This window comes from Flavobacterium sp. YJ01, assembly GCF_029320955.1.
In the GTDB taxonomy this organism is placed as follows: domain Bacteria; phylum Bacteroidota; class Bacteroidia; order Flavobacteriales; family Flavobacteriaceae; genus Flavobacterium.
This window is the reverse complement of record NZ_CP119757.1, coordinates 749,729-807,399: the sequence shown is the minus strand read 5'-3', so window position 1 is coordinate 807,399 and position 57,671 is coordinate 749,729. Positions and strand designations below refer to the sequence as shown.

The window sequence follows — 57,671 nt, the reverse complement described above, 5'->3', positions numbered from 1 at the left end:
AATCAGGGAAAAGCAGTTAAGGGGAAAAAAGAAATTTCGGTTTCGTATCAGGGCGTGACTTATAATTTTTCTTCTGCTGAAAATAAAAATGCGTTCTTAAAAAATCCATTAAAATACGAACCTCAATATGGCGGCTGGTGTGCTTATGCCATGGGGAGCACCGGAGAAAAAGTCGAAATAAATCCTGAAACTTTTAAAATTGTCGATGGCAGACTGTATTTGTTCTACAATGCCTATTTTAATAATACATTGAAAAGCTGGAACAAAGATCAGGATAATTTAAAAGGGAAAGCAGATACGAATTGGAAAAAAATATATAAAAACTAAGGTCATGAAAACACAAGTAATACTCTGGGTTTTGAGGCTGACCGCATCTGTAATTTTACTGCAGACTTTGTATTTTAAATTTACAGGAGCACCGGAAAGTATTTATATTTTTTCGACTTTAGGGATTGAACCCTACGGACGATTAGGATCTGGAATTGCCGAACTGATTTTTGCGATTTTAATTTTGATTCCGAAAACAACGTGGCTTGGCGCTTTAGGCGGAATCGGCGTTATGACGGGCGCTGTCTTTTCGCATTTATTTGTTTTAGGAATTGAAGTTAAAAATGATGGCGGGCTTTTGTTTACTCTCGCTCTGATTACGTTTCTATGCTGTTTAGGATTGCTTTATTTGAACAAGAACAAAATAATTAACTTTCTAAAAACTAAATAATCATGCTTCTAAAATCAATAAACCAAAGTTTGGATGAGTTAACAGATTTATTAAACCAGTTATCTGATCCATTATATTCAAAGCCTTGTACGGCTTTGAGCAGCTCAAGTATTGGCGAACACATGCGCCATATTATTGAAATGTTCCAATGTCTTGAAAATAGTTATGAATCTGAAGTATTAAATTATGACAGCAGAGAACGCAGCAAACGCATTGAAACCGAAACCCAGTTTGCAAATGAATGTATTCTGAAAATAAAAAAGGGTTTGAAACCAGATAATAAAATTCTTTTTTTAGAGCAGATGATTGATGGACTTACTTTCAGGATTCAGAGTAATTATTACAGAGAACTGCTGTATAATTTAGAACACTGCGTTCATCATCAGGCTTTAATAAAAGTTGCCGTTTTGCAATTTGAAAATGTTTTGCTGAAGGAAAATTTTGGAGTAGCGCGTTCCACAATCGAATATAGAAAACAATGTGCACAGTAAGTTTTGTAAACAATAAAGGGGCTGCCATTATTACCTCAAACCGGGATGAAAAAGTAGTTCGGCCCGGGGCAGTTGAGCCACGAAATTACAGTCACAAAGGAAAAAATATTATGTATCCGAAAGATTCAAAAGCCGGAGGAACCTGGTTTGCCATTGATGAAAACGGAACGGTCGCAGTTTTGTTAAATGGCGGAATTACAAAACACACACCAATTCTTCCGTTTCGAAAAAGCCGCGGATTAATTGTGCTGGAAATTATCGAAAATGATTCGCCCAAAGACTTTTGGAATCAGATTAATCTCGAAAATATAGAACCTTTTACGCTGGTTTTGTATCAGCAGAAAAGTTTATACGAACTGATCTGGGATGGTGCCGCTAAAAGAACATCAAAGCTGGATGAAACGCAGAGTTACATTTGGTCGTCGGTTACTTTATATCCTGAAGAAGTTAGAAAAAAACGATCTGATTGGTTTTTTGAATTCATCAAAGACAAAAATGAAATCTCGGCTCCGGATATGCTCGATTTTCATAAAAACACTCATAGTGATGATGCGCAAAACGGTTTAATCATCAACAGAGAAAATATAATGAAAACCTTAAGTGTAACTCAAGCGGTAACAGAGCAGAATAAAGGAATTATGAAATATTATGATTTAGTTAAAACCAAAGATTTTTCGGCCTCTTTCATTCAAATTTAAAATCGAAAACAATGAAGTTATTTTTTCATAAAGTCACCAATTGGGAATACTGGCCGTTTCAGGTTTTATATTTTCCTATTTATTTTCTTTGGGCCTATTATGCTGTAAAAGCCAGATCTCTTTTTTTCTTTAATGCTTCTAATCCCAAGATTAAAAATGGCGGGTTTATGATGGAAAGCAAAAAACAGATTTACGATCTGCTGCCTATAAAACACTATCCGAAAACCATTATAATTCGCGAGAATTCTGATTTCAAAGAGATCCTAAATCTAGTGCAGGAAAATGAAATTAATTTTCCGTTAATCGCAAAACCCGACATTGGACTGCGGGGCTCTGGTGTAAAAAAAATCAAATCAATTTCTGAGCTGGCTGCTTATGCGGGTAAAGCAAATTTTGATTTTTTACTGCAGGATCTCATTTCGTTTGAAAAAGAAGTAGGCATTTTTTATGTTCGCCGTCCGTTTCAGAAAAACGGAAAAATCACAGGAATTGTTTCTAAAGAATTTTTGACTGTGACGGGAGACGGTAAGTCTACCATTGAAGATTTAATTAAAGAGAATCCAAGATTTGAACTGCAAATGGATGCTTTAAAAAAAGAATATGGAAAACAGCTGCAGCAGATTTTACCGCAGGATGAAACATTGAATTTGGTTCCGTTCGGCAATCATGCGCGCGGAGCAAAATTTCTTGACGGCAGCGAGTGGATAACGCCGGAATTAACCGAGACAATTAACAGGATTGCTGTTCAGATTCCGGAATTCTATTTCGGACGTTTTGATATCATGTATAATACTTTCGAAGAATTGGAGCAGGGAAAAAATTTTCAGATAGTCGAACTAAACGGTGCGGCAAGCGAACCTACTCATATTTATGATCCCAAACATTCCCTATGGTTCGCATGGAATGAACTCGCCAGACATATTACCTATATGTATGAAATAAGTACGCAAAACCATAGAAGGGGAGTACCCTATCTGGATTATAAAACAGGCATCAAAGAATATAGGCTGCATGTAAGACACAACAGTAAAATTATAAATTTTTAAGATGAAACTGTTCATGAATTTTGCCTCTGGATTTGTGGTAGGCTTTTTAGGTTCTGTCCTGCCCGGGTATTTAAGTTTTGCCGGATTGGAAATTTATTCAGATACAGGGCTGTATAATTTAATGCTTTTTTTATTGGGGATAATTTTTGTGGAATCTTTTGTTGTTTATTTTACCCTTTATTTTGCTGATGGCCTGGCAAGGATCAGCAAACTTTTAATAATAATAGATATATTTTCAGCAGTATTAATGTTTGCAATAGCCTATGTCTTTTATAAGGGGAGCGGCCAGCAGACATCATCTTATGAATTTCTTATGCGATTCAAAAGCTATTCCCCTTTTGTAATGGGAATAGTTTTAAATGCTTTTAATTTTTTGCAGCTGCCTTTCTGGACAGCTTGGAATTTGTATCTGCTAAAAAAGGGGTATATTGATCCTAAAAAAAAATGGAAGCACTATTATTTAGCCGGAACTATGATTGGAGTTTTTCTGGCAATGCTGATCTTCATCGTTGTTTTGCATGCCGTTTTTCAGAACATAAATCCGTTTTATAAGTCTGTATTTTGTAATATGATCTCTTTATTTTTTACAGGTTTAGGAATTAATCAGTTATATAGAGCATATCAGAAATATTTCAAATCTCATCCGATTAATTTAATGGATCGATAGAGAAGTGCCCGTTCAGGATTATTCTGACCAGTCCCTAATCCATTTACTCACTGTCCGGCACCATTTGTCGTCGTCATTCAAACATGGAATTGCCAAAAACTCTTCTCCTCCTTTTGCTTCAAAATCTTCTTTGGCACGCATAGCGATTTCTTCGAGTGTTTCTAAACAGTCTGAAACAAAAGCCGGAGTAACAACTGCCAATTTCTTGATTCCTTTTGCCGACATGTTATCAATTTCAACATCTGTATAAGGTTCTAACCATTTATCTCCTGCTAAACGCGATTGAAATGTCAGACTGTATTGATCTTCGGAAAGACCTAATAATTTAACGACTTGTCTTGTAGTTTCATAACATTGGTGGCGATAGCAGAATTCGTGCGCCGGAGATGGCGTGGTGCAGCAGGATCCGTCAATTTTACAATGCGATTTTGTTACGTCGGTTTTGCGGATATGACGTTCTGGAATTCCGTGATACGAGAACAACAAATGATCATATTCAAAACCAACTACATGTTTCTGAATTGAATCGGCCAAATTCTTGATGTAATCTGGTTTATTATAAAATGCCGGAACATCAGTAAATGTCATGTGCGGGAATTTCTTCTTGCGAATTTCTTCAGCCTTTACCAAAATAGTCAAAGTCGAAGCCATCGCATATTGTGGATACAGTGGGAAAAGCATTACATCTTTAACTCCTTTATCGCTCAATTCCTGAAGCCCTTTTTCTATGGTCATGCTTCCGTAACGCATTGCTAAGGAAACGGGAACATTTACTAAAGGCTGTAGTTTTTTCTGCATTCTTTCTGAAAGAACAACCAATGGAGAACCTTCTTCCCACCAGATTTTTGCGTAAGCGTGCGCAGATTCTTCTGGTCTTTTTCTTAAAATAATGCCGCGAACTAGTAAAGCTCTTAATAAATACGGAACATCGATCACATATTTATCCATTAGAAATTCATCTAAATACGGTTTGACATCTTTTGGCGCGGAACTTTCGGGAGATCCTAAATTTACTAATAATACTCCTTTCATTATCTTTTTTGTTTTAAGATTTGTTCTAATTTTTACTCAAACTCAGTGCTTGCCGCTTCTTAATATTAATCAAATATATTTTTATTTATGCCCTAATCTATAAAAGCGATACTGTTTTTATGATTGGTATTAATGGACATCAGATATCTTTTTGGGGTTGTGGAAAATTTCTTTTTAAATCCCGCAATAAAATGGCTTCCGGTGCTGTATCCTATTTTCAAGCCGACTTCATTTACATTGTAAGAACCGCTGTCCAATAGTTTTAGTGCAAAATCCATTTTGTAGTCAAACAGAAAACCATAAACAGTATCGCCGTAAATTTGTTTGAAACCTATTTTTAATTTTTTCATATTCAGTCCAATTTCATCTGCCAGCTGCTGCAGTCCTGGCGGTTCGGCCATATTGGCGATAAGTATTTCTCTGGCTTTTTTGATTTTCAGTACGTTATCATCATCAATCAAAAATGGACATTGCACTGCGTTTGGATCTTCCATTTTACTGAAATACAGACTCAATAATTCATATCCTTTTCCTTTATAATAAAGGTTCTTTAGGGAAGGATGAAGGCTGTAATGAAACAGCTGGCTCAAAACAACAGCCATAGCAGGACTGATGTTCGCTTCGGTATAATACTTTTTTTTCTTCTTATCGGGGCTTAAAATAGAAATATAATCTGCCTGAACGGAAAATAACGAGTGAAATTTATTAATCGAAACAATAACAGAAATAACCCATGAATTTGGAGAAAGTTCTAACTTAAGCAATGACTGATACTGCAGATTGCACAAAATCAGTGATTTTTCCTCTTTCAATTCTAAAGTGCAATTATCCTGACTGGAAAAAAAAAATGCATTGCCTTTTAGTCCGAAATGAAACTGTATCAGGCCGGCACCTATTTCGTGCTGTGCCAAAAAAGATTCTGAACTGTCGTTCTGAAACCGGATAAGGGTAAGACCGTCCTCAATTTTTATTTCTTCCTCCATTTTTATATATAAAAAATTATTGACTTTTCGAGATAGTTTACAGCCGGTTATTGTCTATTGGTTTCTAAGAATGCGGCAATCTGGATATTTATTTTATTGGAAAGCTTGTTTTTAACCAAATTTGGGATTTCAATATTAAAATCACTGGCATTTACGCTGAAATTACATGAAATACTGACCCCTGATAGTGGTCTGCTTATCTTTGCAGTAGTATTTATATCCCTGGATTTACCGTGAAGTTCTAATTTGCCTTTAATGATAAAATCCTTAGCACTTGCGCTTAGGCTTTGAAGATCAAATCCTTCTATCTTTCCTTTAAATACGGCTTTCGGATATTGGTCGCTTTCGATGTAATTTTCATTAAAGTGTTCTTCCATTAAAGCTACCTTAAACTGGAAACCTTTCATAAGGGCTAAACTTGCAATCTCTCCTGTTGCTGGATTCAAAACAAAAGTAACATTCTTATTTACTGCTTTAACTTCTTCAAAAGAAGGAACGGAAGCTTCAAAAGTAACTTTTGCCGATTTACTGACCATTTTTTCTTGTGATACACCGATAGCGCAGACACACAGCATTGTAATAAGTATCGTTTTTTTCATTATTTCGCCTTTATTTTTTTTATCATTCTGTTTTGTGCAGCCCTTATTTTAAAACTGCAATAATTTGAATTTTGACTTTATTATCCAGTTTATATTTAATAAGCGCTGGAATTGGAATATTGAAATCACTTGCATTCACTTCAAAATCAGATATAAAGGTGACTCTGGAACCTGATCTTGTAATTTTTGCATCCGCATTTATATCCTTGGATTTTCCATGCACTTCTAATTTTCCTTTTATGGTATAATCTTTATAATCTTCTGTTAGACTTCTAATGTCGAAACCTTCAATTTGTCCCCTGAAAACTGCTTTTGGATACTTATCGGTTTCCATGTAATTTTCATTAAAATGTTCTTCCATTAAGGCCATTTCAAACTGGAATCCTTTCATTAATGCAAGACTTGCCACTTCTCCTGTTACGGGATTTAAAACAAAAGTTACGCTGCTGTTAGTTCCAACAACAGGCTGAAAAGAAGGAACGGAAGCTTCAAGGGTTATTGCTGCTGATTTGGTTATTATTTTTTCCTGTGAAAAAACAATAAAAGAAGCCAATAGCATTGGCATTGTTATGATTTTATTCATATTCTTGTTGTGGATTATTGTTCTAATAATCCATCTTGATTCCATTTATTTATAATGTCGATAGTAGCTTGAGGCAATCTTGGTCCACCTTGCGGCATTAAGGAACTATCTCCATTTTCTAAAGAAATTCGTGTAAGCAATCCTCGGTTTAAAACTGCATTTTTCACCTGTTCATAAGTAACTAAAGACATTGGCGCGCCATTTTTAGGAACTGCTGCATGGCATACAACACAGTTATTATCAATAATAGATTTTACATTTTGGTTGTATGCCGCCAAACCATTAATTGGTGTAGAGTCAATTAAAGTACTTGGATCATCGTTGGCACAACTTACAAAAATTGATGCTAATGATGAGATGGCGAAAAGGGTTTTTAAATTCATAAGACTGGTTTTTAGTTATAAATAAATGCATGATTTTTTTAAGAATCATCAGGCATTTCAAAATCATATACGTTGAAAAGAATAATACAGATTTGGCAAGAGGCATATTTAATGTTTTAAATCCAATAGGTATTTTTTAACGTAGATAATTTGAAATACTAAAAACCAGTTATGAGAAAAAAAATACTAATTACAATTTCCATTTTTATAATAATCGGAATTTCGGCGTGCCTCTACATCTACAAAGGGCATAGAAATATAGAATCAGAAACTGCCGATTATGTTGTAACCGTTAACGAACTAGAAAGAGAGTTTACTTCAACCGATAGTCTGGCTTACATCAAATATCAGGACAAAACAATTGAATTATCTGCACGGGTAACAAGTATTGATAAAGCCAGTAATGGGATTGTTATGAGCGAAAAAATATTTGTCACATTCAAAAAACCTTTGCCGCAAAATATTATATCTGGGAAAAATATCAAGATTAAAGGGCGTTTTTTAGGATATGACGAATTGCTCCAGGAATTTAAAATAGACCAATCTTCAGTTGTACACTAATACAAATAACAATTTAAAACTAACCTCATGAAAAACTTTATTCTATTATTTTTTTTATTCCCGCTGTTAACCTTTTCCCAAACCGATTTATTGTCTGGAGTAGAAACTCCTTCTGTAAAAGAAAAAGTGACCTCTGCATTCAAAGCCTTAAAAATTGTTAATCTCGAGTCTACAAAATTGGCGGCAAAAGGTGATCTGTATTTTGTTGTTGCACACCGTTTCGGCTCAATTAAAGACGGCTTTGAAGGGTTTTACGGACTCGATAATGCCAATACGCAGATTAAATTTATTTACGGTCTAACAAATGGACTCAACCTAAGTGCCGCCAGGAGTGAATTTGCTTATGATTTTGCGACAAAGTATATGCTGTTTCCTCAAATAAAAGACGGTTTTCCTGTTACTATCGCCGGCTTTAATAGTTTGTCTATCAACAATACGTTAAAAGAAAGCCTGTATCCTAAACTTCAATTTAAAGACAGGTTGACTTATGTTGCGCAGCTGCTGATTTCCAGAAAGTTTTCTGAAAAGCTGTCTTTAGAAATTGTGCCGTCATTCTTTCATCAAAACTTTGTTGATGACGTAGACCAAAGCAATTCCCAATATGCGATAGGATTTGGAGGGAGGTATAAATTCGCTAAGCGCTGGTCTTTAAATATGGATTATGCGGCGCATTTAAACAGGGCGCCAAATTCACTTTATAAAAATCCGCTATCTATAGGTTTTGATTTAGAAACCGGCGGTCATGTTTTCCAAATGCATTTTACCAGTTCACAGGCAATTGATGAGGCTGGGTATCTGGGAAGAACCACTGGCGACTGGACAAAAGGAGATATATTTTTTGGATTTAATCTTGCCAGGGTTTTCTAGTATCTGCTTTATAATTAAATTATTAGGTAATTTCTGTATTTAAAACGATTCTAAATTGATCGATTTTCTATTATTTCTAAAACCGCAGCGATGAAGTGCACGTAGATAATTTTAAAACCATAAAAATTATGAAAACTAATAAAATAATCAAAAAAGGACTTTTAATTCTGAGCGGAATATTTGTACTGTTTGCCGCGATTTTGCTTTTTCACATTATAACGGCCAAACCGCCTGTTTATGACACTCCAAATCTTCAGGTAAGCAGAATCGATTTTAAATCAGACATCGATTCTCTGCAGGCTAGAAAAATTTGTGCCGACCTGAGAAGCATAAAAGGCCTGACATCAGATTCTATAATCGTTAAAAGAAATGTTGTGGTGTACTTCCACAATAATAAAATTACAAACTCTGAGAAAGTTTTCAACGAGCTGATGGCTAAAGGACGTTACGATGCGCAGCGTTATATTTTACCGGCAAATTTAGCAGACAAAGAAGTCTGCCCAATGAATCAAAATACTTTGAGCTATAGACTGTCTCAAAAGATAAATCGTTTTTTTAATTAACCCTTTAATACTTTAAATTTATGAAAGTTTATTCAAAACTTACACTTAGTGTACTAATTGCTGCATCGACAGCTATGATTTCCTGCAGCAGTAATGACGACGAAACCCCGGCACCGGTTAAGGCTTCTATCTACGAGAGATTAGGCGGAACTAAAATGGTTTCTGATCCTGATAATTCCGGCCAGATGATCGAGCAGGGACGTTTAAGTTTCCGCAAAGTGGTAAATTCAGCTATAGGATTGATTGTTGCTGATATCCAATCCAACGCGTCAGGTAATCTGCAGGCACATTTTGCCCCTTTATTAGCAGAAACTGGAACTACCCAGTCAACCAATATTGCTAAATTATCAGATAACCTTACTGATTTCTTTTCGTTTAATACCGGAGGAACAAATGCTGTAAATACATATTCTGGTTTGAACATGGTTGCAGCTCATGATCCTGCAAAAAATCCTCGTATGGGAACAAAAGCCAGCAGTGCAGATTATACAAAATTTGAGGGATATGTTGGAGCTGCGGCCAATGCGAATGGCGTTGCTTCAAATACAGAACTTTATACTGATATTGTTGCTGTTTTAGAATCATTGAGAACTCCTATAGTTCAAAAATAAATTTCTTCTCAAAACGCTGCCTTTTTCAGGCAGCGTTTTATATTTCAATACTATTTGAAGTTTATAAATATTTTTGAAAAGCTGTCAGCTTTATAATATAAGGAAATTATATAAAACCGCAGTTTAAATCCATTTATTCCATAGTGATATAAAAGCACTTCCGGCGCTGTTATATTAAATCTGCAGTTACTCATTTTTGAACTTTTTAAGGAAACCATAAATATGGAAAATTTTAATATGCCCAGATCCACGACTTTTTACGCATTAGGGTTAAGCTACAAGAAAGCAGATGCAGTTATCAGAGGAAAATTTAGTCTAGATGCTAAAGCACAATCTGATTTATTGCTGCAGGCCAAGGCAGAAGGCATAGAATCACTGGTTGTTACTTCTACCTGCAATAGAACTGAAATTTATGGTTTTGCCCATCATCCTTATGAACTCATCAAACTGCTTTGCGAGAACAGCAATGGCTCTGTAGAAGAATTTCAGCAGGCTGCTTATATATATAAGAATGAAGAAGCCGTCAGCCACATGTTTCGGGTAGGAACAGGTTTAGACAGTCAGATTCTGGGTGATTTTGAAATCATCAGCCAGATTAAAACCGCCTTTAGCAATAGTAAACGGGAAGGTTTGGTCAATACATTTCTGGACCGGTTGGTAAATACGGTTATTCAGGCGAGCAAAAAAGTTAAAACGGAGACGAAAATTTCTTCCGGTGCAACGTCAGTTTCTTTTGCATCAGTGCAGTATATAATCCGAAATGTGGCCGATATTGGAAACAAAAATATTTTGTTATTCGGAACGGGGAAAATAGGAAGAAACACGTGCGAAAACTTAGTAAAACATACTAAAAACAGCCATATTGCCCTTATAAACAGAACAAAAAACAAAGCCGAATTATTGGCCGGCAAGCTGAATGTTATTGTAAAAGATTATGCTGATTTAAAAGAGGAACTGCAGCAGGCCGATGTGCTGGTTGTAGCTACAGGAGCACAAAATCCGACTATTGACAAAACATCGCTTGCTTTACAGAAACCCTTATTGATCCTAGATTTATCCATCCCGCGCAATGTAGATACCAATGTAGAAGATATTCCCGGTGTAACTTTAATACATCTGGATGATTTGTCTCAAATCACTGATGACACGCTGGAAAAGAGAAAACAGCATATTCCTGCTGCAGAAGCCATTATTGATGATCTGAAATTAGAACTGAATACCTGGGTGAACGGCCGAAAATGTGCTCCGACTATCCATGCATTAAAATCCAAGCTAAATGATATTGTATCGGCAGAATTTGCTTTTCAAAAAAAGAAAACAGCCCATTTTGATGATGCCCAGATAGATTTAATCAGTTCAAGAATTATTCAAAAATTAACAAACCATTTTGCCAGCCATTTAAAAAATGAAAACACTTCAGTGGATCAAAGCATTGAATTTATTGAAAAAGTATTTCAGATAGGACAGCTTGCACCGAATAAGGCTTCTTCACCAATTGAAGAAAAATACAAAATCAATCTGTCATAAATGCTTAATCAGCTGCAGTTTCAAACCTATAGCAAAGTTCTGAAGCAAGCGATACAAAAATAGAACCCGTCAGCTGCGCTGCACGCTGCGACGGGCTTGTCCATAAACATAATCTTCCAAAAAATGTTTACTTAATTCTGCATGGGAGTAATCAATTCCTCATTTGGTAAAGTTAGACTAATTAATTTGCTGATAATTACATGATTATTAATTAATTTTATAATTAGCTTTTTTACTATAAATAACCTGAGATTATTAATCCATTTTATAAAAAAAGGCAGGCCGGCGTGCCAGCTTGAGCAATATACTAATTTTCTTTCTCAGCTGAGCAATAATTGATAATCAGAGAATGAGAGCGGAAAATCCAATAAATGCGTTTTCATTATTTAAATTAAATGGAAATTTTAAAAAAAGGGGTATGGGGTCTATTCCATTTTTAATGTTCGAATCCTGTTCACTCTTAACTTTTACGTTATCTTATTTTTCAAGTGAATTTGGAAGTTTACTATTTGAAATTGTTGGTCAAAAACAGTTTATAAGCATCCTGGGGGGTAAACGCTAAAAACGTTAAAACTTAAACTTTTTAATCAAATAAAGTATCAGTCGAAAGTATCTAATTATTGAAAGCAGGGATTAAAATTCTACTTTGGCTGCACAAATTTAAACCATTATCATTAGAAACTATTCAAATCAAAATTTGACGATGATTTTAGATTTTTTTAGTACGGCTAAGGGATTTGGGGAATGTTCCGCCAAAGTGCAGTATTGAATCCCAAAAAGCGCATATTGAATAGGATCAATATGCGCTTTTTAGTTTGGACTTTTTATGGAATTAGACTTTTCCTAAAGTATAAAGCTGCTCCATTGTAGGTGTAACGCTTCCCCCTGCAGGTTCCAGCGTGATGCCAAAAGCTTCGGCTGAATCGGTTTGGCTTACAGCAAAGATTTTTTGAGAGTTTTCTTCAAAATTATCCAGCAGACCAATACTTGTCGGTGTAAGCACCGGACTTAGTTTTAAAGACCAAACCTGGTAAACCATTCCTTTTGGAGGGTTTGGCAGACCTGCCGCGTCGATATAAGTCGTTTTTGTTTCTTTGTTCCAGTACACTTTTGCAAACGATGCCGGAGATATGGATTGTCCGTCCAGAGCAACGCTTGTGTTTTTAATGTCTCTCACAATGCTCAGGTTTTTCTCAGTCTGTTTATTCTGCTGGTCTAAAAAAGCATATTCTCTTTCAATTTTATTTTTTTCGCCTCCGGCCTCAGAGACTGCCTGTTTGGATTTTGCCAGTTCTAAAGTTTGATATCCAAAACCTAAGAGCAGTAATACGGCAGCCGCCCAGCTCAAGTACTGCGAACGGTTTGATGGTGATTTTATATTGATAACTTTACCATCGTTAAGCTCTAAAAGCGCTTTTGTTTTCTCGAAATTGGCAACCGAATGGAAAGGTGAGAAGCTTGATGATAAGGCTGAAACAGCTTTTTCTATAGAAATGATTTCACTTTCAATCTCAGGGTTTTCTCTGGCCAGTTCGGCAATTTCCAGGTTCTCTTTTTCTGTCAGAAGGCCGTAAACGTACAGTTCTAAAATGCCTGATTCAATATATTGCTTTGCTTCCATTATATCTTTAAATAACTTCTTAAATCGTTGATACAGTTGCTATTTTGTGTCTTTACAGTTCCCAGAGGTATCGCTAGCTCTTCTGAAGCTTCCTGCTGGGTATATCCTTTAAAGAACAGCAGATCAATAATCTCGATACATTTTGGTTTCAGTTTTTTAACGAACTCCTGAATTCCAATTGCATCTAGTTTATTGGCTAATTTATTGCTGTCATCTAACAGATTTACGAAATTATCCGAAGAAAGGTTTTTTTGGGTGTTGTTGAAATTTTTGGACCGCAGCTTGTCGATCGATGTATTCCTTGCAATATTAAGGATCCATGTGTAGAACCTGCCCTTGCTTTCACTGTAGCTATCGATGTTTTTCCAGATTTTTACAAAGACTTCCTGCAGGACATCTTCGGCTTCTTCGCGGTTTTTTACCAGAACATTTATAACCGAAAACAAGCTTTTTGAGTACATATCATAGAGATGGGTGAAGGCCCTTTCATCTTTTTTGCGGATTAATACCAATAATTCTTCTTGGCTCATAGGATTGGTTTAAAGCTTAAATAAATTTTAATTTCTTATAAAGTGGCAATGCCGGATAAAGGTAATTTATTTTTTACGCAAATAATCCAAAAGCAGAAATAAAGGTCATCACTAAAAAAAAAAGCAGTTTTCGAAGGTTTATGCTTTGCAGCTGTTTTTGCCCCGCGCCGCTGCTTTTCCAGACTTCCCTGATAGTCTGGGAATTGCCGCTGCAGATTTTTTTTGCACTATACAGCGGCATTGGCGATAAACATATGGTGCAGACACGCAGAATTCTCCATGGATTAAATTAACAGGGAATTTGGAACTGTCAGCCGGCATCTGATTTCAGAGGACGGCACAGTTTTTTTTGACATTATTTTTCAGCTGCTCATGCCGCGATGCGTTCCGCCCGAGTGCCAGCGAACTAGTGAAGCGATCTTTTGTCCCGAACATCGGCACAAAAAGATTTCCAATGCCGGCGGGCTGATATCCTTGATTCGATTGCAGGGATAAAACTAAAATCATCCTAAGGGCAGCTGTTTCAGCTTATTTACTGGTAAACATTTCGTTTGACTGCTCTGCAGTAATATCAATGAATCTTTCGTAATGTTTCAGGACATCACTGATCAGTTCATTTTTAGTAAAATATTGCACATCGTATCCTGCTCTGGTATCGCCAAAGTAAGTTTTAGGATAGTAAGTTCTGCTGTTTTGGAATTCAGGCAGATTCTGCTCTTCAACGAGATTATTTGAAACCAGTTTTGATTCCAGCTTTACACCGTATATGAAATTATGCACCACATCATGCGAAATTTTGAGCTCCACACTAAAAGGGTCTGATAAAGATCTGATTGATGCCTGAATTCCCCTTAAGGCGAATTCGTCCTGCAACTCGGTAAAGGCCTGTTCGGCCTTTATGATGATAAATTCCTCTACAGAGCGCTTATCTTTGAAAGTAACAATCTGTTTTAAACGCTCCTTCCATAATTTTCCCGACCAGGGTACCGTGGATACCGAAAAACTGCGCTTGTAATACCTGTCATCAATAAAGAGGCCTTTCATCAGGGCAGCGGCCATAAAAAGCATGATGGCTGCAAAAGGCAGTGCGGTTATGAGCGTCATCGTCTGAAGTGCTTTCAGCCCTCCAGCTTTTAATAACATTAGAGCCAGGGCGGCAAGCAGCAGACCCCAAAAAATTTTCTGCCATGTCGGGGAGGATGGAGAATTTTTTGTCGCGATACTGTCCATGACCAAAATTCCGGAATCTGCAGAGGTCATAAAGAATATTATTACAATCATGATTACCAGTGCCTTTGAAATCAGGGGGAAAGGCAGGTATTCCAAAAAACTGAACATTAAGGCTTCTGGATTATTCACCAGGCTGCTTAGTTCCCCTGCGGCTATGTGAAAGTCTGTCCAGATGGCACTGCTGCCAAAAACCGACATCCAAATCAAATTGAATATTGTCGGCAGAAGAAGAACCGCCGCTATAAATGATTTTATTGTGCGTCCTTTTGAGATGCGTGCTATGAACAATCCCACAAATGGTGCCCAAGAAATCCACCATGCCCAATATAATATGGTCCAGCTGTAAAACCATGGAAGGGACTTTTCATCATATACATGCGTGTTGAAAGATATGGTGAAAAAGCTGCTTATATAATTTCCCAGACCCTCGGTAAAACTTCCTATTATATACACGGTTGGTCCTGCAATGAGCACGAAAAGCATTAAGATTATTGCGGCCGATATATTGATATTGCTTAAAATTTTAATTCCTCTGCCTACTCCTGAAATGGCTGAGAATATAGCCAGTGAAACCAATACGGCAACAATGTAAACCTGAGATATAAAGCTCGTGTCCGATACTATATCTAATGCCTTGAGGCCTGAATTAATCTGCACTACTCCGAAACCTAAGGTGGTTGTAATTCCAAAGAAGGTGCTGCACAGCGCAAAAACATCTATGGCATTGCCCCATCCGCTGTTAATTTTATCTTTCAAGAGCGGATAAAGACAGCTTCGAAGAGAGAGAGGCAGACGATAGCGATAAGAAAAATAAGCAAGCGAGAGTCCTACCAGACCATAAACAGCCCAGGCATGAATGCCCCAGTGAAAAAAAGTATACAATTGCGCATTTTTAGCCTGATTGATGTAATGGTCGCCTGCAAAAGCATCATCAGAATAGTGAGACATAGGTTCGGCCACGGCAAAGTACATCAGACCTATTCCCATTCCGGCTGCAAAAAGCATGGATATCCAGGAGAAGAAAGAATGTTCAGGCGTACTGTCATTGTCTCCCAATTTGATGCTGCCATATTTACTGAACATGAGATATACCAGAAAGATTACAAATATTGTAACGGACCAGACGTAAACCCAGTTCAGATTTACGAAAATGAAATTTTTAATATTTTCAAGCAGTATTTCGGTTGGTTTGGGAAATAGTACCGTAAATGCGCAGATGCCTAAAATAAATAGCAGCCCGGGAATCGTGACTCCTTTATCAAAGGTTGTGTTTTTTTTATTTTTTTCCATATTAAGAATTTTTATTGCAGACAGATAAAATAATCGTCAATGATAGTTTTATGCCTTAGTAGAATTTCCAGAAATAATTTCGGCAGTGTTTTCGAATTTTGATAAAGGGGGATTGAATCTGTAATCAGAATTCAGAATCCACAATGCATAGAATACTGTCAGTTGAGTTTAATTTCTTTGTCCAGCATTACAGTTTGGGTAGGATAGGCAAAATCGATACCCTGTTTTTCGAAAGCAGAAAAAATTTCAAGATAGACCTGCTGCTGGTTATCCATATAAAGATTATAATCTGCATCCAGCACATAATATACAAATTCAAAATTCAGGCTGAAATCACCATATCCTGAAAAGTGGCCCCTGTCAAACTGGAGCTGAGGTTTTGAGGATATGATAGCTTTTACAATTTGCGGTATTTCCGATAATTGGGAGTGCATGGTCTGGTAGGTAACCCCAAGAGAAAAAACAACACGTCTTTTTTCCATTCTTTTATAATTTCTCAATCTTGAATTGGTAAGGTCAGTATTGGAGCAGATCAGCTGTTCTCCGTTCAGGGTACGTATACGGGTGGTCTTAATTCCAATATATTCTATAACGCCGCTGTCAGCTCCCAGCTGCACGAAATCGCCAATTTCAAACGGACGGTCGAAAAAGATGACAAAATAACTGAAAAGATCTCCCAGCACGGCCTGTGCGGCAAGGGCAATTGCAATACCTCCGACACCCAGTCCGGCAATCAGCGTAGTGACGTTGTAGCCCAAATTATCGATTAGAAATATTATACCGCAGATCCATATAATAATATTGACAATAGCAATAAGCCCGCCTGCCTGTTTTTGTTTGCTTTCGCTTTCTTCAGTCCTTTGAATAAAAGAATATATAAATTTTTTAAAGGCCGCACTTATAATTTTCAGCGTAAAGAAAGTAAAAGCAAACATATAGGCAATATGAATGACTTGATCTACACTGTCTGGAAGCTTAAGTGTGAGCAGTGCAAAATAAAAAGCACTTATATATAGTATGGGAAGTACAGATTGATCCACCACTTCTATGATAAAATTATCCCATGTGGTCTTTGTATTCAGGGCCCAGCTGTTAAGTCTTTTAATTACTACAGCTTTGACTGCCTTTACAATAACCAGAGAAGCCATTATTATCCCGGCTGCTATAAGCCAGCTTAAAAAAGTGTTGTCTAAAAAGGTTGTGTTTAAGATATCCATAGATAAGTTTTAATGTTTAGATTGAAAAAAAGTAAACTAATAAGGCACCCTGAACTGCAAATGCATGAAAAAAGACGTAAATTTAGCCTATCAATATTTTTAACTGAAAAAAGCTCAGGGAATCCCGTCTAAAACAGGTGAGCTAAGGAGAAATAAAAAATCAGCAGTTATCGATAAAAGCAGTAACGAATTATTTACACAGCTATAATTTTGCAATAGGTGTACTGATAATTAGCATTTTCAAAGTTAACCATATAAAAATCCGATTCCAAGAAAAATGACCAGTAGTTCCTTTTTATTTGTGAGACTTGCAGCTATTTACATCAACTTTTTAAAAAACTTCGTTTTTTTGTGCAATACTGCCGGCAGTACTGCAGCATCTTGATGATATCTTTTGAAGGCCGAAAGTGATATAATAAGGTAACATTCTCGCGGCGCTTTTTACTGGAGCTCCTATCTTATGGGAATGGCTTATTTAAAAAGAAAAACAATATAGATTAACGGCAAATAAGTTCTGCCGGATATGAGAAAAGTGAACAGTTGGCAGCAGAGCTGCTAAAATGCCGGCATAAAAAGACGTCCCGGCACCTTTTCATACTGCTTAGAAAGGGAGAATTGCTGCCTGTAAGCAGAAAAGGAGAGCAGTTTTTCAACAGATCTCCTTTCCAAAATAAAAATGAAAACTACTAATTCCAGCCGCCTCCTAATGCTCTGTAAACATTAACAAAGGCGTTCATCTGCTGTTTTTTGGTTTCAATAAGTTCAAATTTAGATTCTAAAGCATCTTTTTGAGTCAATAAAACTTCCATATAATCTGCTCGTGCAGAGCTGAATAAGTTATTTGATATTTGAATAGACTCATTTAAAGCCTGCACCTGCTTTGACTTTAGGGCATAGCTTTTTGCTGTATTTTGAATTTTAGACAATTGGTTGGCCACTTCAACGTATGCATTTACCAATATTCTTTCATAATTGTAAACAGCCTGAATCTGTTTAGCGCCGGCGGTAAGATATTCTGCTTTTATTGCATTTCTATTAATTAGAGGAGCGGCCAAATCGCCTGCTATAGAATACAATAGAGATTCTGGAGAAGTTAGTAAATACTTTGTGTTGAAAGCTTCATAACCAATTCCTGCTGAAATGCCTAATGATGGATAAAATTTAGCTTTAGCGGCTTTAATATCCAGTTTTGCAGCGATTAACTCCATTTCCGCTTTTTTAATATCGGGACGATTTTCTAGAAGCTGAGAAGGCACTCCGGCATGAATATCTGCTGGAGTTATGGTGCTGAAAGTATTGCTGCTTCTGGCAATTTTCTGGGGAAAACGTCCTAACAGGAAATTGATTTTATTTTCCGTTTCGGTTATCTGCTGCTGAATATCAAACTGCAGGCTCTGCGTGCTTAAAATCTGTGCTTCAAATCTTCGTACAGCCAGTTCATTTACCCTTGCGGCTTCTTTTTGTATTTTTACGACTTTTAAAGCATTGGTCTGGATATCAATATTTTGTTTAATGATTTCTAGTTGATTGTCTAATGCTAAAAGTTCATAATACGAATCGGCTATTTCTGCAATCAAATTGGTAATGACAAAATTCTTTCCTTCAATAGAGCCTAAATAACGGTTTAAAGCGGCTTTTTTTGCGTTATGCAGTTTGTTCCAAATATCTATTTCCCAGCTTGAAGCAAGGGCAAAACGATAATTGGGAAGCGGATCGGGAGTTTCCCTGCCGGGCATAATATCTGTTGTCGCTTCTCCTGAACCTGTGCTTGTATACCTTCCAGATTTGGTTACATCAGCACCAGAGCTAAAACCTACAAAAGGCAGATATTCTCCTTTTCGTGCTCTTACCTCGCTTTTTGCAATTTCGATTTCCTGAAGCGTAATATTCAATTCCTGATTGTTTTTCAGTGCAATATCAATCAGGTTTTCTAGATTTTCATCTGTAAAATAACTTCGCCATTTTACTTTTCCAGTATTAAGGGTATCTAAACCATTATCGGTATAGTTTTCGGGTAGTGTTTTGTTTTCTGTTTTTTCTGCAATAGAAGTCGTTTTACAGCCCGCTATAGAGAGTAATACGCAGGCAAGACCTGCGTATTTTATATTTCTGTTATTCTTCATTTTCCTGATTTTGATTGTTTGTTGAAAAATCATCAACATGATGCATGAAATCATCAGATAATGAACTTTCTTCTTCTCCTTTAATTAGTTTTCGGCCCTCGGCCAATGAACCAAAAATGTAATATAGCCCGGGAACGATGATTACTCCGAAAATGGTTCCAAACAGCATTCCTCCAAGTGCAGATCCTCCAATCGTTCTGTTGCCGATTGCACCGGCTCCAGAAGCAAAAATTAACGGTATCAAACCGGCAATAAAGGCAAAGGATGTCATTAAGATCGGCCTGAAACGCACTTTGGCACCTTCAATCGCAGCTTCCAGAATGGTGGCGCCCTGCTGATGCTTTAGGACGGCAAATTCGACTATCAGTACGGCATTTTTACCGAGCAAACCAACCAGCATGATCAATCCGACTTGTGCATAAATGTCATTCTGCAAGCCCATGATCTGCAGAATGACAAAAGAGCCTAGAATTCCAACAGGAATAGATAGAATTACGGAGAATGGAATAATAAAGCTTTCATATTGCGCCGCTAGTACGAAATAAACGAAAGCCAATACGACTAAAAAGATATAGATCGATTCGTTTCCTCTGCCGGCTTCGTCATAAGAAAGCCCTTCCCACGCAATGTCATATCCTTTAGGAAGCGTTTTTGCAGCTGTTTCCTGCACCGCTTTAATCGCGTCTGCTGTAGTATAGCCGCTCGCAGGCTGCCCCTGAATAGCGGCAGAATTGTACATATTGTATCGGGTAATCTCATTAGGGCCCTGCGTTTTTTTAAGCGTCATAAAGGCAGAGTATGGCACCATTTCTCCATGATCGTTTTTTACAAAAAGATTCAATACATCTGATGGCAGCCTTCTGAATTTTGGATCAGACTGGACATACAATTTAAAAAATCTTCCGAATTTAATAAATCCCTGTTCGTAGGTACTTCCGATTAAGATGTTAAGGTTTTCCATTGCCTTGCCGATAGAAACGCCTTTCTGCATTGCCAGATCATTATTGATCTCTAATTCGTATTGCGGATAATTGGCAGCGAAGAACGTAAACATACCAGAAAGCTCTTTGCGTTTTCCCAGTTCGGCCATAAACTGCTTGTTTATTTTATCAAATTCCTGATAATTGGTGCTGGTAGTTTTATCTAGCAGACGCATAGAAAAACCGCCAGAAGAACCAAATCCTGGAATTGCGGGCGGTTCAAAGAACTCTACCACAGCACCAAGATCTTTCGATTTCTTTTCCAATTCTTCCATGATTTGGGTTACAGAATGTTTCCTGTCAGACCATGATTTCAAGTTAATTAAGCAGGTGCCGGCATTTGATCCGCGGCCCTCAGTCATGATTTCATAACCAGCTAAAGAAGAAACCGATTCAACACCTTCTACTTTTTCGCATATTTTCTGCAGTTTCTGGGCGACCTGATTGGTTCTTTCCAAAGTAGCGCCAGGAGGCGTCTGGATGATTCCGTAAATGGTTCCCTGATCTTCACTCGGAATAAATCCGGAAGGAAGCACTTTGTTCTCTATAAAAATGAAAGCGCAGAAGGCAATCAGTATTCCAAAAGTTAAAACTCTTCGGCTTACAATTGATTTTAGAATAGCCACATAACGGCCTGTAAGCCTTTCAAACCATCTGTTGAAAGCATCAAGCGATTTTGTCAGGATATTTCCTTTTTTCTCTTTTCCATGGTTGTTTTTCAAAAGAATGGCACAGAGAACAGGAGTAAGGGTCAAAGCTACAATAGCAGAAATAATAATCGAGCTGGACATCGTAACCGAAAACTGTCTGTAGAAAGTTCCCACCGGTCCCGACATAAACGAAACGGGAATAAAAACAGAAACCATAACGGCTGTAATGGCAATAATGGCACCTCCAATTTCACCCAATACTAATTTAACGGCATGATAAGGCGTAATATGCGGAAATTCTTCAAACTTGGCATGGACAGCCTCGACGACGACAATCGCGTTATCGACTACAATTCCGATTGCCAATACCAAAGAAAACAGCGTTACCAGGTTGATTGACATTCCAAACATTTGGATTACAAAGAAAGCTCCAACTAAAGATACGGGAACGGCAATAATCGGGATTAAGGTCGAACGCCAATCTCCTAAAAAGATAAATACCACTAGCGCCACCAAAATAAAGGCATCTCTTAGCGTATGGACAACTTGGTCAATAGAAGCATCTAAGAACTGGGAAACGTCATAGCTGATTTTATAATCCATTCCTGGAGGAAAACTCGCTTTCATTTCTTCCAGTTTTGCTTTCACGTCATTAATTACGTCACCCGCGTTACTTCCATAATTTTGTTTCAATACAATAGCGGCAGAAGGATGACCGTCCAGGTTCGAATAAATATCAAAGAATTCACTTCCTAATTCAACTTTTGCAATGTCTTTCAGGCGAATGCTTTCACCTTCAGAATTGGCGCGTACAATTACATTTTCATATTGTTTAGGCTCATCGTACCTGCCTTTATACGTCAACACATATTCTAAAGATTGTGCTGCAATACCTGAACTTTGCCCTAATCGGCCTGGACGGCCGATGATGCTTTGTTCCTGAAGCGCCTGCATCACTTCTTCAACAGAAATTTTATAAGCTCTCATTCTATCAGGATTCAGCCAAACACGCATGGCGTATTTGCGGCTTCCTAATATTTGGGTTCTTGCTACACCTTTAACGCGGCTGATTTCAGGAATCATTTTCACATCGGCATAGTTGTAGAGAAACTTCTCATCCATGCTTTTGCTTTTTGAATAAAGATTCACGTACATCAGCATACTTGGCTGAATAGGGGTAATCACAACTCCTTCACGCTGAACCAGTTCGGGTAATAATGGCATTACCTGATCTACCCTTGTTTTAACCCTGATTACGGCTTCGTTAGGATCTGTTCCTGGTTCAAATATGATTCTAAGAGTTGCTTCTCCGGCGCTCGTTGCATCTGTCGCCATGTAACGAACACCTTGCGTACCATTAAGGGAATTCTCCAAAGTGATTAAAGTCGATTTAACCAGTACATCGGCACTTGCTCCCGGATAAGCGATAAAGATATTTACAGTTGTGGGTGCAATTTCAGGGAATTGCGATATAGGAAGCTGTTTGATGGACAGCGTACCTATAAAGACAATTATAATCGAAATTATAATTGCAAAAACGGGTCTATGTATAAATTTATTAAACATGTTTTCTTTTTTTAGATTCGGTTATTCTGCATACAGTTCTAAATTGGAGATAACCGACTGGGGTTTTACCACTTCGTAATCTATTTTTTGATTTTCTTTTACAAGACGAAGCCCCTCTAAAAGTATTTTATCATGAACAGACAAACCTTCTTTTATTGCAAATAAGTGAGGCATTTCTGCGGCAATAACAACCTCTCTGGATTTTACAGCATTGTTTTTGTCAATTACATATACATATTTTTTATCTAAAACTTCAAATGTAGCTTTCTGAGGTATCAGCATAGCATTTTTCAGTTCTATAGGCATTTGGATGCTTCCTGTTTCTCCGTGTCTCAATAGTCTTTTTGGGTTAGGGAAAGTAGCTCTAAAAGGAATGTTTCCTGTTTCATTGTCAAAGTCGGCTTCAATGGTTTCTACAACTCCTGGATATTGGAATTTTTTGTTATTAGCCATTAAAAGATTGACTTTCATTTTCCCGCTTTTTCCTGTATTTTCCTGATAATCCAAATATTCAGACTCTGGAACATTGTAATATACCCACATTGAACTGTTATCTGCCAATTCTGTAAGCAGTTCGCCTTCATCTACCAAACTTCCCTGACGCACATGAAACTTATCGATAATACCGTCAAAAGGCGCTCTGATTTCTGTAAACTGAAGATGAACTCTGCTTAAAGCCATTTCAGCATCTGCTTTTTCCAGTTTGGCTTTGGCCATTGCCAGCTCGTTTGGAGAAACTACTTTTTCATCAGCCAACTTTTTCGCATTTTGATATTCAATAGAACTGAAACTTACCTCTGCTTTAGATTTTTTCAATTCGGCTTCATAAAGTGCGGGCATGATTTTAAATAACAACTGGCCTTTTTTTACCATCTGTCCTTCATCTACATAAATTTTTTCAAGATAACCGCGCTCTTGCGCTCTTATTTCGATATGCTGGATGGAGTGTATTTGAGATACGTAATCTTTTGTAATTGTAGTATCTTTTTCTATTGGACTGGTAACCAGAAATTTGGTTTTTTCCTCTTTTTCTTCTTCTTTTTTAGAGTTGCAGCCTGCAAAAACTAAGGCGCACAAGGTCATGATCATGAAAATTCTCTTCATAATTATTTCAGCATTAAAACGTAATTTATTTTTGATTTTTAAGTAAAAAGGCCTTTGGGAACAGACCATAGAAGTTTATATCCGTCTATTTTTTAATTAAAGCATACAGAGGATAAAAACAATAAAGGAATGAGCTATTGAGCAGCAATAGCCTTAAAAAAATCAAATTCGGAAAACCTGAAACAGCAGATAGACTTTATTGTCCAGTAAACTGAAAATTTTGCAGTCATTCACTTTTTGGGTAAAAGCAGTCGCTGAATGGACAAAATGATTGCTGCTGTGGAAAATTAAAAAGTAATTGCTTTTGACAAGCTGTTTTTGAACAGAAGAAAAGTTTTCTTCATTTTCTTCATTATCAAAGAGACACATTTTTCTTTTGAAAGTTTCAAATGTGCGGCCTGCTCCCAGTTTTTGCTGCTGTTTAATATCATTTGCAGTGGCGCAGAAAGAGAACTTCTTATAAGTAACGATTACAGTATGTGCATAACCGGTGCCATATCCATTTAAAAGAATGACAATTGAAAGTAAAAGTTTAGTGCACCAGTTTTTCATAAGATTCACAAATGTAATTAAACGATCCCATAAAACAAAGCCGTTCATTTACAAATTAATGATAATGCTGTTTTGCCAGCTGCGGCCAGCTGTAGTTTAGAATCCTATTTTTTCAATGGTAAAAAACAATAAAACGATACTAAGCAGAAGTTTAGTTGTTTTTCATTTCAGATTGTTTTGGCGTGATATTATGGAAAAAGAGGATTCTTTCTTTATTTTTGTCCGCTGCCGATGTAAAATAGTGTTTCGCCTTCATTAACAGCGAGTCCTGTATTTTTTTTCAGTATTGTTCCGCTCACGGGAGCCGTTATTATTTTTATATTCCTGCCGAAGACGTCGGTTATGTAGCCTATTTCTTCATCTTTAGTGACGATTGCTCCAGCCTTAAAGCTGCTGTAAAATAATCCTCTGCCCGGACCAGTAACAGAAACCTGTTCAGTATAGCTGCGCTTTAAGGGAGAAGCTGTCAGCACCTTTTTATTATCATACATATTCAATTCCTGCATCATCCGGTAAACAGCATTTTTAGCAGAGACAATATCCGTTTTTTCATAGCTGCCCAGTTTTCCCACAGTAATGCTTAAAGCTGGAATTCCCAGACGGACAGCCTGCTTAAAAGCCTGGCGTGCCGGATGGCCTGAAGGCTGATTATAGGGCAGGCTGACAACCGCAGCCAGACCGCTGATTTCGCTAAGACGCGCAGCAAGCTGTGTTTGATGCTGCAGCTCTTTATTGTCATAGTAGCAGGCATGCGGGACAAGATTCTCGTTGACGCCCCCGCCATGGATATCCAGAAATATATCTGTTGCGTCGAAAATCCCTGTTGTGATAAAATCGGCAGTAACTTCAGTGATGGTGCCTGCAGGGCTTCCCGGAAAGGCGAGATCCAGATTTAAATGGTCAGCAGGATTTGCAAGAGGGGTTCTATTGTAAAAAGACTCCAGGTTCATAATGGGAATTATGATCAGGCAGCCGCTGAGTTTTTCGGGATCTATTTCCCTGCGAAGCTGAAGTAAAGATGCAATTGCCGGGTATCCCATACCGTAAATCCCGGCCGCAATGGTAAAAGTGGGACCTTTGCGTCTGCCGCTGATCAATGTTGCAGGAATATAGGCGCGGGAACTGTCGGCAGCACTAACGCAGAATATCGTATCTGTTATTGCTGCCTGTTTTTCGTCTAAAATCATTTTAAGTGATTTTTTTTGGGATTCTGCTGTCTGGCATATAAAAAAGGATAATAAAAATAAGAATAGATGTTTCATGAACTCTGGTTGTTTGCATGCGGAAAAACAGGATAAAAAGAGATGCTTGAAATTGTTTTTCCGCGTTAAGCTTCTGATGTTTTAGTTTATTGAAAGAAAAGCGGCTGCATTGGAGGCCTTAAAGCCGGCAGGACAGAAACTAAAAATACAGCCGCAGCATACCTGCAGCATCGTAATGCGTTAGGATGTAAAGCTTTTTATGTTAAATCATCCAAAGTCGGGCCGGCACAAGATGGGATTAAAGTGCCTTCGATTGGATGGCTGTCAGCGTCTGCCGGTCTTCCATATGAAATAAGGAAGGGCATGATTTGCAGTGTCAGAAAAGATGAAAACGGTATAACAGACTGCAGCAGCCCAGTGAGAAAATGTGTTTTTTCTTAAAATAAGACACCTTTTTATCTGTAACTGCTGCAAAGAGACAATTTTTATATGGCGCGCCGTAAGCGGCAGCTGCCTTAAATTTGTTTTTCCTATCCTGAAGCGAGGAGCTTATGCGTACTTTCTTTTTGCTGTGCGGCGCATTAAGAGATGTTTTTTCTGAATTTAAAGCTGTTACAATCTCCACTGCTGAACCTGTAAAAACAATTGAGTAAACCTTTTCAGCCTCACTTCCGTGCAGCATGCGCAGCAGAAGCAGGACAAAGATCACTATGTTTTTAAAAAGACTCAGCATCGGGTCTGGAAAATGAATTTACGCAGGTTTATTTCTGAAAGAGGCCAAATATACTGCTTATTATGATAAAAAACAGCAGTCAGGCTGCAGAATATCAGTCAATGCATAGTAGGGATCTGCAAATCATGCCCTTCCTTATTGCAGATACAGGGCTTATAAAATTTAGGCTGTTCCAGCAGGATCGAGCTCAAATAATAAAATTCAAACCAACGGGAAATTATTTATTCATAGGGATCTTCTTGGCTTTTCAGGCTGTAATGCCTATTTTTGTGCAATGGCAAAACTGATTAATCTTAAAATTTTCGCACATTTTTTTCAATCCTCCTCTTCAGGGGGCATTCTGCTGCTAATCTGTGTGTTTGTATCGCTGGTGATTGCAAATACAGGTCTAGGAGCATATTTCAATGAATTTCTCGCCTATTCTGCGGGATATGAAACTGCTTCTCTGCATCTGCGGTATCCCATCTTGATGTGGATCAATGACGGGCTGATGGCGGTTTTTTTTCTGCTGGTGGGCCTGGAGATAAAAAGGGAAGTTATAGAGGGTGAGCTCTCTTCAGTGCGTCAGGCAGTCCTGCCTGTTTTGGCCGCTCTTGGAGGAGTTGCTGTTCCGGCATTAATTTATTTTCTTTTTAATGGTCAAGATCCTGAGACTGCCAAAGGCTGGGGAATCCCGATGGCTACCGACATTGCCTTTGCTCTGGGGATTTTATCGCTTTTAGGGGATAAGGTTCCTTCAGGCCTTAAAATATTTCTAGCAGCACTGGCAATCGTGGATGATCTGATTGCCATACTGGTTATTGCGATTTTTTATTCTTCCAAGCTTCATTTCCTGTATCTGGGCTATGCAGGGGCACTATTTATTCTGCTTATGGTTTTTAACCGCATCGGGGTTAAAAATTTATTTTTTTATCTGGTTCCGGGCGCCGTTATGTGGTATTTCATACATCATTCGGGCATTCACGCCACTATAGCCGGAGTGCTTGTGGCCCTGACCCTTCCGACAAATGAAGAGGATACCGATTCGCCTTTGGAAAAACTGGAGCATGCTTTGACAAGACCGGTAAATTTCATAATTATGCCTGTTTTTGCTCTGGCCAATACCAATATCGCTTTTGAATCAGAAATGGTGCAGGGCCTCACGGGAAATGTCGGTCTGGGCATCATACTGGGACTTTTGCTTGGAAAGCCGACCGGTATTTTTTTGATGTCCTGGCTATCGGTAAAAATCAGGGCAGCAGACCTTCCAAGTGAAACCACATGGATTCATGTGCTCGGGCTGGGGCTTTTGGGAGGTATTGGGTTTACGATGTCCATATTCATAGCTTTATTGTCTTTTTCGCAGCAGGCTTTTCAGAATGAGGCCAAATTTGCCATTTTAATCGCCTCGATGCTTGCCGGCATCTCAGGCTTTCTGCTCCTGAGCTACTATAATAAGAGGCAGCAGAAGCAGTAATTTATCTTTTTACTGCCTTCTGAAAAGTGCCGCATCTTGTACTGAGAGACGTGCATTGAGCCATTTTCGAAGTTTCTCATTCTCATCTGAGGTGAGATTCTTTGGACTGTCATAAATTACGGCGGTGATTGTTGCAGTGCTGTCCTGATAATTGACCAGCGAGCTTTTGGCAATGGAGAGTGAATTGATATTGGGGAATAAAATTCTTATTTCTTTTAAGAGCTTCCTGCTGTCAAATTTGTTTTTTGCGAGCTCTTTCTCCAGCTGCACGATTTTCACATCCTTCACGTTCATTTCATTCTCGCTGCTTTTGATCTGGTTCAGGATGTCTCCTTTCAGGGCATTCAGACGATCGGTGCTGTCCTGCCTGATAATCAGCCGGGTGCCTGAAAGGTATTTGTTCTGATTGAGTCTTTTGGTGAGAGCTGTAATCTCTGCCTGGGAAAAACGTCTTGAAAGAAAAGCCAGCTCTAGTTTTCTGCTTTTGGGGCTGAAGTCGGTTTTTTTATAAACGATGGTATAGCCTTTATCGGAGAATTCATTCTCAATGAAAAGATCTGCATTTTTTTTAAACTGCTGTTCCCTGTAAAGCGAGTACGCCAGATAGCTGCTGGGCAGCAGCATGACAGTGATCAGAAAAGCAATGATGTATTTTACGCGCTTCTGATGGGTTTCATCAATCTGCTTAACGGCAGGGTAATTCAGGTATTTTATGATTAAAAATGTGGCGATTCCTATAAAGACGCAGTTGATGCTGTAGAGGTAGAAGGCTCCGAGAAAAAATTTCCACTGTCCTGTTGCCAGTCCGTAGCCGGCGGTGCACAGCGGCGGCATAAGCGCTGTTGCAATGGCAACACCGGGAATCGGGTTTCCTTTTTCAGATCGTGTTACTGCTATAACGCCGACCACGCCGCCAAAAAAAGCTATAAGGATATCATAGATGTTGGGAGAAGTTCTGGCCAGAAGTTCAGACTGCACATCCTTGAAAGGGCTCAGGTAAAAATAAAGGGTGGAAACCGCCAGACTCACGACAGTTGCCGTAAGCAGGTTGTTAAGTGATTTTTTGAGCAGTGAAAAATCGTAAATGCCCAATGCAAACCCGGCGCCCACTATGGGGCCCATGAGCGGGGAAATCAGCATTGCCCCGATAATCACCGCAGTGGAATTTACATTCAGGCCAACCGAAGCCACTATAATGGCACAGGCAAGGATCCAGAGGTTTGCCCCTTTAAAGGTTATATTTTTCTTAACGGCTTCCAGTGTTCTGGCTCTGTCGTCTTCTCCGTCTCGAAGATTGAGCAGATCAGTAATTTTTCCCATTGTATTTAAAATTAGCGTGGTACAATATGTCTTTTCAGGGCATGTAATGCTAAGATAAGACTATTTCGGCACATTCGGAAACAAGCCCGCACAGCATCCTGTCTGAATCAGCTGATCGTGAAGTAAAGACTTTATTCAAAAATCATTGATTTGAGCCTGTTTCGATAAGATTCCAGCACATCTGATTTGGTAATGAAGCCGTAGTATTTTCCATTTTTGAGCACAGGGAGAAAAGCCCTGCCGCTTTTCTCAAATTTTTTCATAACGGTTTCCATGCTGTCAAACAGATGAACGGTCTGCAGGGGCTGGGCCATTATATCTCTGACCAGGATATTTTTGGATTTTTGATTATCGAAAATCACTTCCCTTATATCATTAAAGTAAACCAGTCCTTCGAGCTCATTTTGATCATCAACGGCTGCAAAAATTACCTGATCTGAATGTGCTAAGAGCCCTGCTACATCTTCAAGGTCCTGTCCGCTGCCGACAGTGAGATAATCTTTTCTGACAAGCTCTTCAATTTCCAGGGTGCAGAGAATATTAGCGTCCTTGTTGCTGGTAAAGGCATTTCCTTTTCTGGCCAGGTTCTTTACATCCAGGGAGTGCTTTTCAAAACGTTTGGAAACGGCAAAACTTACTGATGCCACGATCATCAGGGGGATCATCAAATCATAGCCGCCAGTTATTTCAGCGATAAGGAATATGGCAGTCAGCGGCGCATGAAAAAGACCGCTCAGTATTCCGGCCATCCCCACCAGGGTAAAATTGCCTACAGGCAGATCGGTCAGCCCGGTCAGGTTTAAAAATTTTGAAAAGAAATAGCCTGCATAAGAGCCCAGAAACAGGGAAGGTGCAAAGTTTCCGCCGTTCCCGCCGCTTCCCAGCGTAATTCCAGAGGCAAAGGCCTTGAGCAGCATTGAGGTGCCGACAAAGAGCAGCAGCACCCAGTCATTGGAAGCGAAATCTGAAAACAGCGTATTTTCCAGCAGTTTTCCGGGATCTTTATCGGCCAGGGTTTTGATGCTTTCATAACCTTCGCCAAAAAGAGTGGGGAATATAAAAATCATCAGCCCCAGAATAGAGGCGCCTAGGACGGCTTTTTTATAGGGGCCATACTTCAAGTGCGCAAAAGTATGTTCTGTCCTCAAAAAATTGCGTGCGTAGAACACGGCGGTAAAACCGGTAAAGAGCCCCATCAGCACGTAAAAGGGAATATTGTGGTAATCAAAGCTCTGCTTTTCGCGGAAAGCCAGCAGTATATTTTCATTCAGTACAACTGCAGAGACCAAGGCGCCTGTGGCCGCAGCGATCATAATGGGAGTGAAAGCCGAAATGGTCACATCGACAAGCAGCACTTCTATGGCAAATAAAACCCCGGCAATCGGCGCATTAAAAGCGGCTGCGATACCCGCTGCGACCCCGCATCCGATCAGCAGCGTGCGTTCCTGGTAGCTCAGCCGGAACTGCTGGGCATAGTTGGATCCGAAAGCGGCGCCTGTGATTACAATAGGGCTTTCCAGTCCTGCAGATCCGCCAAGTCCGACTGTCAGTGAGCTTGTCATTATCTGGGCATACATCTGTTTTTTAGGGATAATGCTTGCCTTTCTGGCCACTGTATGTAAAATTTGGGAGGTTCCTTTTTCAAGGCTTCCTCCCAGTATTTTCTTTACTACCAAAACAGTCAGCAGAATGCCGATAACAGGCAGTATGCTGTTAATGAAACTTAATTTTAATGTTCCATTGATGTAGGTAGCAGATGAATAGACCCAGTGCGCGAAGGCTTTTAAAAAGATTACGGCAAAGGCCGCAGTAATTCCAATGAGTACGCTTGAGAGAAATATAAACTGTTTTCGGGACAGCTTCTGCTGGCCCAGCAGTAAAAGCTGTTTTGTTTTTAAAAATTGTTTTTTGAGCATTGTCCTGAATGAATGGTGTGGAAATGCAAAGTTAAACCGCCAATGCGGTTCACTCTAGAATAAATTGTTAATATAATGCCAATTTTGAAAAACCTTTACAGGTATGCCGGCAGAACCACCGGCAGTTCAGCAATAAGCTGATGCATTTTCATAAGTGCTCAAGGTGGCTGCAGGAAAGCAGTGCCCAGATTTATTGGATAAAAGCAGCCTGAGCCATATGAGGCTGCTTTTATAGAAAGGTAAGGCTTAAAGATATTAGCGGTATGGCCGGCCTTGAACATTCCAGCTAAATTTTAGAAAATGGGGTTTTTAATTTTTTGGGCCTTTTTCGAATATCAATATCGCCTGGAAAAATAGAAGAAAAATATTTTTTTTTATAAGCCTAAGGGTCAGTCTTTAAGGCTTTTGTGCTTTTTTATTTTATTTTTTTCAATATTCATTTTTTTTCATGAAAACCAGAAAGCAGTTTAAAGCGTAGATGACTTTATAACTTTATAAAAAATGTAATTATGAAAACTAGAAAATTTTTAGCTTTGGCAGTTTTAACATTGGGATTCGGATTTACGATGAACGCCCAGAAAACCGTGATGGTGGGAGGGGCAGCAATGTATCCAAATAAAAACATAATAGAAAATGCAGTCAACTCTAAGGACCATACCACACTTGTGGCGGCGGTAAAAGCGGCGGGACTGGTAGAGACGCTTCAGGGAAAAGGCCCTTTCACCGTATTTGCGCCGACAAATGAAGCCTTCGGCAAACTTCCTGCAGGAACAGTAGACAATTTACTGAAACCGGAAAACATGAAAATGCTGCAGACTATTCTGACCTACCATGTGGTTGCAGGAAAGATGAACAGTTCCGATATTGCAAAAGCGATAAAAGCAGGAAAAGGAAAAGCAGTGCTGAAAACAGTAAGCGGCGGTACGCTGACAGCCTGGATGGAGGGTAAGGATTTATATATCAGCGATGAGAACGGCAATAAGTCTAAAGTTAGCATAGCGGACGTAAACCAGTCAAACGGTGTAATCCATGTGGTTGATGCTGTCCTGCTTCCAAAGATGTAATACTGTAAAGAGATTGTATGTGATAAGCCCCTTTTTTAAAGGGGCTTTTTTATGCTTTTCAGTGTTTGGATTTCCCGGCGGAAAGAAGTGAAGACCGGCAGGCTTTAAATGATGCCGCTTTTTTAATTTTATGCAGTTCTAAAGCCTGCGGCTGGAGATCATGTTTCTTATCTGAAAAGGTAGAAATCAAAAAAGACATATCAATTGAAATATTTTTATTTTATAATCCGACTGACTCGTTTTCCAGCAGGTATTCTTTCCTTATTTTCTGGTTCATTTTACTTAGCACCGATGTAAACAGATCATCGGACTCTTCAGGTCTGGTTTCTTTTAGTATTTTAGCTTTTACCAGAGAAAAATAGATATGTTCGGCCGGAAGCTCTTTTTCAATCTGAGAAAGAATCTGCAGCGCCTGCTGCGTTTTTCCAATTTTAGCCAGACAAAAGCAATAGTTCAGTCTTGCAACAGGAGACAGGCAGACCTGCTGCATGATTTCATGTAATTTCACAATATCAAGCCAGTCATTTTGTGTTAGCTCCGCAATGGACATGTACCTGCTGATAATAACCGCTTCAAGATAAAAACGGTTTAAGGTTTTGGGTTTTTTAAGATAATGAAAGCCTAAAGCTATCAATTCCGTATTCCATTTTTCGCGGTCCTGGCTGAAAAAAGAAATGAGCCTGCCATTGACAACCCGGGCTGCACTTCTTGCGGCATGAAAGCAGAAAAGGGCCAGCAGACTGCCTGTGGAGCCATACTTATAGCGGCCGTATAAAAGTTTAGTCAGAGCCATTGCGTCCAGGCATAAATCTTCATTGAAAACCCCTTGGGCCTTTTCATCAAAACAGTCGTAGCCTATATTAAAAACAGCGTAAAATATTTCTTCTGCCATGGCGATTTCTTCCCTGACGGCTGCTATTGAATCCAGTTCGACAGTTTTGCCCTTAAATTGGGACCTTATGTTTTTCTTTGTCCTGGCAATACTTTTGTAAACGGCTTCTTTACCCATCAGGGTGCAGCCGCTTATTTCAGATATGCTTAGTCCAAAAATATCCTTAAGAGCAAAGAGTATTTTGGCTTGGCTGGAAATATTTTCTACAGCAGATATAAAGAGAACGGTCTGAAGCCGCAGGTCAGTCTGGCAGCTTTCCGCCGCAGAACCTTCCATATGTTGCGCAGAAAAACTGTTTTTTTCTTTATCCTTTTTGATCTGGTTCAGCAGGTCATTTCGGGCAACGATGAAAAGCCAGTTTTCCATATTGTTCAGGATGGTATCCTGGCTGCGTATTTTTAAGGATTTTAATAAGGAATTATGAATGGCATCCTCAATTTCAGAAATATAATCTGCACCAAACTTGTTTAATAACGCTGCAAACAGCTTTCCGTACAAGGCCCGGTAATTCCTTTCTTCCCCGAAAAACATTTCATTGCCCATAATCTTCCATTTCCATTATCTGGCGGATTTCGGTAGTGCCTCCGTAAAGATGCGTGGGACATTCCTTGGCCAGTTCGACAGCCGTTTTTAAATCCTCTGCCTGCAGTAAGTAATATCCCCCAATAATTTCTTTGGATTCCAGATGAGGCCCGTCTTTGATGATGCAGTCTTTCCCGCTGATCAAAACACTTTTTTCCTGCAGTCCGTCGCCTGAAATCAAATGTCCTGCCGCGGCTAATCTCTCTGCCCACCTCATATGCGCATCAGCCAGCTGCTGCATTTCTTTTGAAGAGAGCTCGTTTAGTTTTTCAATGTCTTCATGAAGTAATAATAGGAACTTTTTCATAATAAATTATTTTTAAAATTTCATTAAAGACATCTGGGTGTTCCGGTTTTGGACATTTATTTGTTTTTTTTTCAAAATAAAAAGCCATTTGGCCCCTTGTGTGTGATGGATGTACAATTCCAGCTGTTACTGGGCTGCATTTGAATTCAAAAAAAACTAATAAAACTAAGGAGATTTTTTTAAATCTCCTTAGTTTTTATGCTTTAGTTATGAATCTGCTTTTAAATTTCTTTGAATCGGTAATCTCAATAGGATGGGATGAATTCTTGCTTTTGGGCCGCTGAAAAAACAGCTTTAACTTTTTGCCGCAAAGCTGAGAGAAGCTTTCCGCTGTTCGGCTTGCAGCAGAGAAGAGTCTGCATTTAATGAATTAAACCCCATGTGAAGAGTTCAAAATTTAAAAAAGGGCATGTTTTATAAAAAACAATCCCTTTTTAATAGCTGTAAGCAATGCAATGGAAATCTGCAGTTTAGAAATTCTTTATGGCTGCCATAATATCCTTTCGCTGCTGCTGCAGCGAATATTGTTTGGTCAGGAAAAAGGCGGCCTTGTTTTCCATGGCAAAATTCCTGTCCAGATCACTTGAGGATGTCGTATATATGATAACCGGTATATCCTTCAGGTCGGGATCCATTTTAATGTGCTGCAAGAAGGTACGCCCGTCCATTATGGGCATATTGAGGTCCAGAAAAATCAAATCCGGCTTTGTAAAGTTTTCTGATTTAAGTTTTTCAAAGGCATCTGCGCCATTTATGGCTTGCTGCAAAACAATTGAGGGATGGTCTTCGGCCAGCAGTTCAGCAAAGATTTCGCGGTCGTCTGGATCATCATCAATTAAAAAAATGGTCGTCATATGTATAATAATGGAGTGTAAATATACTATTTTCCCTCCTAATTTTTTATCATCCCCCATTTTTTTCGCGCAGTGCAGGCATAATAATAGTAAAAACAGTGCCTGAGCCTTCCTGCGATGCGGCAGTAATTTCACCATTGTGGTTCTGCATGATCTTGCGGCACATGGCAAGGCCGATTCCGGTGCCTGAATACTGGTCGTTTCCATGCAGGCGCTGGAAGATATTGAAAATCTGTTCGGCGTACTGCTGTGAGAATCCAATGCCGTTATCGCGCACTTCTATTTTGATATAGGGAAGTTCCAGATCCAGTGCATGCAGCCTGAGTTGAGCTTCTGGAACAGGCTGTGCGTTAATGCTGATTTCGGGCCTGTTGCCGGGCTTGGTATATTTCAGGGCATTGGAGAGCAGATTGCCGAAAAGCTGCGACATCTGAAGCGGTATGGCCTGCACGAGGGGAAGCTGCCCGATGCTTACCTGGGCATTTTTCTGTTCGATGACCAGGTCAAAATCTGCCATTATTTCGCTGAGCACTGTATTGAGGTTTACCGGTACAAATTGATGTGAAATATGGGTGAGCTTTGAAAACTGCAGCACATCCTTAATGAGGTTCTCCATCCTTCTGGAAGAAGAGCTGATCTTGTCGATATAAGTATTTACCTTCTCGGGGTTCTTTCCCAGATTGTTCTGCAGCAGATCGGTAAAAACGCTGATCTTTCTTATGGGTTCCTGCAGGTCGTGGGAGGCGATATAGGCAAACTGCGAAAGCTCGCGGTTGTTGGCCTCCAGTTCGGCATTTTTAGTCTGCAGCTCGGCGGTCTGTTCCTTTACCTTGAAGGTAAGCTCCTGCTGGAGTTCCTTTTCTTTGGTCACGTCCTGCGCCGTGCCGCTGAGTGATTTTACCACACCATCCTTGCCGTACTGCACCTGGGCGTTGGCATGGATAATGCGCTGCTGTCCTGTTATTTTGTTTACAATCTGAAATTCATAATCATAAAATTGTTCGGCCGAACCGCTGAGCGCCTCTTCCAGGGCCGCGGCAACTTTATGCCTGTAGGGTTCGCTGATGCGCTGCAGGAAATCTTCCCGGTCTGCGGTGCCGGCGCTTAAACCGAGCCACTCCTTGAAACGGTCCGAACAGGTAATGGTTTTAGTTTCGGCATCAAGCGTCCATGTGGAGAGTTCGGCCAGTTCAATAGCCCCTGCGAGCGCCATTCTTGTCTCTTCGAGTTTTTTGGTGGCGATGACCTGATCGGTAACGTCAATGGCAATGTCCATAACCCCGTAAATCGTGCCTTTGGAGTCGCGGATCGGGGTATAGGTAAACTCAAAGTAGTAGGTGCTGATTTTTCCGTCGAGCTTCAGGTCCGCCGGTACGGAATGGCCGTAATAGGTTTCGCCTGTGCGGTAGACCTGCTGCAGGATATCCATAAAAGGCTGCCCCCTTAATTCGGGAACGGCTTCTTCCATGGGCAGCCCTATCACGGAGCTGTCCTTGCCCCAGTATCCAATCATGATATCATTGGCAATTTCGATCTTCATATCCAGTCCTGTAAAGAGGCAGATCCCCACGGGGGACTGCTCGATCATCGAGGTGAGCTGGTTCTGGCTTTCAATAACGGCCTGGCGCACGGAAATTATTTCATCGATGTCCATGCAGAACCCGGCGTAGCCGCCGTACTGTCCGTCGGCATCATAAAAAGGGTCGCCGGCGGCGCGGCACCAGATCAGCTGCCCATTGTTTTTCCTTGCCCGAAAAAGCACATCGAAATGGCTTTTCTGCTCCAGGGCCTTAAGGTATGCTTCTTTGGTTTTTTTATAGTCCTGCTCAGCAATGACCCAGGTCCATTTTCCCTCCAGCAGTTCCTGGTAGGGAACCCCTGTGAAATCAATAAGGGTTTTGTTGAAATAGGTAAACATTCCCTGCGGATTGGAAAGCCATAACCCGGTAGGGGAGCTGTCGGTTACATTTGAAAAATGGCGGTCTGCCTCCCGCTTGGTCATTTCAAGTCGTGACTGTGCCTGCTCAAGGGCCAGACGGCTGTTTTCTTTTTCGGTGATGTCGGCGACCGTTCCGGAGAATATCGGTGCTTTTGCTTCGGAATTGATGATGCGTGCCGCTGATATGGCAATGTGGTGTATGCTGCCGTCGTCCCAAATAACCCTTGGGGCATAGTTAAAGGTGCCATTTTCTATACCGCTTTTGATGGCGCCGGTCCTCAGATGCAGGTCATCGGGATGCACGTATTTGAGGAAATCCTTCCTGCCCAGGCCGGGTTTAAAATTCCCGGTGAGGATCCTGCTGAATTCAGTGGAATACTCCAGGGTATCAGCGGCATAATCCACGCTGAAAAGTCCCAGACCCATGCTCTGTATGGTAAGATCGGTGAGCTGTCTTGATTTTTGAAGCTCTTGGGCTGCTTTGCGGTGCTCGGTGATATCCTGCAGGATGCCGTTAAAGCGGTATGCGGTTTTAGTATTGTCAAACCATGCCTTTCCAAGGGCATGCACAATCCGCGGTATTTTGGTAGTGGGGTGGATGATGGTATACTCAATATCGTATCGCCCGCCTGATTCGTATCGGAGTGCATAATTAATTGATTCAGTGACACGCTGACGGTCCTTCTCTGCGACTGCCCCCAGGGCATGTTCGAGTTTCACCTGCTGATCGGCTTTGAGCCCGAACCAGTCCTTGAGCCTTGCATTTGAAGAAAAGCGCCGTGTCCTTGGATCCAGATCATAAGTCCCAAATTCGGCTGCGTTGATGGCAAATTCCAGCTCGTCGCTGCTTTGCTGCAGATGAAGTCTGCTGTTTACTTTTTCAGTGGTTTCATTGCAGATTACCAATACACCCTTGATCTGGCGGCGGTCGTCCCTTATCGGGCTATAGCTGAAAGTCCAGTATACGTCTTCCATTTTGCCGTTTCGGAATATTGGCAGCAGCAGGTCGTCGTACCAGATGCTTTCTCCCGTTGACAGCACTTTTTGAATCAGCGGATGGATAAAATCCCATATTTCAGGCCAGCAGTCCACGGCTTTCTGTCCCATGGCTTTGGGATGTCTGCCCTCATTTCCGAAACTGGGACGATAGGCATCATTGTAGAACTGTATCAGCTGATCACCCCACCAGAGAAACATCGGAAATTTTGAGGACACGATTGTGGCAATGGTGTTTTTGAGGTTCTCCGGCCAGGTGTCCGGAGTGCCCAAAGTATGGCTTTCCCAGTCAATATTTTCAATTAGCTCGGCGGCTTCACCTCCATTTTGAAGAAAGTAAAAGTCTGAAGTATTTGGGTCTTGATTCAATTTTCTAGTTTTAGGAAGGGCTGCTGCATTCAGGATAACAGTTTTGGTTTTTGTAAAAGTAAGCAATTTTATTTTTTGTTGCGGTTCCGATGGAACGGACTTCTTCATCCGGTATGCTGTTTCTGCCTAACAGCCAGCGTAAAAAAATAGTTTTTGTCTTGCGTAAAATTAATTTTTCCGCTGTGGCAGCTTTTATACAATTTTTATGGAAAATTTTAAAATTGTCACTTTTAAGGCTTTAGTTTTTCAACTGCATTTGCGGCATAAAACTTTAGTTAAATAATGCCAAACACTACATCTGCATAATGCAATGGCATTTTTAAGGTTTTGTCTGTGGGAAGCCGGAGCCGACTATTTTTTTAAACCATTTTTTTTGGATGTGTTAATTTAGAATCCTGGGTGTTTTTAAAACATTGATCCGCATCGCTTTTAAATAGTGTCTGATGTCTTACTGCTTATTTATTTCTAAAAAAACGCATGGCGGATGCTGTTAGATTTTTTATCTTTGAAATATTCAATTTTTATTTAGGCCTTTAGCTGAAACTTTTAATAAAAATTGTGATGATTTCAACTAAATTAGAAGCCCTGTAATTTGGTTAAGCATGATGGGATACTATGGCAGAAAATATAAATAATACAGCGTTTATTGAAGCGGATTTAATCAGCGAGTTATCCCGCCTTGCCGAGCAGACCCAGCAGCAGGCTAACAGTTCTTCAGTGCTGCTTTTTTGGGAAATTGGATTTAAAATTAATGAAACAATACTTGATAAAAAACTATCAGAAAACGCACGACAGATCGTGACTGCCTTGTCGTTGGAACTAAAAAATAAATTCGGCAGCAATTTTGAAGAAAAAAATCTTCGGACAATGATGCGGTTTGCTGATGAGTTTGCAGACAAAGAAATTGTCGCGAGACTGTCCCGGCAATTAACATGGTCCCACTTTTTAGCTATTCTGCCTATCAACAATACAGAAGCTAAACTCTTCTATGCCAATCAGATTAACGACCTGCTGATGAGCGTCAATGATTTAGGAGAGCAGATAGCCGCGAAAACTTTTAAACGTACTGAAACAGGAAAATATTAACAGAATCATCTCCATTTGATGGACAGTACTCTTTTAAAGAACCTCCTGGGATGTTTTTTAAAATATAGGAAATGTTTTTTTAGAAAAGATTTGTTACAGGAATACTTGGTTAGGTGAAAAATATGGAGAAGATTTAATCTAGTTTACTTTTTATCATCGAAAATCAAATCGCCAGCAGATAGAATTGCAGTATCTCATTATCAGTCTCTGATAGCTTTTATAAAAAATAGAGTATTTTAAGGTAAATTTTATTACAGTCAATAAAAACCTCTGCAGACTGCTATTGCAGAGGTTTTGTACTTTATAAATCCTCTCTCTGATTGATTATGGATTGCCTTCACCGCCGCTTGAGCCATAAATCTGCCCAGTTGCATAGCTGGCATCTTCAGCGGCGAGCTGTACATAAATGGAAGCCAGTTCGGCCGGCTGTCCTGGTCTCCCCAAAGGAGTTTGGGATCCAAATTCTTTGAGTTTTTCCATACTGGCACCTCCGCTTACCTGCAATGCAGTCCACACTGGTCCTGGGGCTACACCGTTGACTCTGATTCCTTTTGGTGCCAGCTGTCTGGCCAGTGATTTGATGTAATTTGTAGTGGCGGCTTTTGTCTGGGCATAATCGTATAAATCTTCGGTGGGAGCATAGGCCTGCACAGAACTTGTTCCGATGATGGATGATCCCGGTTTCAGGTAAGGCAGCGCCGCTTTGATAATCCAGAAAGGAGCATAAATATTGGTTTTCATGGTCCAGTCAAATTCTTCTGAGGAAATATCTAAAATGGATTGGTGAGCCTGCTGTCTTGCCGCGTTGTTGACTACTATATCTAATCCGCCAAGGGCTTGGGCTGCCTGATCGACAAGAGATCTGCAGAACGTCTCATCGCGGAGATCCCCGGGAATGGCAGCAGCCTTTCTTCCTGCGGCTTCAATGAGCTGGATCACTTCCTTTGCATCTTCCTCCTCGGTAGGGTAATAGTTTATGGCAACATCAGCTCCTTCTCTTGCATAAGCAATTGCGGCGGCTCTTCCCAAACCGGAATCGCCTCCTGTAATAAGGGCCTTACGGCCTTTTAGCCGCCCTGTGCCTTTGTAGCTTTCTTCACCATGATCCGGTCTGGGATCCATTTTACTGACAAGACCAGGCCATGGCTGCGACTGCTCATTGAAGGGCGGTACTGCATATTTGGTGACAGGGTCTTGCATTTCAGCAGCATGGCTGTTTTGCTGTGCGGCTGGATTTAAGGTGTTTTCGCTGTGCAGCGCGCTTTCTCCAAGTGCAGGTGCCACACCGGTCTGCTCAGCATTCTGCGGTATATTGTTTTTGCTTTCCATAATCATTTATTTTTTGCATTTTTAAAAATCATCTTCTTTTTTCCTAAAAAAATGGAATCAAATTTAAAAAACGAACCAGCCTTCATTATTATAAGATTACAGCAATTTTTTGCAAGATATAGAGTATCGAATGGTAATCTGCGGTTTTCAGCTGTGCATTGCGATCTGGCGCTTCCTGGGAAGCTCAAAATTTAGATGGTCCTCTTTTACAGCGTTTTGTGTTTTTTGTCCCGCTTTTTAATTCTCTATCCGGGCAGCTTGGGCCACCATTCGAAACAGAGGTTCGTATTTTCTCAGCTGGTGATCCAGATTCTGGTACGCAGCAGCAGGGCCGATGCTGCCCTGCACGCAGTATAACTTGCCCCCGCTTGCCGCCATAAACTGGAGCATGCGCACTTTCATGTTTTTTTGGGGCTCGTCCAAAATTTCCTCTATTTCCGCCATTATGCCCGGCATATCATCGATGGTAACCGGCTCTGTGCGGATCAGCCTGCTTTGCGGGGGTATCATTTCCTGCATGGATTTTTCATTAAGTGCAAGGTTTTGGTATTCTTGGGGCAGATCATGAATTACGATCAGTATCTTTTCATTTCCTTTTCCCTCACAGCTGGTAAACTGCTGCACGGCTGCGGGCATTTGGGCTTCCTGCGCCTCCCAGCTTTTGGGTATCGGCAGCACAACCACGCTTTGGTCTGCTTTGGGATGGCCCTTTGTGGAGAATTTTACCGTATGGCCGTCGATTATTTCCTGATGGGGCGCGTCATGGTAGGCAAAGGCGAGCAGGCCTTTGGGAAGAGGGGCAGCCGGGCTGAACCCTATTTTGTCTTTGACGGCCTGAAGAAATTTGGCTGCATATTCTTTCTTTTCAATAGGGTGCCGCAGCTGCTGGTTTATCAGGGAGTCAATGTGTTTTTGAAAGCTGCTGAACTGCGGATCAGCGAGCTGCTGCCGCAGAAAGAGTTCCGCATTTTTCTCTGCCCTTCCAAATACCGCCTGAGCCTTTTGCTGAAGGTCGGCCGCTTCTTTTGCAAAGGCAGGGAATTGGCTGGCGGCCTTTTTCAGGGCGGCGCCCTGTCCTTTCAAAAAAGCATAGGTTTCCATGGCAAGAAGCACTTTAGGATCATGGTGCTGCTGTGGATAACAGCCCCACACGCCCAGTGCACAAAAAAGGAACAGTAGGGTTCTCATAGTCTGCAGTTCTAATTTAATACCAAAATAATACAGATAGGCAAGGAAGAAAAATCCTATAAAAACGCAAAAATAATCTTCACGGCAGCATTGTTTTTATATAATTCCAAAATAGAGTTGTAAAATTTCCACATCTGGCAGCCAGCGTCCATTTGCCGCAGAAAATCGCCGTACCTTTAAGGGCGGCTGTATAGGTGATTTATCTTTTTTTGCCTGCCGCGCCAAACCGCATCGGGCTAAAAACCGTATTTAACTGCAGCCGAGGAGCTTAAAATGTATGTGCCATGTTATATAGAAGTATTCTGCTTATCGATGATGACCGTGAAGATGCCGAGCTGTTTATGGAAGCGGTAGACCAGCTCAATAAAAACATACTGCTGCGATGGGAGAGCAGTCCGCAGACTGCCTTGGAAGAACTCAGGGGTTCTGATAAGCTGCCCGAACTGATTTTTCTAGATTTTAATATGCCCAGAATCAATGGGCTGGAGCTGCTGGTCTCTTTAAAAAATGACGCAAGGCTGAAGGATATTCCTGTAGTGATGATCTCGACCCCCTCGGCGGATTTCATGAAGAGCAAAATCGGGCAGCATAACATTCTTGCCTATATCAGCAAGCCCAACAGTTTTGGCGAGCTTCTTTCCCAGCTGGATTCGCTTTTGCAGCCAAAGCCATTTTGATGTTTCGAGCAAGAAAAAAAATAGAAAGCCGCAACAGATTTTACCTGAAGTTCAGCGGGCGGATTCGTACAATATAAATAAAGCAGAGGTGTTTTTTACAGTGCTGATCCCGGAGTAAGGCTTAGGCGCCAGTATTCCACAATGTTTTTTATCATGGCTTGATAGACTGAGAAGTCTTCTTCTTTCCTAAAGTATCCCTGTACTTGGCAGCGGTACGCCCTGAGCACATTTTCCGGGTTTTTCGAGGTGGAAAGAAAGATGTAAGGAGTACATTTCTCGCGGATTTCCGCCAGGGCAAGTATCTGTTCGCGGAGTTCAAAGCCATTAATCTTGGGCATATTGATATCTGACAAAATAAGGAAAGGCCTTACCTTCGAATTGGAAAGGTAAGAAAGGGCATCCATTGGGTCTTCAATGAATTTTATTTTGTTGGGATAGTCCAGGCTTTCAAAAATATCCTTAAGGAAGAGCCTGTCATCCTCGTCATCTTCGATTATTATTATTTCTCCGTTTCTTCTCATGTCTTAAAGATACGCTTTAAATTAAGTAATTTAACTTTGTCCAGTTTTGATTTTCCATTGTGAGGGCTAAACGTTTTTAAGATTCTGCCTCCCTAAAATTAAATCATTTTCTTATTTTTTTTCTTACAGTAAATTTTATTTTTCTTACTAAATTAACATGTGCGGTAAAATGCTGCTTGTCTTTTTTTAACAGTACCAGATGCTGCGGCTGCGGTCTTAATTGCTATATTTGATAGGAGAATTACAACTACCCTAACATACAGATCTTTCACAATGGAAAAAGCAATACAATTAAAGGTGAGAAAAGATTTGGACCCGCACCAGCAGCTCACTGTGATCAAGCTCAAAGGGAGCCTGATTTCGAAAGGCTATACCGAGATCATTCATATCCTGGACCAGGACGAGGAGTATCATCTCAATACCTTTGAAACGGATCTGGAGAAGCGCGGTGAAGCCCGGCAGTATATAACGGCCTTTATCGATCAGGAAAACCTTGCCGATGCGATTACCTTAAAGTAATGCTGCTTTGGCAGGCATTGGAATCCAGAGCCCGCCGGCTGTAAAGCCGGCGGGCTTATAGGAATCGCAAAAGCATAAAAAAAGCCGATCATTTATCGGCTTTCAGTTTTGGCAGCTTTTTTCTTTTTTTTCATTCGTTCGCTAATTTGGTAAAGATTCTGGCTTATCAGGCGCAGGATGTGCCCATGATGTTTGGAAGGGCGGTGTTTCTCCCCTGAGCATTGGAGCACCTGCATGCTGCTTAGTGAAACTTCGATAGTCTCTACAGACTGTCCGCCGATTTTAGCAGACAAGATAAGAGAATCTTTTTTAGCATAATATTCATTTGTAAAAATGCAGTGCCCTAAATCATCTCCCTGCCGCATAAAATCCTTAACGTTTTCAATTACGGAAATCGTCAGCTGCTTGTCCTGAAAAAGCAAACCAAAAAACCTCTGTTTATCACTTCGGTATCTTTTCTGTGCTTTTTCGATTTCAAGTCGGAGCTCATGGAGTTTTTTCTTGCGAAGCAAGTCCCTTTTCTTTTTTACTAAATGGTCGTGCGCTTCACTGAGGTTATCGGGGCATACATAGAGCGCACACGAAAGGTCTTTTTTGAAATACCGCAGCAGTTCGAGATAATCCTCCCAAACGGGCACATCTGAAATTTTGTAATGGTTTCGGATGACGGTCTTGACCGCCTGCCAGTTGCGGCGGATGTTCTGCCGTGATGCGCAGAGGTAATACTGCAACAGGTGCAGCTGTTTTGCCTTTAGCAGGGTCTCGGCGATGGGGTCGCTTAGAAGCGATGAAAACAATAAGTTCGGTGCAATGTCATATACCGAAGTCTTGAATCCGTTGCGTTTTAAAATCGGAAGCACTTTCATCTGCGGATAGACCTTGAAAGGATTGATATAGAATCGGGCGTTGCGGATGAAGTCCTTAGGCTTTATTTCAAGCGGGGAATAGAATTTCCATGCATCAAGGCTACTGGAAAACACATTGGTGCTGAGCGCAAGGGTGCGCACTTCCCCTTTGGGGTTTATCCAATGCTGCATGACTTCCTTATGGAAATAGGAGGGCAGGAAGTTCTTTTTCATGTGTTTATGAGATATGACCATGCGCACCACCTGATACCCTGCACATCTCTGCACTACAGCAAAATATTCGCTTTCTTTGAAATGCACCTGATTATAAGGCATCATTTTGAGTCTGCCTGCGCAGGCAGGGCAGGAAGTGAACTTGGCGCAGGTGCTTTGGCAGGAGGGCTTCCAAACGTGGGTGCAGTCCAGGCAGTAGAATCTGCTGCGGGACAACACACCCCATTTGAGAAAAATAGTCTGCTCTGCCCAAGTAAATACCTCTTCTCTGATAGGCGCAAGAGAGGCGCTCAGCGCCGTCAGCTGCTTTTCGATGATGGTTTTGGGTGTCATAGGTCAAAGAGTTTCAGGGCGGTCTGCGCCGCAGGTTTTACGTCTTTTTTTGCGGTTGGAACAGGTTCGGTTTTGACAGGCGCAGCAGGGATTTCGGGCTGCGTAAAAAGGTCGGCGGCGGCAGGGGTCTGCACTATGGCTTTGCAAGCCACAGATGCGGGCAAGCCGATGGAATCATCGGTGTAGTACTTGACTGCCATGTCGAAGATTTCCTGATTGTCAAAGGCGCACAAGCCTGTTTTTTTGACCTCCCCGAAAATGTAATTCAGACAGCTGTCCAAGTTTTTAGAAGCTTTGGCAAGCATAGGCGCAAAGGCGGTATCGCCCTGCGCCAAAGTGCTCAGATAGTTCCCTATGGCATTTTTAAAATTTTCAGAAGCTTTCATAAGAATAGATTTAAGGTTGAAAATTTCTATTCAAAGAGCCTAGAATAGAGCTCATAACAATATTCCTCGAAGCAGAGCCAGCAGACAAAGGTGTAATGCGGGGCTTGAAATCGGTTTTCGATCGGCTCGCCGATAGCTTCTTCCAATTCAGTACGTATATTTTCAAGGTCATCGATATGCTCGATGTAAAATTCTTTGCAGTCGGCGTGGTAGATAAATTCTGAAATCATGCCGCTCACGCATCCTCCCTGCTGCAAATCAAGGAAAAAGGATTTGAGCTTTTCTCTGCGTTTTCCGCTGTAGGAAGTAATGCTTTTTAGGATAATTTCATTAAAGGCATCACTGACACGGAATTCGTTATAATTGGATTTCTGTAAGGCTTTCATAATGTTGTATTTAGGCGTGTATAAAAATTATAAGCGTGAATGGTTTAGAAAGGCAGGTCGTCAGGCTCGTCTGCTGTTTTATCCTGTTTAGCTGCGGCAGCGGCTTTTGTATTATCCGCCTGCGCAAATACGAGTATCTTGATATCCGAGGTATGAAAGGTCAATGACCCGTGAGCTTGGGCGTCATTTCCAATATAGACATTCAGTCCGATGCGTCCGAAGAGTTGGACGAGCGTACCTTTTTTGAGCCAATGCACCAGTCCCGAGCTGAGCCAGTAAGAACAGTCGATATAGGTTACAATCTTTTTGACCTCTGTGCTTCCTTTGGGTTTATAGCTGTCGTTGACCGCTATGGAGAAGTTTACGACCTCACGGTTTTCTTTTACTTTGAAAACGGAGGCATCTTTTACAATTCGTCCTGTGATTTCCATGACAATAAAGTTTTAGTGAATACTCTTTTAAGTTTTCTTTTCCCCTGCTTCCCAAATGAAATTTTTCAAAAGAAAAAACGGGAAAAAAGAAAGCAGAAGAAAAGTGTCCGGATAGCGAGCCGGAGTGCTATAAGTCCCGAAGGGCGGCCAGGGGCCGTTATGCGCATGCAGGTGAGGGCGGGCACTACTTTGGCTGCCCTTTTAACCCGTTTTGAATTGAAAATTAACCTCTCTTTTTTCTGTTTTTGAGATCCGCCTGAGAATAGCTATCTTAGCGGTGAAGAAGGAAAAACAAACAGCAGCAGACCCCTGAAAACAATATGGGACCCGACCAGTATATCAGACTCTCACAGCTCACCGGCCAGATCCAGGAGACGATCCATTCCCGCTTTAAGGGACGGACGTACTGGGTAGTGGCTGATATCACCAACCATTCCTTCAAGGCCGATAAAAAGATCCATTATTTTGAACTGGTGGAGAAATCAGAGAAAGGCAGTGTGATCACTGCTAAAATAATGGGCAAGAGCTGGGGAGCAGGAGCGCTGAAGATCCTTGATTTTGAAAACAGCACCGGACAGCGTTTTACCAACAACCTTCATGTTCTTGTTCAGGTGAGCGTGGATTTCCATCCGCTGTACGGTCTCTCGGTAAACCTTCTGGATATCGACAGCAATTTCATGATCGGCATTCTGGAACAGCAGCGCAATGCTACCCTTGCAAGGCTTGTCAAAGAGAATGATTTCATACACAAAGAAGGCGAGGGATACTCCACGCTGAACAGCCGTCTGAAGCTTCCTGTGATAATTCAGAGGGTTGCGGTGATTTCCTCAAGCAGTTCCGCCGGGAATGAGGATTTCCGCCATACGATGCAGCATAATGATTTTGGCTATGTTTTTCAGATTGATGACTATCATACCGTTGTGCAGGGGGACAATAACGCCAAGCTGTTCCTAAATAAACTCATAGAAGTCTATAATACCGGAATTCCTTATGATGCCGTTGTCATTGCAAGGGGAGGCGGATCGCAGTCTGATTTCCTGATTTTCGACAACTACAATATCGGAAGGGCTGTCGCAAAATTCCCGATCCCTGTGATAACCGGCATCGGACACCAGAAAAATGTCAGCATTACAGACCTGATGGCCCATACCCATACCAAAACCCCCACCAAGGCGGCGGAGTTCATTATAGCGCACAACCGCAGTTTCGAGCAGCACATACTCTCGCTGCAAAGGACCATAGCCATCAAATCCCAGCAGCTTTTCCTAGGGCATTACAGGGAACTCAGCGAGATCAAAAATCTGGTCAGCCATAATGCATGGGAACTGATTGCCGCGAAGAAAGAAGAGCTTATGCTGCAAAAGCAGCATATTTCGCAGGCTAGCCGAAACCTGCTGGCAGAAAAAAAGCAGCATCTGCTGCTGGCTGCGCAGAAAACACTGCAAAGGCCGCAGAGCATCATCCAGCAGGAAAACAGCAATCTTCAGCATTTAAAAGCGAACCTGAAGATCTTTACCAGCCAGTACCTGCGAAGCCGCAGACTCCAATTGGAGCACCACCATAAAACTATAAAGCTGCTCTCCCCGCAGAATGTGCTCAGCAGAGGATATGCCGTGATCCGAAAAAACAATAAAATTGTAAACGGAGCAGGGAGCATAAAGGAAGGCGAAGAGATTGAAATAGTAACAAAAGATGCCGTACTGAAAAGTACGGTCAACGAAAAAATAGAATATGATGGAAAACACACTGACTTATGAGGCTGCAGCCAAAGAGCTGGCCCTGATCGCCAAAGAGATGGAAGACGAAACCATCTCTGTGGATGAACTGGCTGCCAAAGTAAAAAGGGCATCTGAACTGATAGAGTTCTGCCAGGCAAAACTAAAATCGACCGAAACTGAAGTGGCTAAAATCATCAGCGGCATGGAGAACAGCAAGGAGTAAAACAGGATGCTGCACACTAAAGTACAGCTTTGCAGCGTTATAGTTTAAGTTACATTCCGATAACACCGCATGCCTTTTATGAAAAAGTTTCAGGTACTGCCTACTATACGCCGATACAAGACAAAGCCCATTGTTTCAAACAGCAATGGGCTTTTGTATAAAAAATGATTTAAGTACCGATACGGCAATACCGCTCTGATGAGCCGGCTTTTACCATTCTTCCTTTTCACTGTCTGTATTTTTATCATTAAAAATACGGCTATCTTCATTGTCAGCAAAGCCGTTCTGCTGCTCCTGGTCTGCAAAGGGATCCGGCGCATTTTTTAAGTTTTCCTGGATATTCAAAAGTTCGGCAGGGGAAGAACTCTCAGGTTCAGCATCTGATCCGGCAGTTAGGAAACGAAACGAAAAGTCAATGGGTTTCTCTTTTCCCATTTCAAAAAAATGCACCGTGTACTGGTTTTTCTCCCTGTCCACAGCAAGCACTTTCCCTTTGTTCCAGACAGGATGCATTACAAGGTCCCCTTCAATGAACTCGGTATCTTCACTGTTTTTTGAGGCCGCTGCCGATGACTGTGCCGCCTGGAGGATTTCTGCTGACAGTTTTCCTTTACGCACATAAAATTCTTCCTTGATTTCAAAGAGGAACCTTGACGGGTATTTGTTGAGCCCTGTGGTGAAATTAAAGCCTTCCGAATCGGTCATGTAAAACCTTTTCTCGGCTCTTGTAACGGCAACGTACATCAGTCTTCTTTCCTCTTCAATAGCACGTTTTCGTCTTTCCTTTATGGAAAGGGCGCTTGGCAGGACCCCTTCGGTAAAACCGCATAGGAACACATAGGGAAATTCAAGCCCTTTGGAGATGTGGATGGTCATCAGGCGTACCTTATCCTGATTTTCCGTGTCTTTGTCCAGATCGGTATAGAGTGCAATTTCCTGCAGGTATTCGACAATATTTACAGGGCCGTTGTTTTCTTTTTCCAGCAGCAGCATGGAGCTTACCAGCTCTTTTATATTTTCCAGCCTGTCCTCATCGCCGTCTTTTCGGTAGAGTTCGGATAGTCCGCTTTTATCGAGTATGATCTTGACCAGATCAGAAATGGAATTTGTCTGGGCATCTGTTTTCAGCTCTTCAACCAGAGCCAGGAAATCCGCAGCTCCTTTTTTATTGAGCTCTTTATCCTCAATATTATTTTGCAGCGCCTGAAGCAGGGACAGGTTCTGTTCGCCTGCCAGAAGGCTGAGCCTTTCGAGGAACTTTTTCCCCAGCCCGCGGGAAGGGTGGTTGTGAATGCGCAGAAAAGAGAAATTATCGCCCTGGACGATAAGCCTTAAAAAGGAAAGCACATCTTTGATTTCCTTTCTTTCAAAGAAACGCACGCCACCAAATATGGCGTAGGGAATATTTTCTTTGATCAGTGCCTGCTCGATATTTCTGGAGAGATGGTTGGAACGGTATAAAATGGTAATATCAGAGTAAGCGGCATTTTCCGTTTTAAGGATTTCCTTGATTTCGGAAGCCACCCAGAAGGTTTCCTCAAAGTCATTTTTTCCATGGAAATGCACCACTTCAACTCCTTCGGGATTATCCGTGACCATATCCTTGTCCACCCTTACCTTGTTGTTTTTGATAATATGGTTGCCTACTTTGAGGATGTTTGGCGTAGAGCGGTAGTTCTGGTTCATGATAATGGTTTTCGTGTCAGGAAACATCCTGTCGAATTCCACCAGGTATTCGGGTTTCGCACCGCGCCACTCATAGATCGTCTGGTCGGGATCCCCTACCAGAAACAGGTTCTGGTGCACACGCGAGAGCATTTCCACCAGATGGAACTGGCTGTCGGAGCTGTCCTGCGCCTCATCGACCTGTATGTAATGCAGCATTTGCTGCCATTTGAAAAGCACATCAGGATTGCTGTCGAGTATGAAAGCCGTAAAATGGATCAGGTCATCAAAATCCAGCGCATAATTGCGCTTCTGCTTGTCGAGGTATTTCTGATACACGCGGCTGGAGAGCGATTCCTTTTCATCGGGCTCAAAGCTTTTATTCTCGAGCATGTACCCCAGATAATCGGAGGTGCTTTTCTGTTTGGAGATAAAGCGGAGCACCTGTTTGAAAGTGAGGTTTTTCGAATTGATGTCCAGTTCGTTGAACACCTCCCTTAAAATGGTTTTCTGGTCTTCGGCATCCAGTATGATAAAATTTTTCGGGTAATGGATTTTATTTATTTCCTCACGCAGAAACCGTACGCAGAAACCGTGATAGGTTGTGATGAAGCTGACATCAAAAAGATCGCCAATGAGCGCCTTGACGCGCCTTTTCATTTCCTGTGCCGCTTTATTGGTAAAGGTCACGCAGAGGATATTGGAGGAATTGATTCCCAGCCTGTCCACAATGTAGGCAAAGCGGGAGGTAAGGGCCTTTGTTTTTCCTGAGCCGGCTCCTGCAATAACGCGCACATAACCTTCTGTGGTTTTCACGGCTTGGAGCTGGCTGGGATTAAGGTTTTCTAGAATCGGATCGTTCATTTTTAAACGGAATGTTTTTGATCTCTATTTATTTTTAAAGCAGAGGGGCAGATCAAAGAGTCTGCAGCACAAATTTATGGAATTAACTCAAAAGAAGGGTAAGAAGCAATTGTTATATTCAGGATGATTACCTATCGGTTAATTAGAAAGCATTTATCTTAAAATAAAATCCTGAAGAGCATCATTTGACTGCTTAATCAAAAAAATGCCCTTCAGGATTCTTTTACCTATTTTCGTTTTTACTTTTTATAAAGCAGTTATTACTATGAATGATAATTAAGTTTTTTGAAACTTAAAGCTGTGATAGTTTTGAAGGGTCTGTTGCCTCTTCAATGCTTTTTCCCTGCGGATTTTGATGCTTACCATTCCCTTTTTCATCATGCCAGGGACCGTCTTTCAAGCGAACGGTTTCTGAGGCGCTTTCTCTAGAAGGAGAATTATCATTCAAGTGCTCAGCTACTTCTTCCACAGTAGTGCCTGCTGCCCTTACGGCATCTTTTAATATCTCCTCAGGGACATTTAACTTTTCAGCCCACTGCTGGATTTCAGCCTGCTGTGAAATATCAATATGAGCGTTCTGCTCTTGTCCGTTATTATGTAGATTTTCCATGATTTTTAAATTTAATAGTGAATTCCAAAGTTAACATGACAGAAAAATAAAGCTGTTATATTTTAATCCCCTATTATTATAGGATTGCTATGGTTTTCAGTCGGTTAGAAAGGAGTCGTTATTTTATATTTCCCTGACCTGACGAAAGGTAAGGTTGATTCTGGGCAGTACGGGACGGGCCGTCTTAGGCACCTGGTGCTCCCAGTAGGTATTGGTGCTGCCTGCCATGAGAAGAAAGGTTCCGTGGTGCAGCGGAATCTCGATTGGCGCCATATTTTTGAGTACTTTATGACGCAGGCGGAACAGACGCGTTTCTCCGAAAGTCACAGAAGCGATGTTCATATTCTTATTGCTCGATGAGGTCTTGTCGCTGTGCCATCCCACACCATCGGTGCCATCTCTGTACAAATTGAGCAGTACGCCGTTAAAGTTTATGCGGGTTTCCTTTTCCACGCGCTCCCTGATCTGGAGCAGTTCCAAAGGCCAATCCGGATTTGATTTACGTTCAGGCCTGCTGCTGTCCCCGTACCACGAGATCATGCGGGGAGCTGTAACCACTTTGTCATACATGGGCATTTCATATTCCCTCCACGGTGTGCCGTGGTATAAAACATTGTAATAATGATCGGATTCGGTTTTGCTGAAGAAATTATCAATCAGCAGCAGGTCGGCATCAGGGACGTCAAATATTCTCCTGCCGCCGTTACCTGATGAAAAAATTTCGGTGTCATCAAAAAGCATCATTTTCTTTATTTTTTTAGTTCATACTCAGTGCAGGCTTAAAGCCTAAAGCCGAAGAAGCCTGTTAATTGCTCATTTTTAGCCTTGGAATATTGATTTCATGTTCCTGCGGATAGGGAGCGCGATGGGTCATGCTCACATCTTCGCGTATTCTCTGCTGCGCCCTGTATTTCCAGTCGTTCTCCTGTTCATAGCGCGGATCTGGTATAAAGGGCATTTTAGCCATCTTGGTAACCGTTATGGTGGGGAAATGGTAATCCACTTCCACACTGCCCAGCAGCAGGTAGCATCCTCCTCCCTGAAAAGGATACATGGCCAGGCTGTCGGTAAAATGCGCCGTATCAAAAAGCTGCCCTTCAGCATCTATCCAGGTGCCGAAATACATAGCGCCCATCTTTGTGGGCACATGCTTGCGGGAGATCAGATAAGCCAGCATTCGGACCTGTTTTTTATGATGGTCCAAAAGGTCTTTTGCCATGACACTGCCCCTGAAAGGAGTCTGAAGCAGATCAAAAGGGGAACAGGAGACCGGAAAGCCCAGCAGTTCAATCTCATCAAAGGCATCTTCAAAAGCAGAACGTTCCAGCTGGGGAAGAACAAATTCCTTTACAGGCTCCTGAAGCAGCATTGGTGCGCGGTTCTCGGGATTGAAGTTTACCAGAATTAGACGGGCAATGACCAGCAGCTGGTTTTTTGTTTTCCCGGTGAACCGGAATGCGCCGATGAAAATCAGAATCTGTATGGCTTCAATTCCAATGGGTATGCGGTTGATAAAATCTTCCAATGATTTGTAAAGCCCGTTTTTTTCCCGTTCCTGCTGGATCAAAACAGCTGTTTTGGATTCAAGGCTCTGCAGGTGCATGAACCCCAGATAGACATCAGAACCATACAAAGTGGTTTCCAACTGGCTTTTGTTCACGCAGGGATTGTGCACTGCCGCCCCTGACATCTTTGCTTCGTGGACATACACTTCGGTGCGGTAGAAACCGCCCTGATTGTTGATTACCGCCACCATAAATTCGATTGGATAATGCACTTTCAGATACAGGCTCTGGTAGCTTTCCACGGCATAGGAGGCTGAGTGTGCCTTGCAGAACGAATAGCCTGCAAAGGACTCGATCTGGCGGTATATTTCCTGGCTGAGCGCCAAGGGGTGCCCCTGGGCCGCGCAGGATGCAAAAAAATTGTCTTTTACTTTCTGCAATGCGGCTTTGGAGCGTCCTTTTCCAGACATGGCACGGCGCAGAATATCCCCGTCGGCTGCAGGAAGCCCGCCGTAATGCAGGGCAATTTTAATGACATCTTCCTGATATACCATAATGCCGTAGGTTTCCCCGAGCTGCTGCTCGAACACTGGATGGAAGTATTCAAACCTGTCGGGATGATTGTGCCTGAAGATATATTCCTTCATCATTCCCGATTGCGCGACCCCCGGGCGTATGATGGAGGAGGCCGCCACAAGGGTTTTATAATTGTCACATTTCAGACGCCGCAGCAGCCCTCTCATGGCAGGGCTCTCGATATAAAAGCAGCCTATGGTTTTTCCCATTGCAAGAAAGCTGTTGCAGCTGGCTTCATCTTTTGAAATCGTGGTGTCACGAATATTGAGCCTTATGCCGCGATTTTTCTCAATCAGTTTTACGCTGTCATCAATATGGCCGATCCCGCGCTGGCTCAGGATATCAAACTTTTCAAGCCCGATATCTTCGGCGGTATGCATGTCAAAAAGCACTATGGGAAAGCCCTTGGGAGGCATTTCCAGTACGGAATAGTTGGTGATGGGCTCTTCGGAAATCAGGATGCCGCAGGAATGCATGCTTCTCTGGTTGGGGTATTTCTCCAGCATCATGCCGTACTGCTGTACTTCACGGACCACTTCATTTGCAGGGTGCAGGGTCATCGGGTTTTTGGCAAGCGCATCGAGTTCTTCTTTTGGAAGCCCGAAAACCTTGCCTACTTCACGGAATATAGAACGATATTTGAATTCTACATTGGTGCCGCAGAATGCCACATGGTCATATCCGTAACGGGAGAAAATGTATTCCAGAATTATGTCACGTTCCTTCCAGCTCCAGTCAATGTCAAAATCGGGAGGACTTTTGCGGTTCAGGTTCAAAAAACGCTCAAAATACAGATCCAGTTCCAAAGGACATATATCGGTAATTCCGAGACAGTAGGCGATGATGCTGTTGGCACCGCTGCCTCGCCCAATATGCAGAAACCCCTGAGAATTGCTGAAACGGATGATATCCCAGGTAATTAAAAAATAGCCGCTGAATTCCAGCTGGTCTATTACCTTAAGCTCGCGGAACATCCTTGATTTTGCCTCTGCATTATGCTGCCCATAACGCCATTCGAGCCCCTGCTGGGCGAGGGTGCTGAGCAGCTGCAAGTCGTCCTTTTTGTTATTGGTGTAGTATTTCTTGTTTTTCGGCGTTTTGAAATCAAATTCAAAATGGCAGTCCGCTATTATTTTTTCCGTATTGGAAATGATCTGCGGGTATCCTTCATAACATTTCAGGATCCTGCCCAGATCCACCATTACTTCTGTCTTCCTGCAGTAATCGGTATTGCCGAGTCGTGAAAGAATTACATTCAGGTCAACGGCCCGCAGTATTTTATGCAGCTTGTATTCCGTTTTGGTGCGGAAGGTAACTGGCTGGAGCACGACCATCTTGTCTATTTGGTTCTTCCAGTCACTGAGAATCAGTACAGGGGTCTGTTCAGGACGAATCCCGATAAACTCATGTTCTTTTAAAACTGCGGGCACATTCTCCAGAGGATAAACCACAAAAACATTTTCAAAGTCCGGAGCGGACAAAGGAAGCGGGGCATTTTCAAAATTATGCCGGGTCAGAAAGCGGTTCATCTCAGCAAGGCCCGCCGCATTTTTTGCCAGCCCGATATAGCGCAGCTGATTCTCTGAGCGGAATTCTATTCCGACAATAGGCTTTATATTCACAGCCCGGCATCCCTTTACAAAGTCATAAATCCCTGTTACGGTATTAATATCAGTGAGTGCCATAGCCCTGACACCCAAGGCGGCTGCCTTGGATATCAGATCTTCGAGCGGTATGGTGCCATAACGCAGGGAGTGGAAGCAGTGGCAGTTGAGATACATGATTTATTTTTTACGTTTTAAGATTTCGTCTTTGGTATTGGGCTTAAAGGAAGCACCGGCGCAGCGCATCACCGCATCAAAACCGTAACGGTTTTTCATCCGGTCCATAGCCTGGTAGAGCGCCAGCATTTCCTGGGTATCGTTAAACAGGTCGATCTGATAGGTTCCCCGCACCAGTCCGCTGAAACGCACCCCAATCAAGCGCAGGCGCATCCGGCGCTGGTAGAGCCTGCCAAAAAGATCCATTGCGGTCTGGGTCAGGATATGATCTGCTGAGGTATACTGCACCCTGCACTGCTTTGTTTCTGTATCAAAGTTGGCATACCGGATCTTGACCGTAACCGTTGAGGTGAGCCACTGCTCGGAGCGCAGCTGATACGAAAGCTTCTCGACCATACCAAGGATAACCCTTCCCAGTTTATCCATGTCGATGGTATCCTGTGAAAAAGTATGCTCGGTGGAAATCGACTTTCTTTCGGTATACGGTTCCACGGGGTTGTTGTCAATGCCATTGGCTTTTTTCCAGAGTTCAATGCCGTTCTGGCCGATCATGCGCTGGAGCGCTTCGGCTGGCATTTCAGAAAGGGTCTTAATGGTACGTATGCCGATTCGGGATAAGAGCTGGAAGGTTTTATCGCCCACCATCGGTATTTTCCGCACTGAGAGCGGGTTTAAAAAAGACTGCACCAGATGCTCCGGGATCTCCAGGTTCTGTTTCTGTTTTCCTTCACCTGTTCCGATCTTCGATACCGTTTTATTGATGGAAAGGGCAAAGGTGAGGGGAAGGCCGGTTTCCTTTGTGATGCGCTGCGCCAGCTCATCGGTCCACTTGTAGCTTCCGTAGAATCTGTCCATTCCGGTGATGTCAAGATAAAATTCATCAATAGAGGCCTTTTCCACCACAGGGGCTTTCTCCTGAATGATTTCGGTAACGTCATGGGAGAGCCTTGAATAGAGTTCCATATCGCCTTTCATAACCTTGGCCTGCGGACATAACCTGAGCGCCATCTGGATGGGCATTGCCGAACGCACCCCGAAACGGCGCGCCTCATAGGAGCAGGAAGCCACAACGCCCCGCTCGCCCCCGCCGATAATCAGCGGAATCCCAGTAAGCTCTGAATTAGTAAGCCTTTCGCAGGAGACGAAAAAGGTGTTCATGTCAATGTGTACAATAGCCCGGTTCATAATCTTTATCATTTATACCTGTCAAAATTAGCACAGATGATAACAATTTTTAAAAATATTATGTTCTAAATAATAACAAAAAATCAAAATACTGATTTTACGGGCGGTCTGGATTATGCTGCAATTAAGCAGAAAGACTTTATTCAGAATTTACGGCAGGTCTTTATTTTGGATTTTTTTAAACCGCCGCCGCCAGCATATTTGGATTTTTCCAAACAGGCATTTCAGCCCACAGGAATCATCTTTTTTTGAAAGTTTTTTCTTTTAGAAAAAAAGAATTATCTTTACAGTTACCACCAAAAAATGTAATTCTATTTTCAATAGTCTAAGACCTAAGTTTTTTTAACCACTGCGGCTTTCAGATCTATTTTTACCTGCCGCACTATAAATTTAAAAGCTATGCCACAAAAGCAGAATTGGGAGAAGATTATTTATCTTGCTGAAGATGACGAAGATGACAGACTGCTGTTTGCTGATGCAGTCGAAGAATTAAACCTGCCCATTTTGGTAGTGCAGACGGCAGACGGCTGCGAACTGCTGGAAACCCTTGAAAAGGCGAAGCATCTTCCTGAAACGATATTTCTGGATATCAATATGCCCCGAAAAAACGGATTTGAATGCCTTAAAGAAATTCGAAACGGCGGCAGCGATTTCAAAAATATAAAGATTATCATGCTGTCCACCAGCAGCAGTGCGATGCATATCCGGACCGCCTATAATCTCGGGGCGGATTATTATGCCGTAAAACCGCCTACCTTTATGGAATTAAAAGATCTTTTAAAAGGGATTTTGGACAGGGACCTTAAGAGCTTAAGAAAAGAGATGGAAAAAAAACTTCCAGCCTGCTAAAGATAAAAATAATGATGAGGGATCTGAATGCTTGCGGATCTTTAATCAGACAAGATCTTACAGGACAGGGCTTTATTATTCAGGGGCAGTTTCTTTTTCAGGGCTCCCTTGACTGGGCATGGTGCGTTTGATGTGCAGGTAAAAATCCTTGAGATGCCACCAGGCCGGGCATCTCTCTACAGGACCGTTGAAATTGCGTATGCCGATGTAGCAGCTCTTCAAAAAAAGCTGCGTATCTGTAATCTTTGCCCAGGGCTTCCATTCCACCTCAAGGGGAGGAGGAAACGCTTCAAAATGTCTTTTTATATCTTCGTAATTCATGCTGCAAAAATAATCCAAAACCATATATCAGACAAGGCCGGCATTGCTTTTACAGCCCGCCGGGCTTCTGTTTTCGATCAGGTTTTTCACTATTCTGGAGCCCAGCTGTTTGCCCGTATTTGACCTGTACTTTTTTGCCAGAATGATTTGGTTTTATATCGTTAAGGCCAAAGCGTGCTGCTTTTTTTTTTATAAAAAGGACGTATAAATACCATTTGTACGCCGCCAGATCCGGAGAATGATTAAATCAAATTGTCAAAAGAATGGGTTTAAGCCTTAAAAAGCTGTAATTCTAAAAGGATATACTGTAAGTGATCTGCCTTAGGTTTTGGTAAATTTGCTATATACTGGTAAAGGTAAACAGCAATTTAATCAGTCAGAAAAAAAACAGGGGACCGGCGGGGTTCGTCTGAAGGTTCTGTACAATGATTTAGTTAGTTACCGCATACCATTTCAGGCACCCGCCGGCTGCCAGAAAGCTCCTTGAATTTTGAGGGGCTTTTTTTGTCGGCGGACGTGCGCTGTAAACTTTATGCGCATCAGAGAAAATCAGAAAACTGCAATTCTTTCATTTTTTTTATTTTAGTATTGTATTTATTTCAATTGCAATTATTGGA

General features: G+C 41.4%; 52 protein-coding genes (1 of these 52 cut by a window edge). 19 read left to right on the top strand and 33 right to left on the bottom strand.

Features of this window, described 5'->3' with window-relative positions; genetic code table 11:
• The 6 genes from P0R33_RS03635 to P0R33_RS03610 all read left to right on the top strand — a co-directional run.
• A protein-coding gene (locus P0R33_RS03635) for a YHS domain-containing (seleno)protein (RefSeq protein WP_149207845.1) crosses the window boundary here: on the top strand, positions 1–327 show its 3' portion. It extends 135 nt beyond the left edge of the window; only the last 327 of its 462 coding nucleotides appear in the window; its start codon lies off the left edge, out of view; it ends in the stop codon at positions 325–327.
• 4 nt (positions 328–331) lie between these two features.
• Complete coding sequence (locus tag P0R33_RS03630; protein WP_149207844.1) at positions 332–718, top strand: DoxX family membrane protein; 387 nt, start codon at positions 332–334, stop codon at positions 716–718.
• Positions 719–720: 2 nt separating this feature from the next.
• Positions 721–1,209 (top strand): DinB family protein, encoded by a 489-nt coding sequence (locus P0R33_RS03625; protein WP_149207843.1) that lies wholly within the window; start codon positions 721–723, stop codon positions 1,207–1,209.
• Positions 1,197–1,907: an NRDE family protein gene (locus P0R33_RS03620; RefSeq protein WP_149207842.1), complete on the top strand. Its 711-nt coding sequence runs from the start codon at positions 1,197–1,199 to the stop codon at positions 1,905–1,907. The genes P0R33_RS03625 and P0R33_RS03620 overlap by 13 nt, the downstream gene beginning before the upstream one ends.
• 11 nt (positions 1,908–1,918) lie before the next feature.
• Positions 1,919–2,953 (top strand): D-alanine--D-alanine ligase, encoded by a 1,035-nt coding sequence (locus P0R33_RS03615; protein WP_276174226.1) that lies wholly within the window; start codon positions 1,919–1,921, stop codon positions 2,951–2,953.
• Positions 2,954–3,038: 85 nt separating this feature from the next.
• A complete protein-coding gene (locus P0R33_RS03610; protein WP_262410480.1) occupies positions 3,039–3,620 on the top strand; it encodes a hypothetical protein in 582 nt (193 codons plus the stop codon).
• 18 nt (positions 3,621–3,638) lie between these two features.
• Here the strand turns inward: P0R33_RS03610 and hemH are convergent, their stop codons facing one another.
• The 5 genes from hemH to P0R33_RS03585 all read right to left on the bottom strand — a co-directional run bounded on the left by hemH (position 3,639) and on the right by P0R33_RS03585 (position 7,200).
• Positions 3,639–4,652 (bottom strand): ferrochelatase, encoded by a 1,014-nt coding sequence (hemH, locus tag P0R33_RS03605; RefSeq protein WP_149207839.1) that lies wholly within the window; start codon positions 4,650–4,652, stop codon positions 3,639–3,641.
• Between the two features lie 92 nt (positions 4,653–4,744).
• Positions 4,745–5,641, bottom strand: coding sequence for an AraC family transcriptional regulator (locus tag P0R33_RS03600; protein WP_149207838.1), 897 nt, complete (start codon positions 5,639–5,641; stop codon positions 4,745–4,747).
• A 41-nt stretch (positions 5,642–5,682) separates the two neighbouring features.
• Positions 5,683–6,234, bottom strand: coding sequence for a YceI family protein (locus P0R33_RS03595; protein ID WP_276174225.1), 552 nt, complete (start codon positions 6,232–6,234; stop codon positions 5,683–5,685).
• A 43-nt stretch (positions 6,235–6,277) separates the two neighbouring features.
• On the bottom strand, positions 6,278–6,817 hold the full coding sequence (locus P0R33_RS03590) for a YceI family protein (protein ID WP_276174224.1): 540 nt from the start codon (positions 6,815–6,817) through the stop codon (positions 6,278–6,280).
• A gap of 14 nt (positions 6,818–6,831) precedes the next feature.
• The gene (locus tag P0R33_RS03585; protein WP_149207835.1) at positions 6,832–7,200 is read right to left on the bottom strand and encodes a hypothetical protein; all 369 of its coding nucleotides are present in this window, start codon (positions 7,198–7,200) and stop codon (positions 6,832–6,834) included.
• A gap of 171 nt (positions 7,201–7,371) precedes the next feature.
• Between P0R33_RS03585 and P0R33_RS03580 the strand changes: the two genes are divergently transcribed.
• The 5 genes from P0R33_RS03580 (at position 7,372) to hemA (ending at position 11,329) form a co-directional block, all read left to right on the top strand.
• The gene (locus P0R33_RS03580; RefSeq protein WP_276174223.1) at positions 7,372–7,761 is read left to right on the top strand and encodes a hypothetical protein; all 390 of its coding nucleotides are present in this window, start codon (positions 7,372–7,374) and stop codon (positions 7,759–7,761) included.
• A gap of 27 nt (positions 7,762–7,788) precedes the next feature.
• Complete coding sequence (locus P0R33_RS03575) at positions 7,789–8,628, top strand: DUF5777 family beta-barrel protein (protein WP_149207833.1); 840 nt, start codon at positions 7,789–7,791, stop codon at positions 8,626–8,628.
• A gap of 128 nt (positions 8,629–8,756) precedes the next feature.
• Positions 8,757–9,191 (top strand): hypothetical protein, encoded by a 435-nt coding sequence (locus tag P0R33_RS03570; RefSeq protein ID WP_149207832.1) that lies wholly within the window; start codon positions 8,757–8,759, stop codon positions 9,189–9,191.
• Between the two features lie 20 nt (positions 9,192–9,211).
• Entirely contained in the window at positions 9,212–9,802 is a 591-nt protein-coding gene (locus P0R33_RS03565; protein ID WP_149207831.1) for a hypothetical protein, read from the top strand.
• Between the two features lie 222 nt (positions 9,803–10,024).
• Positions 10,025–11,329, top strand: a complete 1,305-nt coding sequence (hemA, locus tag P0R33_RS03560; protein ID WP_149207830.1) for a glutamyl-tRNA reductase — start codon at positions 10,025–10,027, stop codon at positions 11,327–11,329.
• A gap of 832 nt (positions 11,330–12,161) precedes the next feature.
• On the opposite strand, the gene P0R33_RS03555 is transcribed toward hemA, so the two are convergent.
• From P0R33_RS03555 to P0R33_RS03515, 9 genes are all read right to left on the bottom strand, one after another.
• Positions 12,162–12,950: an anti-sigma factor gene (locus tag P0R33_RS03555; RefSeq protein ID WP_276174222.1), complete on the bottom strand. Its 789-nt coding sequence runs from the start codon at positions 12,948–12,950 to the stop codon at positions 12,162–12,164.
• A complete protein-coding gene (locus P0R33_RS03550; RefSeq protein WP_276174221.1) occupies positions 12,950–13,480 on the bottom strand; it encodes an RNA polymerase sigma factor in 531 nt (176 codons plus the stop codon). Before P0R33_RS03550 ends, P0R33_RS03555 begins: the two co-directional genes overlap by 1 nt.
• A gap of 528 nt (positions 13,481–14,008) precedes the next feature.
• The gene (locus tag P0R33_RS03545; RefSeq protein WP_149207827.1) at positions 14,009–16,000 is read right to left on the bottom strand and encodes a BCCT family transporter; all 1,992 of its coding nucleotides are present in this window, start codon (positions 15,998–16,000) and stop codon (positions 14,009–14,011) included.
• A gap of 158 nt (positions 16,001–16,158) precedes the next feature.
• Positions 16,159–17,217: a mechanosensitive ion channel family protein gene (locus P0R33_RS03540; RefSeq protein ID WP_149207826.1), complete on the bottom strand. Its 1,059-nt coding sequence runs from the start codon at positions 17,215–17,217 to the stop codon at positions 16,159–16,161.
• A 686-nt stretch (positions 17,218–17,903) separates the two neighbouring features.
• Positions 17,904–19,340 carry an efflux transporter outer membrane subunit gene (locus P0R33_RS03535; RefSeq protein ID WP_149207825.1) on the bottom strand — a complete coding sequence of 479 codons (1,437 nt, stop codon included), beginning with the start codon at positions 19,338–19,340 and terminating at the stop codon, positions 17,904–17,906.
• Positions 19,330–22,536 carry an efflux RND transporter permease subunit gene (locus tag P0R33_RS03530; protein WP_149207824.1) on the bottom strand — a complete coding sequence of 1,069 codons (3,207 nt, stop codon included), beginning with the start codon at positions 22,534–22,536 and terminating at the stop codon, positions 19,330–19,332. Before P0R33_RS03530 ends, P0R33_RS03535 begins: the two co-directional genes overlap by 11 nt.
• Before the next feature lie 21 nt (positions 22,537–22,557).
• The gene (locus P0R33_RS03525) at positions 22,558–23,640 is read right to left on the bottom strand and encodes an efflux RND transporter periplasmic adaptor subunit (protein WP_149207823.1); all 1,083 of its coding nucleotides are present in this window, start codon (positions 23,638–23,640) and stop codon (positions 22,558–22,560) included.
• Between the two features lie 162 nt (positions 23,641–23,802).
• Positions 23,803–24,192, bottom strand: coding sequence for a hypothetical protein (locus P0R33_RS03520; RefSeq protein WP_149207822.1), 390 nt, complete (start codon positions 24,190–24,192; stop codon positions 23,803–23,805).
• A gap of 212 nt (positions 24,193–24,404) precedes the next feature.
• Complete coding sequence (locus P0R33_RS03515) at positions 24,405–25,454, bottom strand: succinylglutamate desuccinylase/aspartoacylase family protein (protein ID WP_276174220.1); 1,050 nt, start codon at positions 25,452–25,454, stop codon at positions 24,405–24,407.
• Positions 25,455–26,401: 947 nt separating this feature from the next.
• On the opposite strand from P0R33_RS03515, the gene nhaA reads away from it, so the two are divergent.
• Positions 26,402–27,583 carry a Na+/H+ antiporter NhaA gene (nhaA, locus tag P0R33_RS03510; protein WP_149207819.1) on the top strand — a complete coding sequence of 394 codons (1,182 nt, stop codon included), beginning with the start codon at positions 26,402–26,404 and terminating at the stop codon, positions 27,581–27,583.
• A 9-nt stretch (positions 27,584–27,592) separates the two neighbouring features.
• Here nhaA and P0R33_RS03505 read toward each other — a convergent pair whose 3' ends face one another.
• Together P0R33_RS03505 and P0R33_RS03500 are read right to left on the bottom strand one after the other, a co-directional pair.
• A complete protein-coding gene (locus P0R33_RS03505) occupies positions 27,593–28,903 on the bottom strand; it encodes a DUF389 domain-containing protein (RefSeq protein WP_276174219.1) in 1,311 nt (436 codons plus the stop codon).
• Between the two features lie 131 nt (positions 28,904–29,034).
• Positions 29,035–30,819, bottom strand: coding sequence for a chloride channel protein (locus tag P0R33_RS03500; RefSeq protein WP_149208525.1), 1,785 nt, complete (start codon positions 30,817–30,819; stop codon positions 29,035–29,037).
• A 509-nt stretch (positions 30,820–31,328) separates the two neighbouring features.
• Between P0R33_RS03500 and P0R33_RS03495 the strand changes: the two genes are divergently transcribed.
• Positions 31,329–31,883 (top strand): fasciclin domain-containing protein, encoded by a 555-nt coding sequence (locus tag P0R33_RS03495; protein ID WP_149207817.1) that lies wholly within the window; start codon positions 31,329–31,331, stop codon positions 31,881–31,883.
• Positions 31,884–32,103: 220 nt separating this feature from the next.
• Here P0R33_RS03495 and P0R33_RS03490 read toward each other — a convergent pair whose 3' ends face one another.
• The 4 genes from P0R33_RS03490 to P0R33_RS03475 all read right to left on the bottom strand — a co-directional run bounded on the left by P0R33_RS03490 (position 32,104) and on the right by P0R33_RS03475 (position 37,930).
• A complete protein-coding gene (locus P0R33_RS03490) occupies positions 32,104–33,318 on the bottom strand; it encodes a DUF6596 domain-containing protein (RefSeq protein WP_276174218.1) in 1,215 nt (404 codons plus the stop codon).
• Positions 33,308–33,664: a YciI family protein gene (locus tag P0R33_RS03485; protein ID WP_149207815.1), complete on the bottom strand. Its 357-nt coding sequence runs from the start codon at positions 33,662–33,664 to the stop codon at positions 33,308–33,310. Before P0R33_RS03485 ends, P0R33_RS03490 begins: the two co-directional genes overlap by 11 nt.
• Before the next feature lie 470 nt (positions 33,665–34,134).
• Positions 34,135–34,578, bottom strand: coding sequence for a response regulator (locus tag P0R33_RS03480; protein WP_223704583.1), 444 nt, complete (start codon positions 34,576–34,578; stop codon positions 34,135–34,137).
• Entirely contained in the window at positions 34,568–37,930 is a 3,363-nt protein-coding gene (locus tag P0R33_RS03475) for a PAS domain S-box protein (RefSeq protein WP_276174217.1), read from the bottom strand. Before P0R33_RS03475 ends, P0R33_RS03480 begins: the two co-directional genes overlap by 11 nt.
• Before the next feature lie 507 nt (positions 37,931–38,437).
• Between P0R33_RS03475 and P0R33_RS03470 the strand changes: the two genes are divergently transcribed.
• Positions 38,438–38,908 carry a DUF1016 N-terminal domain-containing protein gene (locus P0R33_RS03470; protein ID WP_223704585.1) on the top strand — a complete coding sequence of 157 codons (471 nt, stop codon included), beginning with the start codon at positions 38,438–38,440 and terminating at the stop codon, positions 38,906–38,908.
• Positions 38,909–39,232: 324 nt separating this feature from the next.
• Here the strand turns inward: P0R33_RS03470 and P0R33_RS03465 are convergent, their stop codons facing one another.
• Both P0R33_RS03465 and P0R33_RS03460 read right to left on the bottom strand, forming a co-directional pair.
• Positions 39,233–40,237 carry an SDR family oxidoreductase gene (locus P0R33_RS03465; protein WP_149207812.1) on the bottom strand — a complete coding sequence of 335 codons (1,005 nt, stop codon included), beginning with the start codon at positions 40,235–40,237 and terminating at the stop codon, positions 39,233–39,235.
• Positions 40,238–40,474: 237 nt separating this feature from the next.
• Positions 40,475–41,425, bottom strand: coding sequence for a hypothetical protein (locus P0R33_RS03460; protein ID WP_276174216.1), 951 nt, complete (start codon positions 41,423–41,425; stop codon positions 40,475–40,477).
• Between the two features lie 284 nt (positions 41,426–41,709).
• Here P0R33_RS03460 and P0R33_RS03455 point away from each other — a divergent pair, with 284 nt between their 5' ends.
• On the top strand, positions 41,710–42,102 hold the full coding sequence (locus P0R33_RS03455) for a response regulator (protein ID WP_223704587.1): 393 nt from the start codon (positions 41,710–41,712) through the stop codon (positions 42,100–42,102).
• 95 nt (positions 42,103–42,197) lie between these two features.
• Here P0R33_RS03455 and P0R33_RS03450 read toward each other — a convergent pair whose 3' ends face one another.
• A complete protein-coding gene (locus P0R33_RS03450) occupies positions 42,198–42,623 on the bottom strand; it encodes a response regulator (RefSeq protein WP_179005243.1) in 426 nt (141 codons plus the stop codon).
• A gap of 273 nt (positions 42,624–42,896) precedes the next feature.
• On the opposite strand from P0R33_RS03450, the gene P0R33_RS03445 reads away from it, so the two are divergent.
• On the top strand, positions 42,897–43,142 hold the full coding sequence (locus tag P0R33_RS03445; protein ID WP_149207808.1) for a hypothetical protein: 246 nt from the start codon (positions 42,897–42,899) through the stop codon (positions 43,140–43,142).
• Between the two features lie 92 nt (positions 43,143–43,234).
• Here the strand turns inward: P0R33_RS03445 and P0R33_RS03440 are convergent, their stop codons facing one another.
• Genes P0R33_RS03440 through P0R33_RS03425 form a run of 4 tightly spaced genes read right to left on the bottom strand, consistent with a single transcriptional unit; the run spans position 43,235 to position 45,757 of the window.
• Positions 43,235–44,554: a PcfJ domain-containing protein gene (locus P0R33_RS03440; protein WP_223704588.1), complete on the bottom strand. Its 1,320-nt coding sequence runs from the start codon at positions 44,552–44,554 to the stop codon at positions 43,235–43,237.
• On the bottom strand, positions 44,551–44,940 hold the full coding sequence (locus tag P0R33_RS03435; protein WP_223704589.1) for a Cas9 inhibitor AcrIIA9 family protein: 390 nt from the start codon (positions 44,938–44,940) through the stop codon (positions 44,551–44,553). The genes P0R33_RS03440 and P0R33_RS03435 overlap by 4 nt, the downstream gene beginning before the upstream one ends.
• A 26-nt stretch (positions 44,941–44,966) precedes the next feature.
• Entirely contained in the window at positions 44,967–45,326 is a 360-nt protein-coding gene (locus tag P0R33_RS03430; RefSeq protein ID WP_276174215.1) for a hypothetical protein, read from the bottom strand.
• Between the two features lie 44 nt (positions 45,327–45,370).
• Positions 45,371–45,757, bottom strand: a complete 387-nt coding sequence (locus P0R33_RS03425; protein ID WP_276174214.1) for a single-stranded DNA-binding protein — start codon at positions 45,755–45,757, stop codon at positions 45,371–45,373.
• A gap of 320 nt (positions 45,758–46,077) precedes the next feature.
• On the opposite strand from P0R33_RS03425, the gene xseA reads away from it, so the two are divergent.
• On the top strand, positions 46,078–47,514 hold the full coding sequence (gene xseA / locus P0R33_RS03420; protein ID WP_219071287.1) for an exodeoxyribonuclease VII large subunit: 1,437 nt from the start codon (positions 46,078–46,080) through the stop codon (positions 47,512–47,514).
• Complete coding sequence (gene xseB, locus P0R33_RS03415; protein ID WP_163397854.1) at positions 47,492–47,698, top strand: exodeoxyribonuclease VII small subunit; 207 nt, start codon at positions 47,492–47,494, stop codon at positions 47,696–47,698. Before xseA ends, xseB begins: the two co-directional genes overlap by 23 nt.
• 210 nt (positions 47,699–47,908) lie before the next feature.
• On the opposite strand, the gene P0R33_RS03410 is transcribed toward xseB, so the two are convergent.
• The 5 genes from P0R33_RS03410 to dinB form a co-directional block, all read right to left on the bottom strand.
• Positions 47,909–50,227: a UvrD-helicase domain-containing protein gene (locus P0R33_RS03410; protein ID WP_276174213.1), complete on the bottom strand. Its 2,319-nt coding sequence runs from the start codon at positions 50,225–50,227 to the stop codon at positions 47,909–47,911.
• Positions 50,228–50,519: 292 nt separating this feature from the next.
• Positions 50,520–50,837: a DUF3606 domain-containing protein gene (locus tag P0R33_RS03405; RefSeq protein ID WP_179005258.1), complete on the bottom strand. Its 318-nt coding sequence runs from the start codon at positions 50,835–50,837 to the stop codon at positions 50,520–50,522.
• Between the two features lie 123 nt (positions 50,838–50,960).
• Positions 50,961–51,581 (bottom strand): alpha-ketoglutarate-dependent dioxygenase AlkB, encoded by a 621-nt coding sequence (locus P0R33_RS03400; protein ID WP_179005260.1) that lies wholly within the window; start codon positions 51,579–51,581, stop codon positions 50,961–50,963.
• A 61-nt stretch (positions 51,582–51,642) separates the two neighbouring features.
• Positions 51,643–54,699: a DNA polymerase III subunit alpha gene (gene dnaE, locus P0R33_RS03395; protein ID WP_219071284.1), complete on the bottom strand. Its 3,057-nt coding sequence runs from the start codon at positions 54,697–54,699 to the stop codon at positions 51,643–51,645.
• Positions 54,700–54,702: 3 nt separating this feature from the next.
• Positions 54,703–55,884: a DNA polymerase IV gene (gene dinB / locus P0R33_RS03390; protein ID WP_219071283.1), complete on the bottom strand. Its 1,182-nt coding sequence runs from the start codon at positions 55,882–55,884 to the stop codon at positions 54,703–54,705.
• 399 nt (positions 55,885–56,283) lie between these two features.
• On the opposite strand from dinB, the gene P0R33_RS03385 reads away from it, so the two are divergent.
• Positions 56,284–56,733: a response regulator gene (locus P0R33_RS03385; protein WP_149207797.1), complete on the top strand. Its 450-nt coding sequence runs from the start codon at positions 56,284–56,286 to the stop codon at positions 56,731–56,733.
• A 75-nt stretch (positions 56,734–56,808) separates the two neighbouring features.
• Here the strand turns inward: P0R33_RS03385 and P0R33_RS03380 are convergent, their stop codons facing one another.
• On the bottom strand, positions 56,809–57,054 hold the full coding sequence (locus P0R33_RS03380; protein ID WP_219071282.1) for a hypothetical protein: 246 nt from the start codon (positions 57,052–57,054) through the stop codon (positions 56,809–56,811).
• Between the last annotated feature and the right edge of the window lie 617 nt (positions 57,055–57,671).

Coding starts and splice junctions, on each gene's coding strand:
- P0R33_RS03475 (WP_276174217.1), bottom strand. CDS start 37,930: ATGAAGAAGTCCGTTCCATCGGAACCGCAACAAAAAATAAAATTGCTT.
- P0R33_RS03430 (WP_276174215.1), bottom strand. CDS start 45,326: ATGAAAGCCTTACAGAAATCCAATTATAACGAATTCCGTGTCAGTGAT.
- P0R33_RS03405 (WP_179005258.1), bottom strand. CDS start 50,837: ATGGAAAATCTACATAATAACGGACAAGAGCAGAACGCTCATATTGAT.
- P0R33_RS03585 (WP_149207835.1), bottom strand. CDS start 7,200: ATGAATTTAAAAACCCTTTTCGCCATCTCATCATTAGCATCAATTTTT.
- P0R33_RS03595 (WP_276174225.1), bottom strand. CDS start 6,234: ATGAAAAAAACGATACTTATTACAATGCTGTGTGTCTGCGCTATCGGT.
- P0R33_RS03485 (WP_149207815.1), bottom strand. CDS start 33,664: ATGAAAAAGTTCCTATTATTACTTCATGAAGACATTGAAAAACTAAAC.
- P0R33_RS03625 (WP_149207843.1), top strand. CDS start 721: ATGCTTCTAAAATCAATAAACCAAAGTTTGGATGAGTTAACAGATTTA.
- dnaE (WP_219071284.1), bottom strand. CDS start 54,699: ATGTATCTCAACTGCCACTGCTTCCACTCCCTGCGTTATGGCACCATA.
- P0R33_RS03515 (WP_276174220.1), bottom strand. CDS start 25,454: ATGAAACATCTATTCTTATTTTTATTATCCTTTTTTATATGCCAGACA.
- P0R33_RS03570 (WP_149207832.1), top strand. CDS start 8,757: ATGAAAACTAATAAAATAATCAAAAAAGGACTTTTAATTCTGAGCGGA.
- P0R33_RS03450 (WP_179005243.1), bottom strand. CDS start 42,623: ATGAGAAGAAACGGAGAAATAATAATAATCGAAGATGACGAGGATGAC.
- P0R33_RS03520 (WP_149207822.1), bottom strand. CDS start 24,192: ATGAAAAACTGGTGCACTAAACTTTTACTTTCAATTGTCATTCTTTTA.
- P0R33_RS03455 (WP_223704587.1), top strand. CDS start 41,710: ATGTTATATAGAAGTATTCTGCTTATCGATGATGACCGTGAAGATGCC.
- P0R33_RS03480 (WP_223704583.1), bottom strand. CDS start 34,578: ATGGGGGATGATAAAAAATTAGGAGGGAAAATAGTATATTTACACTCC.
- P0R33_RS03550 (WP_276174221.1), bottom strand. CDS start 13,480: ATGAGCCAAGAAGAATTATTGGTATTAATCCGCAAAAAAGATGAAAGG.
- P0R33_RS03400 (WP_179005260.1), bottom strand. CDS start 51,581: ATGATGCTTTTTGATGACACCGAAATTTTTTCATCAGGTAACGGCGGC.
- P0R33_RS03425 (WP_276174214.1), bottom strand. CDS start 45,757: ATGGAAATCACAGGACGAATTGTAAAAGATGCCTCCGTTTTCAAAGTA.
- P0R33_RS03530 (WP_149207824.1), bottom strand. CDS start 22,536: ATGTTTAATAAATTTATACATAGACCCGTTTTTGCAATTATAATTTCG.
- P0R33_RS03385 (WP_149207797.1), top strand. CDS start 56,284: ATGCCACAAAAGCAGAATTGGGAGAAGATTATTTATCTTGCTGAAGAT.
- P0R33_RS03590 (WP_276174224.1), bottom strand. CDS start 6,817: ATGAATAAAATCATAACAATGCCAATGCTATTGGCTTCTTTTATTGTT.
- P0R33_RS03445 (WP_149207808.1), top strand. CDS start 42,897: ATGGAAAAAGCAATACAATTAAAGGTGAGAAAAGATTTGGACCCGCAC.
- P0R33_RS03465 (WP_149207812.1), bottom strand. CDS start 40,237: ATGGAAAGCAAAAACAATATACCGCAGAATGCTGAGCAGACCGGTGTG.
- P0R33_RS03565 (WP_149207831.1), top strand. CDS start 9,212: ATGAAAGTTTATTCAAAACTTACACTTAGTGTACTAATTGCTGCATCG.
- P0R33_RS03470 (WP_223704585.1), top strand. CDS start 38,438: ATGGCAGAAAATATAAATAATACAGCGTTTATTGAAGCGGATTTAATC.
- P0R33_RS03495 (WP_149207817.1), top strand. CDS start 31,329: ATGAAAACTAGAAAATTTTTAGCTTTGGCAGTTTTAACATTGGGATTC.
- P0R33_RS03555 (WP_276174222.1), bottom strand. CDS start 12,950: ATGGAAGCAAAGCAATATATTGAATCAGGCATTTTAGAACTGTACGTT.
- hemA (WP_149207830.1), top strand. CDS start 10,025: ATGGAAAATTTTAATATGCCCAGATCCACGACTTTTTACGCATTAGGG.
- P0R33_RS03540 (WP_149207826.1), bottom strand. CDS start 17,217: ATGGATATCTTAAACACAACCTTTTTAGACAACACTTTTTTAAGCTGG.
- P0R33_RS03440 (WP_223704588.1), bottom strand. CDS start 44,554: ATGACACCCAAAACCATCATCGAAAAGCAGCTGACGGCGCTGAGCGCC.
- P0R33_RS03435 (WP_223704589.1), bottom strand. CDS start 44,940: ATGAAAGCTTCTGAAAATTTTAAAAATGCCATAGGGAACTATCTGAGC.
- P0R33_RS03545 (WP_149207827.1), bottom strand. CDS start 16,000: ATGGAAAAAAATAAAAAAAACACAACCTTTGATAAAGGAGTCACGATT.
- P0R33_RS03535 (WP_149207825.1), bottom strand. CDS start 19,340: ATGAAGAATAACAGAAATATAAAATACGCAGGTCTTGCCTGCGTATTA.
- P0R33_RS03620 (WP_149207842.1), top strand. CDS start 1,197: ATGTGCACAGTAAGTTTTGTAAACAATAAAGGGGCTGCCATTATTACC.
- P0R33_RS03630 (WP_149207844.1), top strand. CDS start 332: ATGAAAACACAAGTAATACTCTGGGTTTTGAGGCTGACCGCATCTGTA.
- P0R33_RS03460 (WP_276174216.1), bottom strand. CDS start 41,425: ATGAGAACCCTACTGTTCCTTTTTTGTGCACTGGGCGTGTGGGGCTGT.
- dinB (WP_219071283.1), bottom strand. CDS start 55,884: ATGAACCGGGCTATTGTACACATTGACATGAACACCTTTTTCGTCTCC.
- P0R33_RS03525 (WP_149207823.1), bottom strand. CDS start 23,640: ATGAAGAGAATTTTCATGATCATGACCTTGTGCGCCTTAGTTTTTGCA.
- hemH (WP_149207839.1), bottom strand. CDS start 4,652: ATGAAAGGAGTATTATTAGTAAATTTAGGATCTCCCGAAAGTTCCGCG.
- P0R33_RS03490 (WP_276174218.1), bottom strand. CDS start 33,318: ATGGGCAATGAAATGTTTTTCGGGGAAGAAAGGAATTACCGGGCCTTG.
- P0R33_RS03505 (WP_276174219.1), bottom strand. CDS start 28,903: ATGGGAAAAATTACTGATCTGCTCAATCTTCGAGACGGAGAAGACGAC.
- nhaA (WP_149207819.1), top strand. CDS start 26,402: ATGGCAAAACTGATTAATCTTAAAATTTTCGCACATTTTTTTCAATCC.
- P0R33_RS03615 (WP_276174226.1), top strand. CDS start 1,919: ATGAAGTTATTTTTTCATAAAGTCACCAATTGGGAATACTGGCCGTTT.
- P0R33_RS03500 (WP_149208525.1), bottom strand. CDS start 30,819: ATGCTCAAAAAACAATTTTTAAAAACAAAACAGCTTTTACTGCTGGGC.
- P0R33_RS03575 (WP_149207833.1), top strand. CDS start 7,789: ATGAAAAACTTTATTCTATTATTTTTTTTATTCCCGCTGTTAACCTTT.
- P0R33_RS03380 (WP_219071282.1), bottom strand. CDS start 57,054: ATGAATTACGAAGATATAAAAAGACATTTTGAAGCGTTTCCTCCTCCC.
- P0R33_RS03410 (WP_276174213.1), bottom strand. CDS start 50,227: ATGAACGATCCGATTCTAGAAAACCTTAATCCCAGCCAGCTCCAAGCC.
- xseB (WP_163397854.1), top strand. CDS start 47,492: ATGGAAAACACACTGACTTATGAGGCTGCAGCCAAAGAGCTGGCCCTG.
- P0R33_RS03580 (WP_276174223.1), top strand. CDS start 7,372: ATGAGAAAAAAAATACTAATTACAATTTCCATTTTTATAATAATCGGA.
- xseA (WP_219071287.1), top strand. CDS start 46,078: ATGGGACCCGACCAGTATATCAGACTCTCACAGCTCACCGGCCAGATC.